This window comes from Mycobacterium innocens (assembly GCF_900566055.1).
Classification (GTDB): domain Bacteria; phylum Actinomycetota; class Actinomycetes; order Mycobacteriales; family Mycobacteriaceae; genus Mycobacterium; species Mycobacterium innocens.
This window is the reverse complement of record NZ_UPHQ01000159.1, coordinates 1-52,325: the sequence shown is the minus strand read 5'-3', so window position 1 is coordinate 52,325 and position 52,325 is coordinate 1. Positions and strand designations below refer to the sequence as shown.

At 68.0% G+C, this 52,325-nt stretch carries 46 protein-coding genes and 3 pseudogenes; 37 read left to right on the top strand and 12 right to left on the bottom strand.

Translation table 11 applies throughout. The features are described from left to right. Together EET03_RS15765 and EET03_RS15760 are read left to right on the top strand one after the other, a co-directional pair. The coding region (locus tag EET03_RS15765) for an MmpS family transport accessory protein (RefSeq protein WP_244232382.1) at window positions 1–446 on the top strand (446 nt) is incomplete at its 5' end. Further along, window positions 446–1,087, top strand: coding sequence for a DUF2561 family protein (locus EET03_RS15760; RefSeq protein ID WP_063470498.1), 642 nt, complete (start codon window positions 446–448; stop codon window positions 1,085–1,087). The genes EET03_RS15765 and EET03_RS15760, both read left to right, overlap by 1 nt. 249 nt (window positions 1,088–1,336) lie before the next feature. Here the strand turns inward: EET03_RS15760 and qcrB are convergent, their stop codons facing one another. Genes qcrB through ctaE form a run of 4 tightly spaced genes read right to left on the bottom strand, consistent with a single transcriptional unit; the run spans window position 1,337 to window position 5,716 of the window. Continuing rightward, complete coding sequence (gene qcrB, locus EET03_RS15755) at window positions 1,337–2,995, bottom strand: cytochrome bc1 complex cytochrome b subunit (RefSeq protein WP_063470499.1); 1,659 nt, start codon at window positions 2,993–2,995, stop codon at window positions 1,337–1,339. Further along, complete coding sequence (qcrA, locus tag EET03_RS15750) at window positions 2,992–4,221, bottom strand: cytochrome bc1 complex Rieske iron-sulfur subunit (RefSeq protein WP_075544406.1); 1,230 nt, start codon at window positions 4,219–4,221, stop codon at window positions 2,992–2,994. Before qcrA ends, qcrB begins: the two co-directional genes overlap by 4 nt. Then, complete coding sequence (gene qcrC / locus EET03_RS15745; RefSeq protein WP_075544364.1) at window positions 4,218–5,066, bottom strand: cytochrome bc1 complex diheme cytochrome c subunit; 849 nt, start codon at window positions 5,064–5,066, stop codon at window positions 4,218–4,220. The genes qcrA and qcrC overlap by 4 nt, the downstream gene beginning before the upstream one ends. A gap of 38 nt (window positions 5,067–5,104) precedes the next feature. Beyond that, complete coding sequence (ctaE, locus tag EET03_RS15740) at window positions 5,105–5,716, bottom strand: aa3-type cytochrome oxidase subunit III (RefSeq protein ID WP_023364890.1); 612 nt, start codon at window positions 5,714–5,716, stop codon at window positions 5,105–5,107. 150 nt (window positions 5,717–5,866) lie between these two features. On the opposite strand from ctaE, the gene trpD reads away from it, so the two are divergent. Continuing rightward, entirely contained in the window at window positions 5,867–6,979 is a 1,113-nt protein-coding gene (trpD, locus tag EET03_RS31610; protein ID WP_425271528.1) for an anthranilate phosphoribosyltransferase, read from the top strand. Here trpD and EET03_RS15730 read toward each other — a convergent pair. After that, window positions 6,917–8,854 (bottom strand): annotated as a pseudogene (locus EET03_RS15730) (DEDD exonuclease domain-containing protein); the annotation flags it as partial. The gene trpD and the pseudogene EET03_RS15730 overlap by 63 nt on opposite strands. Window positions 8,855–9,013: 159 nt before the next feature. On the opposite strand from EET03_RS15730, the gene EET03_RS15725 reads away from it, so the two are divergent. The 4 genes from EET03_RS15725 to pimB all read left to right on the top strand — a co-directional run bounded on the left by EET03_RS15725 (window position 9,014) and on the right by pimB (window position 12,643). Beyond that, entirely contained in the window at window positions 9,014–9,283 is a 270-nt protein-coding gene (locus tag EET03_RS15725; RefSeq protein WP_244232381.1) for a hypothetical protein, read from the top strand. Between the two features lie 175 nt (window positions 9,284–9,458). After that, the gene (gene ripC / locus EET03_RS15720) at window positions 9,459–10,619 is read left to right on the top strand and encodes a peptidoglycan hydrolase RipC (RefSeq protein ID WP_075544362.1); all 1,161 of its coding nucleotides are present in this window, start codon (window positions 9,459–9,461) and stop codon (window positions 10,617–10,619) included. A gap of 166 nt (window positions 10,620–10,785) precedes the next feature. Continuing rightward, window positions 10,786–11,490, top strand: a complete 705-nt coding sequence (locus tag EET03_RS15715) for a hypothetical protein (RefSeq protein WP_244232384.1) — start codon at window positions 10,786–10,788, stop codon at window positions 11,488–11,490. A 10-nt stretch (window positions 11,491–11,500) separates the two neighbouring features. Continuing rightward, complete coding sequence (gene pimB / locus EET03_RS15710) at window positions 11,501–12,643, top strand: GDP-mannose-dependent alpha-(1-6)-phosphatidylinositol monomannoside mannosyltransferase (protein ID WP_075544360.1); 1,143 nt, start codon at window positions 11,501–11,503, stop codon at window positions 12,641–12,643. On the opposite strand, the gene EET03_RS15705 is transcribed toward pimB, so the two are convergent. Continuing rightward, on the bottom strand, window positions 12,640–14,442 hold the full coding sequence (locus EET03_RS15705) for an AMP-dependent synthetase/ligase (RefSeq protein WP_075544359.1): 1,803 nt from the start codon (window positions 14,440–14,442) through the stop codon (window positions 12,640–12,642). The two genes, pimB and EET03_RS15705, sit on opposite strands and share 4 nt — an antisense overlap. A gap of 159 nt (window positions 14,443–14,601) precedes the next feature. Here EET03_RS15705 and EET03_RS15700 point away from each other — a divergent pair, with 159 nt between their 5' ends. From EET03_RS15700 to EET03_RS15680, 5 genes are all read left to right on the top strand, one after another. Then, complete coding sequence (locus tag EET03_RS15700) at window positions 14,602–14,991, top strand: polyketide cyclase / dehydrase and lipid transport (RefSeq protein ID WP_075544358.1); 390 nt, start codon at window positions 14,602–14,604, stop codon at window positions 14,989–14,991. Between the two features lie 121 nt (window positions 14,992–15,112). Next, on the top strand, window positions 15,113–15,550 hold the full coding sequence (locus EET03_RS15695; protein ID WP_023364872.1) for an SRPBCC family protein: 438 nt from the start codon (window positions 15,113–15,115) through the stop codon (window positions 15,548–15,550). After that, window positions 15,543–16,820, top strand: a complete 1,278-nt coding sequence (locus EET03_RS15690) for an ArsA family ATPase (protein ID WP_082274831.1) — start codon at window positions 15,543–15,545, stop codon at window positions 16,818–16,820. The genes EET03_RS15695 and EET03_RS15690 overlap by 8 nt, the downstream gene beginning before the upstream one ends. Then, the gene (locus tag EET03_RS15685) at window positions 16,817–17,218 is read left to right on the top strand and encodes a hypothetical protein (RefSeq protein ID WP_063470540.1); all 402 of its coding nucleotides are present in this window, start codon (window positions 16,817–16,819) and stop codon (window positions 17,216–17,218) included. The genes EET03_RS15690 and EET03_RS15685 overlap by 4 nt, the downstream gene beginning before the upstream one ends. Window positions 17,219–17,305: 87 nt before the next feature. Next, window positions 17,306–18,043 (top strand): lysophospholipid acyltransferase family protein, encoded by a 738-nt coding sequence (locus tag EET03_RS15680; protein ID WP_075544356.1) that lies wholly within the window; start codon window positions 17,306–17,308, stop codon window positions 18,041–18,043. On the opposite strand, the gene EET03_RS15675 is transcribed toward EET03_RS15680, so the two are convergent. Then, on the bottom strand, window positions 18,044–19,330 hold the full coding sequence (locus EET03_RS15675) for a glycosyltransferase 87 family protein (protein ID WP_075544355.1): 1,287 nt from the start codon (window positions 19,328–19,330) through the stop codon (window positions 18,044–18,046). It abuts the gene before it with no gap. Between the two features lie 72 nt (window positions 19,331–19,402). On the opposite strand from EET03_RS15675, the pseudogene EET03_RS15670 reads away from it, so the two are divergent. From EET03_RS15670 to EET03_RS15660, 3 genes and pseudogenes are all read left to right on the top strand, one after another. Beyond that, a pseudogene (locus EET03_RS15670) lies at window positions 19,403–19,696 on the top strand (hypothetical protein); the annotation flags it as partial. A gap of 21 nt (window positions 19,697–19,717) precedes the next feature. Continuing rightward, a pseudogene (locus EET03_RS15665) lies at window positions 19,718–20,221 on the top strand (polyadenylate-specific 3'-exoribonuclease AS); the annotation flags it as partial. A gap of 136 nt (window positions 20,222–20,357) precedes the next feature. Continuing rightward, entirely contained in the window at window positions 20,358–21,746 is a 1,389-nt protein-coding gene (locus tag EET03_RS15660) for a class II 3-deoxy-7-phosphoheptulonate synthase (RefSeq protein WP_063470511.1), read from the top strand. A 71-nt stretch (window positions 21,747–21,817) separates the two neighbouring features. Here the strand turns inward: EET03_RS15660 and EET03_RS15655 are convergent, their stop codons facing one another. Then, a complete protein-coding gene (locus EET03_RS15655) occupies window positions 21,818–23,059 on the bottom strand; it encodes a protein kinase domain-containing protein (protein ID WP_075544403.1) in 1,242 nt (413 codons plus the stop codon). Between the two features lie 197 nt (window positions 23,060–23,256). Between EET03_RS15655 and EET03_RS15650 the strand changes: the two genes are divergently transcribed. Beyond that, complete coding sequence (locus EET03_RS15650) at window positions 23,257–23,661, top strand: Rv2175c family DNA-binding protein (protein ID WP_075544353.1); 405 nt, start codon at window positions 23,257–23,259, stop codon at window positions 23,659–23,661. Between the two features lie 29 nt (window positions 23,662–23,690). Here EET03_RS15650 and EET03_RS15645 read toward each other — a convergent pair whose 3' ends face one another. Continuing rightward, window positions 23,691–25,232, bottom strand: coding sequence for an alpha-(1->6)-mannopyranosyltransferase A (locus tag EET03_RS15645; protein ID WP_075544352.1), 1,542 nt, complete (start codon window positions 25,230–25,232; stop codon window positions 23,691–23,693). Between the two features lie 4 nt (window positions 25,233–25,236). After that, window positions 25,237–26,322 carry a bifunctional (2E,6E)-farnesyl/geranyl diphosphate synthase gene (gene idsA2 / locus EET03_RS15640; RefSeq protein WP_208649062.1) on the bottom strand — a complete coding sequence of 362 codons (1,086 nt, stop codon included), beginning with the start codon at window positions 26,320–26,322 and terminating at the stop codon, window positions 25,237–25,239. Window positions 26,323–26,568: 246 nt separating this feature from the next. Between idsA2 and EET03_RS15635 the strand changes: the two genes are divergently transcribed. Further along, window positions 26,569–27,465, top strand: a complete 897-nt coding sequence (locus EET03_RS15635) for a mycobacterial-type methylenetetrahydrofolate reductase (protein ID WP_075544350.1) — start codon at window positions 26,569–26,571, stop codon at window positions 27,463–27,465. Between the two features lie 50 nt (window positions 27,466–27,515). Here the strand turns inward: EET03_RS15635 and lppM are convergent, their stop codons facing one another. After that, entirely contained in the window at window positions 27,516–28,202 is a 687-nt protein-coding gene (lppM, locus tag EET03_RS15630; protein ID WP_099193579.1) for a lipoprotein LppM, read from the bottom strand. Between the two features lie 97 nt (window positions 28,203–28,299). Beyond that, entirely contained in the window at window positions 28,300–28,938 is a 639-nt protein-coding gene (locus EET03_RS15625) for a GNAT family N-acetyltransferase (RefSeq protein ID WP_075544401.1), read from the bottom strand. 298 nt (window positions 28,939–29,236) lie between these two features. On the opposite strand from EET03_RS15625, the gene EET03_RS15620 reads away from it, so the two are divergent. The 20 genes from EET03_RS15620 (at window position 29,237) to EET03_RS15520 (ending at window position 52,187) form a co-directional block, all read left to right on the top strand. After that, a complete protein-coding gene (locus EET03_RS15620; protein ID WP_063470515.1) occupies window positions 29,237–29,641 on the top strand; it encodes a DUF3040 domain-containing protein in 405 nt (134 codons plus the stop codon). Between the two features lie 380 nt (window positions 29,642–30,021). Then, complete coding sequence (gene mraZ / locus EET03_RS15615) at window positions 30,022–30,453, top strand: division/cell wall cluster transcriptional repressor MraZ (RefSeq protein ID WP_063470516.1); 432 nt, start codon at window positions 30,022–30,024, stop codon at window positions 30,451–30,453. A 1-nt stretch (window position 30,454) separates the two neighbouring features. Then, a complete protein-coding gene (rsmH, locus tag EET03_RS15610) occupies window positions 30,455–31,633 on the top strand; it encodes a 16S rRNA (cytosine(1402)-N(4))-methyltransferase RsmH (RefSeq protein WP_099193578.1) in 1,179 nt (392 codons plus the stop codon). Continuing rightward, on the top strand, window positions 31,630–32,946 hold the full coding sequence (gene ftsL / locus EET03_RS15605) for a cell division protein FtsL (protein ID WP_099193577.1): 1,317 nt from the start codon (window positions 31,630–31,632) through the stop codon (window positions 32,944–32,946). Before rsmH ends, ftsL begins: the two co-directional genes overlap by 4 nt. Before the next feature lie 188 nt (window positions 32,947–33,134). Then, a complete protein-coding gene (locus EET03_RS15600; RefSeq protein WP_244232383.1) occupies window positions 33,135–35,012 on the top strand; it encodes a peptidoglycan D,D-transpeptidase FtsI family protein in 1,878 nt (625 codons plus the stop codon). Window positions 35,013–35,530: 518 nt separating this feature from the next. Beyond that, the gene (locus tag EET03_RS15595; RefSeq protein WP_075544346.1) at window positions 35,531–37,117 is read left to right on the top strand and encodes a UDP-N-acetylmuramoyl-L-alanyl-D-glutamate--2,6-diaminopimelate ligase; all 1,587 of its coding nucleotides are present in this window, start codon (window positions 35,531–35,533) and stop codon (window positions 37,115–37,117) included. Further along, on the top strand, window positions 37,114–38,670 hold the full coding sequence (locus EET03_RS15590; RefSeq protein ID WP_099193576.1) for a UDP-N-acetylmuramoyl-tripeptide--D-alanyl-D-alanine ligase: 1,557 nt from the start codon (window positions 37,114–37,116) through the stop codon (window positions 38,668–38,670). The genes EET03_RS15595 and EET03_RS15590 overlap by 4 nt, the downstream gene beginning before the upstream one ends. Next, window positions 38,667–39,746, top strand: a complete 1,080-nt coding sequence (gene mraY / locus EET03_RS15585) for a phospho-N-acetylmuramoyl-pentapeptide-transferase (protein WP_063470523.1) — start codon at window positions 38,667–38,669, stop codon at window positions 39,744–39,746. Before EET03_RS15590 ends, mraY begins: the two co-directional genes overlap by 4 nt. A gap of 1 nt (window position 39,747) precedes the next feature. Next, window positions 39,748–41,190 carry a UDP-N-acetylmuramoyl-L-alanine--D-glutamate ligase gene (gene murD, locus EET03_RS15580; protein ID WP_075544344.1) on the top strand — a complete coding sequence of 481 codons (1,443 nt, stop codon included), beginning with the start codon at window positions 39,748–39,750 and terminating at the stop codon, window positions 41,188–41,190. A gap of 29 nt (window positions 41,191–41,219) precedes the next feature. Beyond that, complete coding sequence (ftsW, locus tag EET03_RS15575; RefSeq protein WP_425271529.1) at window positions 41,220–42,932, top strand: putative lipid II flippase FtsW; 1,713 nt, start codon at window positions 41,220–41,222, stop codon at window positions 42,930–42,932. Next, the gene (gene murG, locus EET03_RS15570) at window positions 42,929–44,128 is read left to right on the top strand and encodes an undecaprenyldiphospho-muramoylpentapeptide beta-N-acetylglucosaminyltransferase (RefSeq protein ID WP_099193575.1); all 1,200 of its coding nucleotides are present in this window, start codon (window positions 42,929–42,931) and stop codon (window positions 44,126–44,128) included. Before ftsW ends, murG begins: the two co-directional genes overlap by 4 nt. Continuing rightward, window positions 44,125–45,591 carry a UDP-N-acetylmuramate--L-alanine ligase gene (gene murC / locus EET03_RS15565; RefSeq protein ID WP_063470527.1) on the top strand — a complete coding sequence of 489 codons (1,467 nt, stop codon included), beginning with the start codon at window positions 44,125–44,127 and terminating at the stop codon, window positions 45,589–45,591. Before murG ends, murC begins: the two co-directional genes overlap by 4 nt. After that, a complete protein-coding gene (gene ftsQ, locus EET03_RS15560; RefSeq protein WP_099193574.1) occupies window positions 45,588–46,544 on the top strand; it encodes a cell division protein FtsQ in 957 nt (318 codons plus the stop codon). Before murC ends, ftsQ begins: the two co-directional genes overlap by 4 nt. A 202-nt stretch (window positions 46,545–46,746) precedes the next feature. Next, a complete protein-coding gene (gene ftsZ, locus EET03_RS15550) occupies window positions 46,747–47,889 on the top strand; it encodes a cell division protein FtsZ (protein ID WP_036415022.1) in 1,143 nt (380 codons plus the stop codon). A gap of 91 nt (window positions 47,890–47,980) precedes the next feature. Continuing rightward, a complete protein-coding gene (gene pgeF, locus EET03_RS15545; protein ID WP_208649061.1) occupies window positions 47,981–48,697 on the top strand; it encodes a peptidoglycan editing factor PgeF in 717 nt (238 codons plus the stop codon). Window positions 48,698–48,702: 5 nt separating this feature from the next. Next, window positions 48,703–49,479 (top strand): YggS family pyridoxal phosphate-dependent enzyme, encoded by a 777-nt coding sequence (locus EET03_RS15540; protein WP_075544399.1) that lies wholly within the window; start codon window positions 48,703–48,705, stop codon window positions 49,477–49,479. Between the two features lie 65 nt (window positions 49,480–49,544). Continuing rightward, window positions 49,545–50,222: a cell division protein SepF gene (locus EET03_RS15535; protein WP_075544339.1), complete on the top strand. Its 678-nt coding sequence runs from the start codon at window positions 49,545–49,547 to the stop codon at window positions 50,220–50,222. 178 nt (window positions 50,223–50,400) lie between these two features. Continuing rightward, window positions 50,401–50,691: a YggT family protein gene (locus tag EET03_RS15530; RefSeq protein ID WP_023364806.1), complete on the top strand. Its 291-nt coding sequence runs from the start codon at window positions 50,401–50,403 to the stop codon at window positions 50,689–50,691. A 255-nt stretch (window positions 50,692–50,946) separates the two neighbouring features. After that, window positions 50,947–51,726: a DivIVA-like cell division protein Wag31 gene (gene wag31, locus EET03_RS15525; RefSeq protein ID WP_075544338.1), complete on the top strand. Its 780-nt coding sequence runs from the start codon at window positions 50,947–50,949 to the stop codon at window positions 51,724–51,726. Between the two features lie 116 nt (window positions 51,727–51,842). Then, window positions 51,843–52,187, top strand: coding sequence for a DUF308 domain-containing protein (locus tag EET03_RS15520; RefSeq protein WP_075544337.1), 345 nt, complete (start codon window positions 51,843–51,845; stop codon window positions 52,185–52,187). The last annotated feature ends 138 nt before the right edge of the window (window positions 52,188–52,325 follow it).

Sequence of the window (52,325 nt, the reverse complement as noted above, 5' to 3'; positions counted from 1 at the left end):
CACCACCTCCGCCGCCACCACCGCCGCCCACCACCGAGATCCCGACAGCGACGGAGACGCAGACCGTGACCGTGACGCCTGCGCCCCCGCCACCAGCGACGACCACGGCGGCACCGCCTCCGGCGACGACGACGGCGGCGGCGCCACCGCCCACAACCACCACCACCCTGGCTGGTCCGCGACAAGTCACTTATTCGGTTACCGGCACCAAGGCGCCCGGTGACATCATCTCGGTGACCTACGTCGACGCTTCGGGGCGCCGAAGGACGCAGCACAACGTGTACATTCCATGGTCAATGACCGTCACACCGATCTCACAATCTGATGTGGGCTCGGTGGAGGCATCCAGTCTTTTCCGGGTCAGCAAACTCAACTGCTCAATCACCACGAGCGACGGGACGGTGCTGTCATCGAACAACAACGACGCACCGCAAACGAGCTGCTGATGCTTGGCAGATACTCCGCATACCGGCGCGGGCCGGACGGCATCGTGCCTCCAGCTGTCGTCGACCGCATCCTGATCGGCGCGTGTGCGGCGGTCTGGCTGGCGCTGGTCGGCGTAAGCGTCGCCGCAGCGGTCGCGCTGGCCGACCTCGGACGAGGCTTTCACAAGGTGGCGAGAGACTCGCATACCACCTGGGTGTTGTACGCCGTCATCGTCATCTCCGCGTTGATCATTGCGGGGGCAATTCCGGTGCTGTTGCGGGCTCGCCGCATGTCGGGGGCCGAGGCGGTGGCGAGGCCGGCGCCGCCACGTGCGCTTGGCAGACCGCCGGCCGGGCCCGGGAAACCCGCGGTGCGCACGGTCGGCGGCTCGACCCGCCGCGACCAAGTCCGGGCATTCGAGGCGGCTGCCGAGCGGTCCGGTGAAGCGGTGGATCGCATCTGGTTGCGGGGAACCGTCGCGCTGACCGGTGCCATCGGCACCGCCTTGATCGGTGCGGCGTTGGCAACATATCTGATGGCCGTCGGTCACGACGGCGCATCATGGGTCAGCTACGGGGCGGCGGCGGTTATCACCGCAGGAATGCCGGCGATCGAGTGGTACCACGTCCGGCAGCTGCGCCGCGCAGTCGCCGAGCGATAACCGGACCCCGGCAACCGGCAATCGCCTGGTCCTCTCTTGACCGGTGATCCCGGCGTGGCACGTCCGACAGCCACCCGGGTAGCCGGTCCGGCGTTGCGCAGTTAGCGCAGCTAGCCGGGCCGCGGATCCGCGACGAGTGCGCACTTGCCGCTGGCCGCGTCGGAGTAGTTCCGGTGTCCAGGCTGGGCGACGGCCCGACCCTGAACCGTATCGGCGCAGGGCCGGGCCTGGCTCGCGGCTGTCTCGTCCCTAGTGCTGGCTGTGCTCGTCGTTGGGCGAGCCGGCGATGCTGTCCTGGTATTCGCGTAGCGCGGTCAGTGCACGTTGCTCGGCGGCATGACCGGCCTCCCGCAGCGCCGCGTCCTCTGATGCCGGATCGGCGGACAAGAAGCTGCCACTACCCGGCGCGCCGGCCGAGCCCAGCTTGTTCATTCGCTTGGGAACAGCAGCGCCCTGGTACTCCAGCGGTAGCGGATGTCCGTGGTCGTCGACCGGGCCGAGCGGCTGGTGCAGCTCGATGTAGGCCCCATGCGGCAGCCGCTTGATGATGCCGGTCTCGACGCCGTGCTCGAGCACCGCCCGGTCACTGCGCTGCAGTCCGATGGACCACCGGTAGCTGAGGAAGTACACGAACGGCGGAAGCACCACCATGCCGATGCGGCCGATCCAGGTCGTCGCGTTGAGCGAGATGTGGAACTTGAACGCGATGATGTCGTTCATGGCGGCCAGGGTGAGCACCATGTAGAAGGCGATCGCCATCGCGCCGACCGCGGTCCGCACCGGGGCGTCCCGTGGCCGCTGCAGCAGGTTGTGATGCGCGTAGTCGCCGGTGAACCGCTTTTCCAGGAATGGGTAGACGATCAGCAGCACAAAGATCAGGCCCATGATCAGCGCCACCCACACCGCCGCGGGAATGGTGTGGTGCCAGAAGTAAAACTCCCACGGTGGCCAGATACGAGCCAGCCCCTCGGTCCACATCATGTAGAAGTCGGGCTGGGAGCCGGCCGACACCTGTGACGGCTTGTACGGACCGAGATTCCAGATCGGGTTGATCTGTAGCAGGCCACCCATCAGGCCCAGCACGCCGACGATAGCGGCGAAAAATGCGCCGGACTTGAATGCGAACACCGGCATGACCCGTACGCCGATGACGTTGTGCTCGGTCCGGCCGGGGCCCGGGAACTGGGTGTGCTTCTGGAACCACACCAGTGCCAGATGCAAACCGATCAGCGCCAGGATGATTCCGGGCAGCAGCAGAATATGCAGCGCATAGAGCCTGGGAATCAGGATGGTGCCCGGGAAATCGCCGTCGAACAGCGCCCAGTGCAACCAGGTGCCGATCACCGGCATGCCGAGCGTGATCGACGAGAGTGCTGCCCGCAGACCGATACCCGACAGCAGGTCGTCGGGCAGCGAGTAGCCGAAGTAGCCCTCGAACATAGAGAGGATCAGCAGCAGCGACCCGATGACCCAGTTGGCCTCACGGGGCCGCCGGAACGCGCCGGTGAAGAAAATCCGCGCCAGGTGCACCATGATCGCCGCGGAGAACATCAACGCGGCCCAGTGGTGGATCTGGCGGACGAACAACCCGCCCCGGACTTCGAACGAGATGTCCAGTGCCGTTTCATAGGCGCGCGACATCTCGACGCCGCGCAACGGTTGATAGACGCCGTTGTAGGTGACCTCGGTCATCGACGGGTCGAAGAACAGCGTCAGGTACACGCCGGTGATCAGCAGGACGATGAAGCTGTACAACGCGATCTCGCCGAGCAGGAACGACCAGTGGGTCGGGAAGACCTTGTTCAGTTGTCGGCGCAACGCGGCCGAAGGGTGATACCGGGTGTCGACGTCCTCGGCTTGACGGGCCAGCACATCACCGATTTTCGGAGGACGGAGATTTGGACTCATGATGTTGTGCGCTCCCAGAATGCCGGTCCGACGGGCTCGACGAAATCGCCATTGGCGACGAAATATCCGTTGGAGTCGATAGTGATGGGCAGTTGCGCCAACGCGCGGGCCGCCGGGCCGAATATCGGCTTGGCGAAGTGCAGCGCGTCGAACTGCGACTGGTGACACGGGCACAGGATTCGGTAGTTCTGCTGTTCGTACAGTGATGCCGGGCAACCCAAGTGCGAGCAGACCTTGGTGTAGGCGAAGAACTCGCCGAAGTTGAAGCTCTCCTGGCCTTGACGTTTGACCATTTTGCCCAAATCGCTTGGCTTGATGCGGATGAGCATCACCGGATTGCGAATTCCCATCGCGATGGCCTGCAACTTCTCGTGCGATTCCACGGTGGTGCCATCACCATCGGATTCCCGCCACGGGAACACCGTCTCCATGCCGCCGGCGTCCATATCCTCGGGGCGCATTTTGATAAACGGTGGCCCGTCGTCCAAACCGGTGGCCCGCGCCAGAAAGATCGTCTCTCCCTTGTAGCGCGGGGTCCAGCCGGAGGTCCACAGCTCGGCCTTCATGCCCTCGGCGGTGGGGACGACCGGCTTCCACGGGTTCTTGATGAGGCCGCCGGCAAACGCAACCAGGGTGCCGAGCCCGAACGCGCCCAATCCCATGCCCAAGGACAGCCCGACGAGCTTGCGGCGCCGGATGGTCGAGCTCTCGAAGGCGTCGGTCAGATTGGCCACCACCGTCTTGCGGTCGATCTCGCGAGACGCGCCGTCGTGCCGGTCCTGGATCGTAATCTCTTCGGGGATAAAGCGTTTCTGGAACAGCACCGCCCCGATTGCGATTGCCAGGATGGACAGCCCGAAGGTCAGTCCGTATAGCGGGGTGGCAAGGGAGTACAGGAAGCTTCCGGACTCTCCCGTGGCTTTGTACTGCCACGGCCAGAAGAGGAAAACCAGCAGCAGGGCGAGTCCGAATGCACCGCCCAGCAAAAGCCAGACCGCCACTCCGCGCTCGGCGCGTTTCTCGGCCTTGGTGCCCTCGACCGGCCAGCGGGGTTCCTTGTAGGCGATCTGGACGCCGTCGAGCTTGCCGCCCAGGTCGAGCAGCTCCTGCTGCGACATCGCGGCCAGCGCAGCCTCGTCCGGCTCATGGGCCGCGCCCGGGCCCTTGTCGGTGTCCGAGCCGACGTCGGTCTTGGCGTCGCCGGTCACGGGAGAGCCGTCGCTCATGATCGCGCCCCAATCCACAGTGCCAGCCCGATGGCGGCGACCATGCCGATGATCCACATCGCCATGCCCTCGGGCGCGGGTCCGAATCCGCCAAGTCCGTAGCCACCCGGCGACCGCTCCTCGGCGACGGTCCGCACGTAGGCGATGATGTCCTTCTTCGCTTCGAAGGACAGCTGGCGGTCGTCGAACTTCGGCATGTTCTGCGGCCCGGTCAGCATCGCCGTCAGGATTTGCTGCTCATTGGCGGGCCCCAGGTCGGGGGCGTATTTGCCTGACGACAGCGCGCCGCCTTTGCCGGTGAAGTTGTGGCAGGAGGCGCAGTTGAGGCGGAACAGGTCGCCGCCGCGCCCCAGGTCGTCTCCCCGCAGGGATTTGGTGGCGATGCTGCCGTCGGGGTTGCGCACCACGGTGGGGCCGCCGCCGTTGGCTTGCACGTAGGCGCCGAGTGCGTCGATCTGTGTCTCGTCGAAGATCGGCTCCTTGCGCTGCGCTTGAGCCTCACCCCGCATGGCGGGCATCCGACCTGTCGAGACCTGGAAGTACACGGCCGCCTCGCCGACGCCGATCAGGCTGGGCCCGTGATCGGGCACGCCCTGCAGGTTGGCCCCGTGGCAGGACACGCACGACGTGTCGAACAGCTGCTTGCCGGTGCGCAGCAGCGCTGAGGACGACTCGTCGGCTACCGCCACCTGCGGGGTGGGTGTCAGTACGGCAGCCAGGCCGCCCGCGACGGTGAGCGCTATCAGCAGCAGCAACCCGCCCGACAACCGCCGGTGGAGGCGTCGCCGCGAGCGACTGTTCCGCTGCTCGCTGCCGCCGGATCGGGTGAATCCCAGTCTTTTCAACTGAGCACTCCTATTCATGCCTGTTCGGGGGGGCCGGCTCATCGGATGAAATAGATCACGGTGAACAGCGCGATCCACACGATGTCGACGAAATGCCAGTAGTAGGAGACGACGATGCTGGCGGTTGCCTGCGCGGGGGTGAACTTGCTCATCCCGGTCCGGATCAGCAGGAAGATGAAGGCGATCAAGCCCCCGGTCACGTGCAGCCCGTGGAAGCCGGTGGCCAGATAGAACACGCTGCCGTAGGCGCTGCCCGGGATGGTCGTCCCGTGCGTGGCCAGGTGGTAGTACTCGTAGGCCTGGCCAAGGATGAAGAACAGACCCATCAGGAATGTGATCACATACCAACGGCGCAGCCCGAACACGTCGCCACGCTCGGCGGCGAACACTCCCATCTGGCAGGTGAACGACGACGCGATCAACACCAGCGTCACCGGCACCGCCTGATAGAGATTGAGCTCGGTCGGCGGCGGCGGCCACTTCCCGCCGGACTGAGCGCGCGCGGTGAAGTACATAGCGAACAGGCCAGCAAAGAACATCAACTCACTGGAAAGCCACACTATGGTGCCGACACTGACCATGTTCGGTCTGTTCAGCGAATGCACGCGCGACGTGATGGCAGTACCCGAGGTCCCTACAGCACTCGTCACATCCGCAAGTATGACGCTTTGTAGTTGTCGAACTCTACCCGGGGCACAAATTCGTTTTCCGCGCGTCGTTTCACAGCCGCGCGCCGCCGCGTGCCCGGCGTTGCCGGCCGCGCGTTGGGCGGTGGCCGGCCGGCATGCGACCATCGGCGCGTGGCTCGGTCAGGTGAAGGATCCCCCGGTGGTCGGCCCCCGGTGGCGTCGGCTCAGGTGACCGCTTCGGTGACCTCGTGGCCACAGGTTCTGGGTCGCTTGACGGCCGGGGGCAACTTGGCGCGGGGCCAGGCGGCCTGGGCAATGGATCAGATCATGACCGGCGCCGCCCGGCCGGCACAGATTGCCGCGTTCGCGGTGGCGATGACGATGAAGGTGCCCACCGCGGACGAAGTCGCCGAATTGGCCGGTGTGATGCTCGACCACGCGCGCCCGATGCCGGCCCACGCCGTTCCGGAGGACGCCGTCGATGTCGTCGGTACCGGTGGCGACGGGATCAACACGGTCAACCTGTCCACGATGGCGGCCATCGTGGTGGCCGCCGCCGGTGTGCCCGTGGTCAAACACGGCAACCGGGCGGCATCGTCGTTGTCCGGGGGGGCCGACACCCTGGAAGCGCTCGGGGTGCGCATCGACCTGGACGCCAATCAGGTGGTGCGCAGCCTCGAGGAAGTCGGGATCGGCTTTTGCTTCGCGCCGCAATTCCATCCGTCGTACCGGCACGCTTCGGTGGTGCGCCGCGAGATCGGCGTGCCCACGGTGTTCAATCTGCTTGGGCCGCTGACGAATCCGGCCCGGCCGCGGGCCGGGTTGATCGGCTGCGCGTTCGCTGACCTCGCCGAGGTGATGGCCGGGGTGTTTGCCACGCGCCGGTCCAGCGTGCTGGTGGTGCACGGCGACGACGGGCTCGACGAGCTGACCACGACGACCACCAGCACGATCTGGCGGGTGCAGGCGGGCACCGTCGACAAACTGACTTTCGATCCCGCGGGATTCGGCTTCGCACGTGCCGAGCTCGACGAGCTGCTGGGCGGCGACGCGCAGGCCAACGCGGCCGAAGCCCGCGCCGTGCTGGGCGGGGCCCCGGGCCCGATCCGAGACGCGGTGGTGCTCAACGCCGCCGGCGCGATCGTCGCCCATGCCGGGCTATCCAGCCGTGCTGAATGGCTGCCCGCGTGGGAGGACGGCTTGCGGCGGGCCAGCGCGGCGATCGACAGCGGCGCGGCCGAACAGTTGCTCGCGCGATGGGTGCGGTTCAGCCAGCAGCTCTGAGCTGCCGGCCTGGCGGTGCGGCGGGTCCTGGTGAGCGGAGTGCCGCCCCATCGGGCCGGGTGCCTGCTCGACGGCCAGCCGCGCCGAACGGGCCGATTCCGCCCACGCCGCCCATGCGCCGGCGCAGCGCAACGGTGTGGCCCAGCCCGCGGTTTCGGCGGCGCCCCCGGCATCCGGAATTCCGGTGACCCGCACGATGCGCACCCCCGGCGCCGCGAGCCAGCGGGCGATGAGCGCAGTCTCCTCCACCAGCGCGCCGCCGAGTGGCGCCTCGGCCGGCATAATCGCCTGGGCACCGGCCTGCAGGGCGTCGACCACCGGCATCGGTGGCACCCCGCGCCGGGCGGTACCGGCGGCGGCCAGTTGGCCGTGGCGGATGACAGCGAACTGGTAGCCACCACCGCCGTCCGGTGCCGCGGCGATCAGTTCGGGTAGCGCGGCCAGCGCGCGTAACCGCTGACCACGCCACAGCGTCTCGATCGCGGTGGCGATGTGGTCGCGCAGCCGCGCCGCGCTCTCGTAACGATGTCGCTCGGCCAGGGCGGTGACCTGGCGGATCGCGGCGACCAGCGCCGTGCTGTCGCGTCCGTCGATCAAATCCGTCGCGCGCTGCACGGCGTCGGCGTATCGCTGGGCGGTCAGGTTCCGGGCGGCGGGGCACGGCGACACCTCCAGCTCGGGGCAGGCCGGGCCGTGCAGAGCCGACCGCGCCAGCCGCTTGGTGCAGGTTCGGATTCCGGTGAGGCGAGCCAACAGGGTGGCCGTCTCGGTGGCGTCGGCCCGGGACCGGTACGGGCCGATGACCCGGCCGTGCCGGGGAGCGCGAACAACGGCCAGGCGCGGAAACGCTTCCTCAGTAAGGACCACCCACCACCAACGGTGGGGAAACCTCGATCGGCGGTTGTACGGGGGCCCATGTGCGGCCAGCATTCGAAGCTCACGTACACCGGCTTCCAGTGGGTGCGCGCACTCGACGTGGTCCACCCCGGTGGCCAGGTTGACCATTTCCTTGATCCGGCCGCGGGGATCGGCGCCGTTGAAGTATTGGCTGACCCGGCGGCGCAGGTCGACCGCGGTGCCGACGTAGAGCACCTCGCCCGACGGCCCGCGGAACACATAGATTCCCGGCCGGTGCGGCAGGCCGTCGGCCAGCACCCGTTTGCGGCGCTGCGCCGGGGTCACGTTGGGTAGATACGAACGCAGGTCGGCAAAGGTGTGCACGCCCTGGTTGCCCACCCGCTCGATCAGGGCGTGCAAGACGTCGACGGTGGCGCGGGCATCGTCGAGGGCGCGGTGGGTGGGTTGGGTGGCAACCGAGAACAGCCGCGCCAGTTCGGCCAGCCGCACACTGGGCGCTTCCTCTCGGCTCAACACCCGCCGCGCCAGGCGGACCGTGCACAGGACCTTCGGTCGCGGCCAGGTGATGTCGCATTGCCGCGCGGCGGCCCGCAGGAACCCGATATCGAACCCCGCATTGTGGGCGACCAAGACCGAGTTGCCGGCGAAATCGAAAAACATCGGCAGGACGGCACCGATGACGGGGGCGTCACGCACCATGGCCGTGGTGATCCCGGTCAGCTGCACGATCTGGGGCGGGATGCTGCGCTGCGGGTCCACCAGCGTGGCGAACTCGCCGAGGACGGTCCCACCGCGCACCTTGACCGCCCCGATCTCGGTGATGGCGTCCGGCGGGGCCGCTTCGGTGCCCGTGGTGCGGCCACCGGTGGTCTCCAAGTCGACCACCACGAAGGTGGTCTCCCGTAGCGGCAATAGCTCGTCGGAGGGCGGGCCCGGAGCACCCGCCGGGTCGATGCCGGGAAATGCGAGCGGGTCGAGCCCGGCGAGACTCAGTTGAGTTCCGCCGCTCGCACCCATGGCGGTGACGTTAGGCAGCCGCACCGACAGCCGACGGTTCCCACGCCGGGGCACGGGTCGGCAGCGCTCGATCCTCAGCAGCGCCGAGTTGTCGGTGCCGGCGATTAGCCTTCGGCGCAGCAATTGCGATCGAACGTCTTACCGAAAGGACCGGGATTGATGGCATGGAACGCATGGAACAGCGGTAGCGAATGCACCGGCGGCGCGGCCGAACCGGGGGAGGTGGTCATCGACTGTGACGAGTGCGCGGTGCGGGGACGCGCCTGCCGCGATTGTGTGGTGAGTGTGTTGCTCGGGGTGCCCGATACGTTGTTGCACGACGAGCAAGCGGCCCTCGCGGCACTCGCCGATGCCGGGTTAGCTCCGAGATTGCGTCTTGTCCCGATCCGGCGCGGCCGAGGGCCGGGTCCTGCGTCGGGTGTTGCCTGATCGAGCCTGTATGGTGGTGAAGCGCAAAGACGCGCTCTCTCACAAGAGAATGACAGAAATCTTGCCATTTTCTTAACTCGCCCCTTTGGACAAAAGCCGAGACCATTTCGTAACCTGTTTGAGACCTAAACCAGCTCGACGGCGCTAGGCCGATGGCAGTTTAAGGAAGCAAATCTTGAGGCTCGACTGTAGGCATTCGATCGCGCGCGTCATCAAGCGGTCCGCAGTCGGTTCGTTGGCGAGCTTCACCATGTTGTCCGGCATCCTGGCCGCGACTGCGATGGCCGACCCCGCCGACGACGCATTGGCGAAACTCAACGAGCTATCGCGGCAGGCTGAACAGACCACCGAGGCGATGCACAGCGCAGAACTCGACCTGAACGCGAAGCTTGCGGCGCAGCAGGCCGCGGAAAGGAAGCTCGCCGACGACCAGGCCGCGCTGGCCGCCGCGAAAGCGCGCCTGGCCACCTTCCAGACCGCCGTCAACAAGGTCGCGGCCGCCACCTACATGGGTGGCCGCACCGACGGCTTGGATGCGATCTTGACGGCGGAATCGCCGCAGCTGCTGATCGACGGTCTCTCGGTGCAGCGGGTGATGGCGCGTCAAATGTCCACGCAGATGGCCGGTTTCCGGGCCGCCGGAGAACAGGCTGCCAAGGCTGAGCAGGCTTCTGTCAAGTCGGCTGCCGATGCCAAGTCCGCCGCCGAACAAGCCGCGGCGGTACGGGCCAACCTGCAGCACAAGCAGAGCCAGCTGCAGGTACAGATCGCCGTCGTGAAGTCGCAATACCAGGCCCTGACGCCGGAGCAGCGCACCGCGCTCGCCGACCCGGGACCGATTCCGGCGCGCGTACCGGAGGCTCCCGGGCCGGCGCCCGAAGGACTGCCACCGGGCGCTCCGCCCGAGGGCGCGCCTACTCCCGGCGAGGCGCCTGCTCCCGGCGGAGTGTCCGATATACCTTTCCTGGCTCCTGGCGGCGGCGGTAGCGGCGACCGGGCGACCGTGGTGCAGGCGGCCTTGACCCAGATCGGCACTCCGTACGCATGGGGTGGCGCCGCGCCCGGCGGTTTCGACTGCTCCGGACTGGTCATGTGGGCGTTCCAGCAAGCCGGGATCGCACTGCCGCACTCCAGCCAGGCGCTGGCCCATGGTGGTCAGCCGGTCGCGCTGTCGGACCTGCAGCCTGGTGACGTACTGACCTTTTATTCCGACGCCTCACATGCCGGCATCTACATCGGCGAAGGTCTGATGGTCCACTCGTCCACCTTCGGCCAACCGGTGCGGGTAGTGCCGATGACCTCCTCGGGCCCGATCTACGACGCCCGTCGCTACTGACCACCTCGTGGCGTGGCTCCGCCGCCGGTCCCGGTGGCTGTCGATCACGCTGGCCCTCGTCTTCGTGGCCGAATTGGTTGCGGCAGCCGCTCTGCCAGCCCCTGCGGTACACGAGCGCTGGGCAGCACCGCCGGCGGCGCGAGTCGACGACGCCGGCCTCACCCCGGTGGTCGTCGGCGGCCGCACCGTCCGGCTGATCGACCTCGGCGGCGCGGACAGTGAGCGCCTGCTATCCCATGTCGCGGCGAACCTTGGTCCCGCGATCGAGGCTGTCGCGGCCTTCTGGGGCACCGATTGGCCGCACGAGATCTCGGTGGTGGCGGCCGGTTCCGATGACCAGTTCCGTACTGCCGCCGGCGGCGGGCCGGCGTCGCGGTGGGCCGATATCGCGGCGGTGACCGTCGTCGAGCACGTCGATACCGCCCGCCGGACCGCCGCCGGCCAACGGATCGTATTCGCGCCGGGCGCAGCCGACATGAGTCAATCTGCGCTGCGAATTGTGTTGACGCATGAGCTTTTTCACTACGCCGCGCGTGTCGACACCGCGCTCGATGCGCCGCGCTGGCTGACCGAGGGGGTGGCCGATTTCGTCGCCAGACCGGCGTCTGGGCCACCCGTCGATGCGCTGCCCCTGGCGCTGCCGTCAGATAACGACCTGGACACCGCGGGACCGCGGCGTTCACTGGCATATGACCGGGCGTGGTGGTTTGCCAGGTTCGTCGCGCAGACCTACGGGACGACCGCGTTGCGCGGGCTCTACCTGGCCGCGTGCGGTGCCGGACACCCGGACTTCGCAACCGCCGCGCGCACCGTACTGGAGACCGACCCTGCCGGGCTGCTCGCCCGCTGGCAGGGATGGCTGGCCGATTAGCCTGACGCAGGTGAGCCGGGTCCTGCTGGTAACCAACGACTTTCCGCCCAGACGCGGCGGCATTCAGTCCTACCTCGGAGAGTTCGTCGGTCGGCTGGTCGAAGCCGGATCGCACTCGGTGACGGTGTACGCACCGCAATGGAAGGGGGCACCGGCATACGACGACGCGGCTTGTACAGCCGGCTATCGCGTGGTGCGTAATCCCGGCACGCTCATGCTGCCCGCCCCGGCCGTCGACAGCCGGATGCGCCGTCTGATCGCCGAGTACGGCATCGATACCGTCTGGTTCGGGGCCGCCGCCCCGCTGGCGCTGCTGGCGTCGCGTGCGCGCCGGGCCGGTGCCACCCGGATAGTGGCCAGCACGCACGGCCATGAAGTGGGGTGGTCGATGCTTCCGGTCGCGCGGTCGGTATTGCGCCGAATCGGAGACAGCGTTGACGTGGTGACCTTCGTCAGTCGCTACACCCAAGCCCGGTTCGCGCCCGCCTTCGGACCCGGTGCCGCGCTGGAATACCTGCCGCCCGGGGTGGACAGCGACCGGTTCCGGCCCGACCCGGCCGCGCGCGCCGAACTGCGTAAGCGGTACCGGCTGGACGAGCGGCCCGTGGTGGTGTGCGTGTCCCGGCTGGTGCCACGCAAAGGCCAGGACATGCTGATCAAGGCGCTACCGGCGATCCGCCGGCGCGTCGACGGGGCCGCGCTGGTGATCGTCGGGGGCGGCCCTTACCTGCAGGCGCTGCGCAAGCTGGCGAAGCACTGCCAGGTGGCCGACCATGTGACGTTCACCGGCGGCGTGCCCGGCGACGAACTACCGGCGCATCATGCGCTAGCCGACGTGTTCGCGATGCCGTGCCGCACCCGCGGTGCCGGATTGGACGTGGAGGGCCTGGGGATCGTGTTTCTCGAGGCTTCGGCAAGCGGCGTGCCGGTAATCGCCGGCGAATCCGGCGGAGCGCCGGAAACCGTGCAGCACAACAAGACTGGGTTGGTCGTCGACGGTACCTCGGTGGACAAGGTGGCCGACGCCGTCGCCGACTTGCTGACCGATCGCGACCGTGCCGCCGCCATGGGCGCTGCCGGCCGGCAATGGGTAACGGCCAACTGGCGCTGGGACACACTCGCGATCCGGCTGGCCGGCCTGCTCGGTGGCTAGCCGCTGGTATAGATCGCCTCGATCTCGTCGGCGAACTTCTCGGCCACCACCTTGCGCTTGACCTTCATCGTCGGTGTCAATTCGCCGGTGTCCTCGGTGAAGTCCACATCCAGAATGCGGAACTTGCGGATCGACTCGGCATGCGACACCGCCAGGTTCGCCTGTTTGACGGCGGCATCGATTTCGGCCACCAGGTCGGGGTCGGTGGCCAAGTCGCCCACCGACGCGTCGGCGGGCTTGCTGTTGCGCTGCTTCCAGCCGACGAACGCCTCCGGGTCGATGGTGATCAGCGCGCCGATGAAGGGTTTGGCATCTCCGACCACCATTGCCTGACTGATCAGCGGGTGTGCCCGCAGCTGGTCCTCCAACACGGCGGGGGCGACATTCTTACCGCCGGCGGTGACGATGAGCTCCTTCTTGCGGCCGGTGATGCTCAAGAAGCCGTCCTCGTCGATCGCGCCCAGATCACCGGTGCGGAACCAGCCGTCGGTGAAGGCCTCCCCGGTGGCCTGCTCGTTGCGCCAATAGCCGCTGAACACCACGCCGCCGCGTACCAACAGCTCCTGGTCGCCGGCGATGCGTAAGCTGTTGCCGGGCACCAGCTTTCCGACCGTCCCGATCTTGAGGGCACCCACCTGGTTGACGGTGATCGCCGCGCTGGTCTCGGTCAGGCCGTAGCCCTCGTAGATGGTCAAGCCCACGCCGCGGTAGAAGTGGCCCAGCCGCGCGCCCAGCGGCGCACCGCCGGAGACCACCGCATGGCAGTCACCCCCGAGCGCCGCGCGGAGTTTGTGATAGACCAGCCGGTCGAAAAGGGCGTGTTTGGCGCGCAGCAGCAGACCCGGGCGGCCGCTGTCGCAGGCCCGGCTCCAATCGACCGCGGTCTGCGCGGCGCGTTTGAAGATCGCTCCCTTGCCGTCGTTGACGGCATTTTGCTCGGCGGTGTTGTACACCTTCTCGAAAACCCGGGGCACCGAGACCACCACCGTGGGTTTGAACACCGCGAACAGCGGCAGCAGGTTCTTGATATCGCTGGTGAACCCCACGGTCACTTTGCTGGCGAACGCCGACAGCGTCAGCGACCGGGCCAGCACGTGGGCGAGCGGCAAGAACACCAGGAGCCGCTGTCCCGGGCACAACAGCGTGGGCAGGCATTCCCGGGTGCCGCGGATCTCGTGCAGCAGGTTGGAATGGGTGAGCTGACAGCCTTTGGGCCGTCCGGTAGTGCCTGAGGTGTAGATCAGGGTGGCCGCGTCGCCGGCCCGCAGCACCTCGAGGCGCGCGGTCAGTTGCGTCGGGTCAACCGACGCGCCCTCCTCGACGAGCTGGTCGAGCGCCTTGCGGCCGGAACCGTCGATATGCAACACCCGGCGCAATGCGGGCAGGTCGCCGGCCAACTCGGAGACCATCGCGGCATGCGCGTCGGTTTCGGCGAACGCCAGCACGGCTTCCGAGTTCTGCAGCACCCAGCGGACCTGCTCGGCCGACGACGTCTCATAGATCGGCACCGTGACCGCACCCACCGCCAGGATGGCCAGGTCCAGGATCGCCCACTCGTAGCGGGTGGCCGAAAAGATCGACACCCGATCACCGGCCTGTACCCCGAGCGCGATCAAACCCAATGCCGCACCACGGATCTGATGCGCCGCCTCGGCGCAGGTCACGTCGGTCCAGACGCCGTCGACGAGGCGTTGGTAGATGACGTACCCGGGATCGTCGCGCTCGTGCTCGAAGACCATGGCCGCGACGTTGTCGCGCTCGCCGACGGAAAAGCGGGCAGGGACACTGTACTGACGCACCTTGTTGACCTCGCTCCAACTGATGTTTTTGCGGGTAGCCCCCCTCGCCCCAGCCTAACCGGGCATTAGGGGAAGCCAGGTGATTGCTGGTCTGGTGGCTTTTCCGGACCGAGCCGAGCGCCGTTGGCCGTCGATACGCGGGTGTGTGAAGCTGTGGCTATGAACAGCATCCAGATCGCGGACCAGACATATGTCGCCGCGGATGGCGCACGGGTGGGAGCTGCGATCGCTGACCCGTCGAAGTGGCGCCGGTGGTGGCCTGATCTGCGGCTGGAGGTCACCGAGGACCGCACCGATAAGGGCATGAGGTGGGCGGTTACCGGGGCATTGACCGGCACCATGGAAATCTGGCTGGAACCGTCGATGGACGGGGTGGTGCTGCACTACTTCCTGCACGCCGAACCGACCGCGGCGGCAGCCTGGCAACTGGCCCGGATGAATCTGGCCAAAATCACGCACCGCCGCCGGGTGGCAGCGAAGAAAATGGCGTTCGAGGTCAAAACCACATTGGAACAAGCACGCCCCGTCGGGGTTTCTCCGGTAGTTTAACCGGGTCGAGTGGGCTCGAGTGGGGCTCAAGCTGGGCATCGGGAGTAGCGTTTGTGCCGAATAGCGGTTATTCCCGAGGAATCGACGCGCAGTGCGAGGAAACGGGAAAGGGATTTGCCAGGTGGCGGACAAGACGAGGCAGACGATCTACATCGACGCGGCTCCAGGCGAGGTGATGAAGGCGATCGCCGACATCGAGGCTTACCCGGAATGGATTTCGGAGTACAAGGAAGTCGAGGTCCTGGAGGCTGACGACGAGGGATACCCGCAACGGGCCCGGATGTTGATGGACGCAACCATCTTCAGGGACACCTTGATCATGGCCTACCAGTGGCCGGCGGACCGCCAGTCGCTGAGCTGGACTCTGGAATCCAGCTCCCTGCTGAAGTCTCTCGAAGGTTCATATATCTTGGAGCCCAACGGTTCTGGAACTGACGTGACCTATGAGCTCGCCGTCGACCTCGCCGTCCCGATGATCGGGATGCTCAAGCGCAAAGCCGAACGCAGGTTGATCGACGGCGCGTTGAAGGATCTGAAGAAACGAGTCGAGGCTGAGTGAGTCCAGTGAATTCCGGGCGTCAGCCCCGGCCCGGATCAGTCTCTTCGTCGGTAAAGGCGGGGTAGGAAAATCCACACTGGCGGCCGCCACCGCGGTTTGCGATGCCGGTGCGGGACAGCGAGTGCTGCTGGTATCCACCGACCAGGCGCACTCGCTGGGTGATGTGCTGGGCATCTCGGTGCCGCCGACCGGCCGGGGCGAGCCGGTCCGCGTTCTCGCCGATCTCGAAACCGGGGGATCCGGGTCCGACGGCGGTTTCCTCGACGCCTTGGCGCTGGACACCTTGGCGCTGCTCGAGGACCGGTGGCGAGACGTCGTCGACGCCCTGGACCGGCGATTCCCCGGTTCCGAGCTGAGTAGTGTTGCGCCAGAGGAACTCTCCGCGTTGCCCGGGATTCAGGAGGTGCTCGGGCTGCACGCCGTCGGCCAGCTTGCCACCAGCGGACGTTGGGATCGCGTCGTCGTCGACTGCGCGTCGACCGCGGACGCGCTGCGAATGTTGACGCTGCCGGCGACCTTCGGGCTGTACGTGGAGCGCGCGTGGCCGCGGCATCGCAGGCTCGCCATCGACGACAACCGATCCGCCGCTCTGGTGGAGTTGCTGGAGCGCACCAGCGCCAGCGTGGACCGGCTCAGCGCCTTGCTGACCGACGGTGACCTGGTCGGCGCCCATCTGGTGCTGACCCCGGAGCGGGTGGTAGCCGCCGAGGCGGCCCGCACGCTGGGTTCGTTGGCGCTGATGGGGATACGCGTCGAGGAGCTGCTGATCAATCAGGTCCTGGTCCGGGACGAGACCTACGAGTACCGCAGCCTTCCCGACCACCCCGCCTTCTACTGGTATGCCGAACGCATCTCCGAGCAACGCGCCGTCCTGCAAGAACTCGACGCCACCATCGGTGACTTGGCGCTGGTGCTGGTTCCGCACCTGTCCGGCGAGCCGATCGGCCCGAAGGCGCTGGGCGGTCTGCTCGACAGTGCCCGCCGTCGCCGAGGGTCGGCGCCGCCGGGCCCGCTGCGCCCTATTGTGGACCTGGAATCCGGGTCGGGGCTTGAGTCGGTATATCGTCTGCGGCTAGCGTTGCCCCAGCTCGATCCCGGTTCGCTGGCACTGGGCCGCGCAGACGACGACCTGATCATCAGTGCCGGCGGGGTGCGGCGCAGAGTTCGGTTGGCGTCTGTACTGCGCAGATGCACGGTGCTGGACGCACAACTGCGGGGCAGCGAGTTGACCGTTCGATTTCGACCCAATCCGGAGGTGTGGCCGACGTGACCGGGGTTCATACCGAGGTTGGTCCCGAACTGCGCAGGCTTGCGCAGGCAATCCTGGATGCGATCGACCCCGCGATGCGCGCCGCGGCCGCAATGGCGTCCGGGTCGGCCGGTGGCAAAGCGGCCGCCAAGTGCCAACAGGTGTGGTGTCCGGTATGTGCGCTGGCGGCGGTGGTCGGTGGCGAACAGCACCCGTTGCTGACGGTTATCGCCAACCACAGTGTCGCTTTGCTCAACGTGATTCGCGCCATAGTCGACGACATTGATCGATCGGCGAAACCGCCGCCGGAGGATCCGTCCGGCGGCGGCCTCACCAGCGAGACACCGCCGGAGAACGGGTCGGCGGACCCCGGTGCGAAAACGCGCTACCAGCCCATCCCGGTGAGTTTGCAGGAGTGAGCCGCCGCCCGGCGAAGGTGGTCGCAGCCACGGTAGATGGGTACAGTTGGCCCAGACATTGTTCCGGCGCGGGCGAGAGGGAGGGCCATGTGGTACTACCTTTTCAAGTACGTTTTCATGGGCCCGCTGTTTATTTTGCTCGGCCGGCCGAAAATTGAAGGCGCGGAAAACATTCCGAGTTCCGGGCCGGCGATCCTCGCCAGTAACCACCTTGCCGTGGCGGACAGCTTCTACCTTCCGTTGGCAGTCCGCCGCCGGATCACGTTTCTGGCCAAGGCCGAATACTTCACCGGCACCGGGCTCAAGGGCTGGATCAACCGCTGGTTCTACAGCGTCTCCGGGCAGGTGCCCATCGACCGCACCAACGCCGACGCCGCACAGGCCGCACTGGAAACCGCGGAGGGCTTGCTGCGCCGCGGCAAGCTGCTGGGCATGTACCCCGAAGGCACCCGGTCGCCCGACGGTCGCCTCTACAAGGGAAAGACCGGACTGGCGCGGCTGGCGCTGCACACCGGCGTTCCGGTGATTCCGGTGGCGATGATCGGCACCAACGTCGTCAACCCGCCGGGCAAGAAGATGTTGCGGTTCGGCCGGGTGACCGTTCGTTTCGGCAAGCCGATGGACTTCACCCGGTTCGAGGGACTGGCCGGCAACCACTTCATCGAGCGGGCCGTCACCGACGAGGTGATGTACGAGCTGATGGGGCTTTCCGGTCAGGAGTACGTCGATATCTACGCAGCCAGCGTCAAAGACGGCAGCAACGGTGCCGGGGCTCATCCCGGTCCGAGGGACGCCGCCCGGATCCCCGAGACCGCTGCCGGCTGATCAGGCCGCGGCCGTCGACACCGGAGTCCGCCCGGGCTCGGGCGAGCGTTCCGTCGTCAGCCGGGCCGTCACTGTGAGGCCGGCAACGACGATGACCGCCAGCGCCCACCACACGTAGGACATCCCGGCGAGTTGACGCCACCACTCCGCGGTGGCCTCCCGGTGCTTGGGCAGCAGATCGATCGGCGTCCATTTCATCAGCGCCACTCCGGCGGCGGTGACCACGGCCAGCGCCGCATTTCGCCGTCGCCAGGCCAGCACCCCGGTCACCAGGACCGCCGGCAGCATCCACACCCAGTGGTGGGACCACGAAACCGGTGAAACCACCAACCCGAACAACGCCACGCAAATCACGGCCAGGGCCGGTTCGTCGGCCCGTAGCACTCCGCGCATCGCCCATACCGTCGCAGCCAGCACCACCAGCGATAGGACCACCCACAGCAGGAAGCTTTCGTGCTCCCCGATCGGCAGGCGGGCCAACGCACCCGCAATGTTCTGGTCGGTGTTCAACGAAGCTGAACCGATCCGATCGGTGTGGTGCAGGGTATGGGTCCAGTACTCGCGGGAATCACGCCACGCCAGGGCGAATCCGGCCAGCGTCGCAGCCGCGAAGGACGCCAGGGCTGTCAGCACCGCCCGGCCGTCCCGGCGCAGCAGGAAGTAGAGCAGAAACACCGCCGGAGTCAGTTTCAGTGCTATCCCCAAGCCGAGCAGCAGGCCCCGCGGCCACGGCGTGCGGCGCGGGAAACAATCGAGGATCACCAAGGTCATCAGCACGGCGTTGATCTGGCCGAAGGCGAAGTTGGAACTCAGCGGCTCCAGCCAGATCGACGCCGGAGCCACGATGATCACCCCCAACCACAGCCGGCGCACCCAGGCCGGACCGGGCAGCAGCGTCGAGGTTGGCCACACGTTCAGGCCGGCCAGCACGACCACCGTCGACACGATCAGTACCAGCAGCGTCAGCAGGGTGATCGCGATGCTGGCGGCCGGCATCTTCAACCAGGCGAACGGGCTGAACGCCACCGCGGCCAGCGGAGGGTAGGTGAACGGCAGGTCCAGCCCGATGGGTGTGTGGAACTTCACGTCGCCGCTGTACAGCGGACGCCCGTCCAACCAGGCCTGGCCGCCCATCTGATAGATGTCGATGTCGATGCGGTAGGGGATGTGTCCGAACAACCGCCAGGCCACGTAGCCCAGTGCCCCGGCGGCCACCAGTCCAAGCAGGCACCATAACGAGACCCGCCCGAGTCGACTGCCCAGCTCGGGCGACCGCCATGTACTCATGTCAAAGACAGCCTAATCGTTACCGAGGCGGTCGCTTGCCGCCGCCGCGGGGCTTCGGCCGCCTAGGCCAGGCTGCTCGGCATGTTCATGGTGGTGCTGCTGATCGTCGGCGCGATCCGGTTGTCGCGTCAGCATGCCCCGTGGGCACGGTGGCGATACAGCGCCCGGCCGGACAAGATGCGCCGTGCCCTGCAGCGTGAACGTACCCTGCGCCGCCCCGTGGTACGGGCCAAGTTGTGGCTGCAGTGTGCGATCGCGGGAACGCCGCGACGGCCCGACGAGCACGCCGTGGACGCCCGGTTGGACCTCGACATCCATCCGGCGCCACCGCCGAAGGCTGCCGAACGCCTGCTGACCGCGCGATAGCCGGCCCGGATAAACTGCGATGTGCGGTACTTCTATGACACAGAATTCATCGAAGACGGCCGCACCATCGATTTGATCTCCATCGGGGTGGTCGCCGAGGACGGCCGCGAGTACTACGCCGTCTCCACGGAGTTCGACCCACAGCGTGCCGGCAGCTGGGTTCGCTCCCATGTCCTGCCGAAGCTGCCGTCGCCGGGTTCGCAAGTGTGGCGCTCGCGCCGACAGATCCGCCGCGACCTGGAGGAGTTCCTCGGTGTGGACGGCGACGACCCGATCGAGCTATGGGCCTGGGTGGGCGCCTACGACCATGTGGTCCTGTGTCAGTTGTGGGGTCCGATGCCGGAGCTGCCAACGGCGATACCTCGCTTCACTCGGGAATTGCGGCAACTATGGGAGGACCGCGGATGCCCGCGCCTGCCGGCGCGGTCGCGTGATGCTCACGACGCGCTGGTCGACGCGCGCGACCAGTTGCGACGATTCCGGATCATCACCTCGGTCGGCAATGCCGGCCCGCATCCGGCACGCGGTGGGGGCACGCCGAGCGGCTCCCGGGTGCGGGCGGCCAGCGGGCCAGACCGGCGACCAGACCCGGCGGGCGGACGGGATTGACGGCGACGTTCGCCCTGATCAGCGCAAGCCTCAACCCGGTTACCATGTACCGATGAACTGGACCGTCGATATTCCGATCGACCAGCTGCCGCCGTTGCCGCCGCTGCCCGCCGACTTGCGCACCCGGCTGGACGCCGCGCTGGCCAAGCCCGCCGCCCAGCAGCCCAGCTGGCCCGCGGACCAGGCGTTGGCGATGCGCACGGTGCTCGAAAGCGTTCCGCCGGTGACGGTGCCATCCGAGATCGTCCGCCTGCAGGAACAGCTGGCACAGGTCGCCAAGGGTGAGGCATTCCTCTTGCAAGGCGGTGACTGCGCGGAGACGTTTGTCGACAACACCGAACCCCACATCCGCGGCAACATCCGGGCGCTGCTGCAGATGGCCGTGGTGCTGACCTACGGCGCCAGCATGCCGGTGGTGAAGGTGGCCCGCATCGCGGGTCAGTACGCCAAACCGCGGTCGGCCGATATCGATGCGCTGGGCTTGAAGTCTTATCGCGGTGACATGATCAACGGCTTCGCCCCGGACGCGGTGGTGCGCGAGCACGACCCGTCGCGGCTGGTGCGGGCGTACGCAAACGCCAGTGCGGCGATGAACCTGGTGCGAGCGTTGACGTCGTCGGGCCTGGCGTCGCTGCACCTGGTCCACGACTGGAACCGGGAATTCGTCCGGACCTCGCCGGCCGGCGCTCGTTATGAGGCGCTGGCCACCGAGATCGATCGGGGCCTGCGGTTCATGAGCGCCTGCGGGGTGGCCGACCGCAATCTGCAGACCGCCGAGATCTATGCCAGCCATGAGGCATTGGTGCTCGACTACGAGCGGGCCATGCTGCGGCTGTCCGAAGGGGAGGAAGGGGAACCGCAACTGTATGACCTGTCGGCGCACACCGTGTGGATCGGCGAGCGGACCAGGCAACTCGACGGCGCGCACATCGCGTTCGCCGAGGTGATCGCCAACCCGATCGGGGTCAAGATCGGCCCGACGATGACACCCGAGCTGGCAGTCGAGTACGTCGAGCGGCTCGACCCGCACAACAAGCCGGGCCGGCTGACGCTGGTCAGCAGGCTGGGCAACAACAAGGTCCGTGACCTGCTGCCGCGGATCATCGAGAAGGTGCAGGCCACCGGTCACCAGGTGATCTGGCAGTGTGACCCGATGCACGGCAACACCCATGAGTCCTCCACCGGGTACAAGACCCGTCACTTCGATCGCATCGTCGATGAAGTGCAGGGCTTTTTCGAGGTGCATCGAGCCCTGGGCACCCACCCTGGCGGCATCCATGTCGAGATCACCGGTGAAGACGTCACCGAGTGTCTCGGTGGCGCACAAGACATTTCGGACAGCGATCTGGCCGGCCGGTACGAGACCGCGTGTGATCCGCGGCTCAACACCCAGCAATCGCTGGAACTGGCCTTCCTGGTGGCCGAGATGCTGCGCGACTAAGTTGGCGAGCAGACGCAAAAGCCCCCAAAACGGTTGTGTTTTGGGGGCTTTTGCGTCTCCTCGCCATCCTGCTATAGCAGTCCGCTCAGATTGCTGCCGATCGTCCAGGCCGCGGTCGCGACCAGCCCGGTGATCGCGAGCACCACGGCCACCCAGATCAGCACCATGCGGCGGGCATGCTGTCGCGCCCAGACGAATTCGTCCATCGAGATGCCGGCGAATTGTCCTGACGCCGGGTGGTACTCGTATTCTTCCGGTTCGGCGTCCGGGCGGGCCACCGATACCGGCTCGGCCCAGCTCCCCGGTTCTCGGGTCAGTTCGCGAGTCGGGTGGCGAACCGGTTGCCGCGGCTGCTTGGCGATCCGGCTGCGATGCAGCACGGCCGACCGGTGCTGGGCCGAGTTGTGCGGCGCGGGCACCCGAAAGTCCGGGGGTGCCAGTTCCTCGGCGATCGACTCGAGATCGGCGCCCATCTCGATGGCGTCGGCGTACCTTTCAGCAGGGTCACGGGCGGTCGCGCAGGCCACAAATTCATCGAATTGCGTTGGCACACCATCGATTACAGAGCTAGGCGGCGGCACGTCGCGGTCCAGCCGTTGATAGGCGATCGACAATGCCGAGTCGCCGCTGAACGGCGTGTGTCCGGTCAGTAACTCGTAGGTGAGAATTCCGGCCGAGTAGACATCGCTGCGGGGGCCGGCCTGGCCGTCGCGCACCTGCTCGGGAGACAAATACGCCGCGGTGCCCAAAATGACGCTGGCCGAAGTGATTCCAGCGGCGGCGACGGCCCGGACCAATCCGAAATCGGCGATCTTGACCTCGCCGTCATCAGAGATCAACACGTTTTCGGGCTTGACGTCGCGGTGCACCAGGCCCGCCCGATGCGCGGCCGCCAGCCCGCCCAGCACCGGGCGCAGCACGGCCACCACGGCATGTGGGGGCATCGGTCCTCGTTCGACCAGCAGTTCGCGCAGCGTGCCGCCTTCGACGAGTTCCATCACCAGAAACGGGTGCCGGGCATCCAGCCCCTGGTCATAGACCGCAACCAGACCGGGGTTTTTCAACCGGGCGACCGTGCGGGCCTCGAGTTGGAAGCGGGTGAGAAACTGTTCGTCGCCCGCATAGCGGGAATCCATCACCTTCAGGGCGACGGGGCGGTCCAGCCGGACGTCAAGACCGCGGTAGACCGTCGAGGTCCCGCCGCTGGCGATCTTGGCCTGGACCAGGTAGCGGCCGTCCAGCAGCGTGCTGTCCAACGGATCCGAAGTGCCGGCTTCGGCTCGGTGACGATGCGGGCCGGCACGGCCCGAGATGGGGGTACCTTCCGCTTGCGGGGGAGAGCCGGGCACTTCAGCTTCGGCTCGGTGACGATGCGGGCCGGCACGACCCGAGATGGGGGTACCTCCCGCTTGCGGGGGAGAGCCGGGCACTTCAGCTTCAGCCACGGGGCCATCGTAGGTGGCGGCGTGAATCAGATGAGACAACGTGCACCAAGCTCTACACTTGCGCCGTGGGCAGCATTCCCGCCGGCGATGATGTTCTGGATCCCAACGAGCCAACTTACGACCTGGCCCGGGTCGCCGAACTTCTCGGTGTGCCGATCAGCAAGGTGCACCAGCAGCTGCGCGAAGGTCACCTGGTCGCGGTGCGGCGTGCCGGCGGCGTGGTGGTGCCGCAAGTGTTCTTCACCAAATCCGGCCAGGTGGTCAAGAGCCTGCCGGGACTGTTGACGATCCTGCACGACGGCGGCTATCGCGATACCGAGATCGTGCGCTGGCTGTTCACCCCCGACCCGTCGCTGACCGTTACCCGCGACGGCTCACGCGATGTCGTGAGCAATGCTCGCCCGGTCGATGCGCTCCACGCGCATCAGGCGCGTGAAGTCGTGCGCCGCGCCCAGGCTATGGCTTATTGAGGGGCTTATTGAGGGGCCTATTGAGTGGCTTATTGAGCGGGTTCCGTTGCGTCCCTTGGGGCAGCCGGCTCCGGCACCCGGTACAGCGAATACCAGGCCAGCAGCGCGAACGCGGTCGCCAACCCGACGTGCAGCCAGGAATACATGCCGTGTGATCCGTCGGGTTTGAAGATCACCATGACCCAGGTCGAGAACCCGGCGATAGCCGCGATAGCCGGCCGTGACTGGGCCAGTGGGGCCACTATCGCCAGTGGCCAGGAGTAGTACCACGGCAGGGCGGCGGGGACGAACAACACCACGATCAGCATCGACCACGCGATGCCGGCCAGCACCGCCCGGTCGTCGCGCCGGAACCGCCACCACAGCAGCGGCAGCGACACCGCGATGATCAGAATTCCGATGAACCTGGTGATCCGCAGCAAGGTGTAGAAGTCGACGGTGAAGAAGTTCCTGCCCAGAGCGTGGATCAGGTTCGCCGCTCCCGTCGGTACGGTCAACCAGTTGATGATCTTCACCGAGCCCGCCAGCGCCGTGAGCCATCCCAATCCGACGCCGGCTACCGCGGACAGCACCGCGAACACCGCCACGAATATCAGCAGCGACGCTGCGGCGGCTGCCAGGAACGCCTGAACCAGCCGGTATCCCCGGTCGTCGCGCAGATGCCGCATCCATACCCAGAACAGGAACGGCAGCGCCAGCCCGGCTGTGGCTTTGACCGCGATCGCCACCGTGATCAGCGTGATGCCCGCGACATGGCGACGCTGCATGGTGAGCGCGATGCCGGCGGCCATCAGGCCGACCATCAGCATCTCGTTGTGCACTCCACCCATCAGATGGATGAGCACCAGTGGGTTGAGCACGCAGGTCCATAGCGCGGTGGCGCCGTCGGCGCCGAGGTGACGTGCCAGGCGCGGGGCCGCCCAAATCAACAGCGCCAGCCCGGGCAGCATGCACAAGCGCAACAGCATGGTCCCGGCGACCACGTTGTTGCCGACGATGATCGTCACGAGCTTGGCCACCAGAATGAACGCCGGACCGTAGGGGGCGGTAGTGATCGTCCAGATCGGGCTCACGTCGTCCAGCAACGCATTCGGGTTACCCACCGGCCCCACCGCATAGGGATCCAGGCCGTCGCGCAGCAGTGCGCCCTGCGCCAGGTAGGAGTAGGTGTCCCGGCTGAAGACCGGCACCGACAGCAGCAGCGGCGCCAGCCAGAATGCGGTGGTGGCCCGCATGGTGAACTCGGTTGCTTCGCCGGCGAGGACCTGTCGGCCCAGCCACAGCCACGCGATCAGCATCATGCCCACGCCCAACCACAACACGATCGACGACAGCACCAGCCCGTGGCCGAAGCGCAGCCACGACATGTGAATCGTCTCCAACAGCGGGTCGTGCTGGCGGGTGCTGCCGGCTCCCAACCCTCCCGCGGTGATCAGCACGGCCCCCAGGAAACCCAGCCAGGCGGGTTTGGCCTGCGGGGTTCCGGCGAATGCGCGAAATCGTGAAATACGTTGGTTCACTGACAGTTTCGTCGCCGAGTCAGTTTCCGGCGGGGGCGTCGCACTGGTCATCGGTTCAGGCCGACCGGTCCGTGGCCGTCCGGGCCAACTGCGACAATCCGGCCTTGGCTCGTGCGTTGATGGGTGCGGATGCGAGCGTCGCCAGCGCCCGTTGGGTGAGCTCGGTGATCCGATTCTCGGCCGCTGCCAAAGCGCCGACCCCCGCGATGACCTCACGCAGCTCGCGCACCTGCACGTCGGTCAGCTCGGTGCCGATCGAGCTACGCAACAGGCTGGCCTTTCGAGGGTCCGACTTCTCCGCGAGCTCGGCTGCCTCGGCTATCAGCACCGTGCGTTTTCCCGATCTCAGGTCGTCGCCGGACGGCTTGCCGGTCACCGCAGGATCTCCGAACACCCCGAGAACGTCGTCGCGCAGCTGAAACGCCACCCCGAGGTCCGTCCCGAACTGATGAAACGCGGCAGCGACGTCGGGTCTGTCGGCAGCTGCGGCCACCCCCAGTTGCAGCGGCCGCGACACGGTGTAGCAGGCGGTTTTGAAAGTGGCAACCGTCATCGCCGAGGCGATTGAGTTCGCGGCGCTGGCCTCGGCGACGATGTCGAGGTATTGCCCGCCCAGCACCTCGGTGCGGATGCCGGACCATACCCGCCGCACCCGGCGCGCAGCGTCGGGCGGCAGGCTGGTCTGGCCCACCTCGGAAACGATGTCGTCGGCCCAGGCCTGTGCCACGTCGCCGAGCAGTATCGCCGCCGAGATGCCGAACTGGTGCGCCGGGCCGAGCCAGTTGCGCTCCCGGTGCAGCGCGGCGAAATGCACATGGGCCGTCGGCCGGCCGCGACGGGTCGAGGAGGCGTCGATCACGTCGTCGTGTATCAGGGCCCAGGCGTGCAACAGTTCCAGGGCGGAAAACAATCGCAGGATCTCGGGGCCGGGCTCCTCGGTTGTCACGGCGTGCCAGCCCCAGTATGCGAAGACCGGCCGTAGCCGTTTGCCCCCGCGCAGCGCAAAGTCTTCCAGCCAGGCCGTCAAGGCGTCGTAGTCGCTCCCGATATAGGCCGCCTCGCGGCGACGGTCGTGCAGATACCGTCGTAGCTGGTCGGTGATGGCGCCGCCTAAGTCGGTTGCCGATGCTTCGACGCTCAGCGCGGCGCCCCTTTCTGCTCGGCACGTCCCTGGCCCGACAGTGTATTCGGCCCCGGCGCCGTGGGCGGGTATTGCCTCCCTCGGGCGGCCATCTGTATTCGGGCCCGACGCAGTTGCTTCGACTGACTCGCCGAGACGCCCCTATGCTGTCGTGATGGCCCTGTGATGAGGCCCGGGTGGGGGGTGTGCGCGGCGTGGCGCGGTGTGAGCAGTAGTCGTCTGAGGAATCTGAGGAAGAGGTGCCGTGTGACGCTCAATACCATCGCGCTCGAGCTGGTTCCTCCGAACGTGGACGGGGGCCACGAACGGGCACTGGAAGACGCGCACAAATTGCTGCGGTACTCGGCCGAATCGGGCCTCGACGGCCGAATCCGCCACGTGATGATCCCGGGGATGATCGCCGAGGACGACGATCGGCCGGTCCCGATGCAGCCCAAGCTCGACGTCCTGGACTTCTGGTCGATCATCAGACCGGAGCTGCCGTCGATCAGCGGCCTGTGCACGCAGGTCACCGCCTTCATGGACGAGTCGTCGCTGCGTGAGAGGCTCGCCGAGCTGTGTGCCGCCGGGATGGAGGGCGTCGTGTTCGTCGGGGTGCCGCGCACGATGAACGACGGCGAAGGCTCCGGCATCGCGCCGACCGACGCGTTGTCGATCTACCGGGAGCTGGTGGCCAACCGTGGTGTGATCGTGATTCCCACCCGAGACGGCGAGCAGGGTCGGCTCAATTTCAAATGCAATCAGGGCGCGACCTATGGCATGACGCAGTTGTTGTATTCCGACGCGATCGTGGCGTTCCTGACCGAGTTCGCCGCGGCCACCGACCACCGACCCGAGATCCTGCTGTCGTTCGGGTTCGTCCCCAAGGTCGAGGCTCGCGCCGGCTTGATCAACTGGTTGATCCAGGACCCTGGCAACGCGGCCGTGGCCGAGGAGCAGGAGTTCGTCAAGAAGCTGGCCGGCAGCGAACCCGCCCAGAAGCGCCGATTGATGGTTGACCTCTATCAACGCGTGCTAGACGGTGTCGTGGACCTCGGCTTTCCGCTGAGCATCCATTTCGAGGCGACCTACGGCCTTTCCGCGCCGGCTTTCGAGACCTTCGCCGAGATGCTGGACTACTGGGCGCCCGACAAGCAGGGCTAACCGTGGGGCTAACCGAGGATTAACCGAGCCCGGTGAGCGACCCGACCCGGTTACTTCGGCGGCTGGTCGCCCGCGGCCGTGAGCCGGGGGGAGCGGTCCCGGCTGATCCAGGCCAGCAGTGCCACCACGCCCGCGGCCAGCAACGACCCGATGCCCAGCCAGATGCCGGCCGCGGTGAATGACCGGGTGTTGGGATCGGTATAGCGGGCCTGAGCGTTCATGGTGCTCACCACGCCCGGTTTGAGCTTCCACTGCACCACCTCGGGCTCGATGCGGTCACCGTTGGTGGAGGTCACGGTTCCGGGAAAGGCGACGGTCAGCTCGACGTCGGCGTCGGCGTCGGTGAGTGAGGTCAGATCTACCCGGCCCTCCAGAATCACCAGGTTGCCGTTGCGCCGCAGCGACAGGTTCACCCCGGCCGCGTCGGAGTTCATGTTGGCCAGCTGCGGCAACTCGGCGAACGTCACATCGGAAAACACCGCCTGCGACCCCACGTAGCCGTCGCTGTCGTAGTTGGAGACAGCCACTTTCTGGCTGAATGCCAGGTTGTTGCTGTCGAGTTGAGGGCCGGCGTCTTTGTTGTTCTTCGGTTTTGCCGCGGCGATGATCTCACCGGACACCAGGTCGTCGGGTGAGATGGTGATCGATGCTCGGACCCGCAGGCATCCGGTGGCCAGGGGCACCAGCATCAACAGCATCGCGATGGCCAGCATGCGGCGCCGTCGGGTCCCGGTCACGTGAGATTTGCGGGCTGAGAGCGAGGGAGAGCTGGCGCGCACCAGGTCATCGTGCCAGACCCGGCGTGCCGCTTGGGCAAGCCGTCCGGAGTCGGGCCTACAGCGGTAGCGCGCGGCCCAGGACCGCGAACGCGCGGGGGTCGCCGGCGAAGTAGTAGCCGCGGATGATGTCGGTGAAGCCCAGCCGCCGGTACAACCGCCACGCCCGGTTGGCCTCGCCATTGGTCTCCGGAGTGGACAGTAGGACGTGGTCCTCCTGCCGACCGGCGAGTAGCCGGCGGACCAGTGCCTCGCCGAGGCCATGGCCCTGGGCGCGCGGCTGGATATGCAATTCGGTCAACTCGAAATAGCTACTCATCACCCGCGAGATCGCCTGCGGCGGAAAACCACTGCGCTGCAGCCCGAGGACCACTTGCTGCTGCCACCACTGCCCGGGGGCGCCGGGGTAGCCGTACGCGACGCCCACCATCGGTGCGCTGCTCAGATCGCCGGCCGCCGACGCCCGGCTGTCCGGATCGGCTCCCACGATTCCGGACGGATCGGCCCCGCCCGGGTCCGCTACGTCGACGGCGGCGACAGCCTTCCAGCCCGGCCGGCGGATGTGCTCCTGCCATATTGCGGCGCGCTGGTTCTCGGTGCCTCTGGGGTAGCGCATCGCGTCGACATAGACGGTCAGGGCCTCCCTGAGGCGGCGCTCCATCTCGCTCGGGGCCAGATCGATGAGGAATATCGCCAACTGCCCTCCTCGCGGTGATCCGCTGCGGTGCCTCAACACCAGTATCGGACCACTGCCGCCGCGGTTGGCCGAGCGGTCGACACGCGCACCGGTAAGAAGCGATATGGAATTTGTGACCGGTTGCACCGCATGGGGTGTCGGGCGCATTCGTGCGCCGGGGTGCGGCCGGGATAGAATCGCCGGCGAATCAGTGGTACGGCTGGGATTGACCTCGTATCATCTGAGTTAGTTGCCCCCACAACGGGCATCCGCGTTGCTACCGGTAGTTACGTGACAGTCTGTCGGCAAGGAGGGACGAATGCCACTCTCCGATCATGAGCAGCGGATGCTTGAGCAGATCGAGAGCGCGCTCTACGCCGAAGACCCTAAGTTCGCGTCGAGTGTCCGTGGTGGGGGCTTCCGCGCACCCACGGCACGGCGGCGCTTGCAGGGTGCGGCGTTGTTCGTCATCGGCCTGGCCATGCTGGTTTCCGGGGTGGCATTCAAGGCCACGATGATCGGAAGCTTCCCGGTCCTCAGTGTCTTCGGTTTTGTGGTGATGTTCGGCGGCGTGGTCTATGCCATCACCGCGCCGCGGTTGCCGGGGCGGCTGGATCACTCTCGGCCAGCGTCCGGGGGGGCCCGCCAGCGTCGCAGTAAAGGCGCCGGAGGCTCATTCACCAGCCGGATGGAGGATCGGTTCCGGCGCCGCTTCGACGAGTAGGCGAACGAACGTAGACCTTACGGGGCAGCCACGGGGCTGCCCCGTTTTTCGTGCGCACCCGATGTCCCGCGCCGGAGCCGCCGGTCGCGGGTCACGTCGGGGAATCCACACCGAAACCCAGTCGTGAGCTATTGACCTTAGCAATGCCCCACTGCGCCCCACCTGGCGCCCCATTTCCCATCGCTAGCCCTGAAATGCGGTTTTAGCGTGACCCGAGAGCTGGATGCCGGGGCGCGGGGTGACACGAAAGTGACCTGGCACCGCGGATTCTTGGGGAAACACCGCGGCGACACCGCATCAATGGGGCGAAGTGGGGGATTGTGGGGTATGGTGGCTGAAGTGTTTGGGTGAGCGAGCGGCTCTAGGTGGGAGGTGGCCTAGTGTTTCTCGGCACCTACACGCCCAAACTCGACGACAAGGGGCGGCTGACGCTGCCGGCAAGGTTTCGCGACGCGTTGGCAGGGGGGTTGATGGTCACCAAAAGCCAAGATCACAGCCTCGCCGTCTACCCGAGAGCAGAGTTCGAGCAGCTGGCGCGCCGGGCGAGCAAGGCGCCGCGAAGCAACCCCGAAGCACGGGCGTTCCTGCGCAACCTTGCCGCCGGCACCGACGAGCAGCACCCCGACGGCCAGGGCCGGATCACGCTGTCGGCCGACCATCGCCGCTACGCGGGTCTTTCCAAGGACTGCGTGGTGATCGGCGCGGTCGACTACCTCGAGATCTGGGATGCCCAGGCTTGGCACGACTACCAGCAACTCCATGAAGAGAACTTCTCCGCGGCCAGCGATGAAGCACTCGGCGACATCTTCTGAGGTGCGTGTCCGTGCACCGTGGTCTCTGCCCGAACCGACCCTGGCGTACTTCCCCGACGCCAGGTTCGCGACTTCGGACAGGGACCTCGGTGCAGGGACGCCACGGTGGCCAGACTGGTGGACAGGCCGGTATTGCCCCACCCGGGGAGGTGTCACGGTGGCTGATGGCCCAAGGGATTTCGGTCATGTGCCCGTCCTGGCGCGCCGCTGTGTCGAGCTGCTCGCTCCGGCGCTGACCCGGCACCACCCGGACGGCTCCGGGGCGATTCTGGTCGACGCGACCCTCGGCGCGGGCGGGCACGCAGAACGGTTTTTGCGCGAGTTGCCGGGCCTGCGGCTCATCGGGCTGGATCGCGACCCGAGCGCCCTGGACATTGCCCGGGATCGGTTGGCGTCCTTCGCCGAGCGGATCACACTGATACGCACCCGCTACGACGGTCTCGCACCGGCACTGGCCGAGTTAGGTTATGGCGCAGTCGAATCGGTCGACGGGGTGCTGTTCGATCTGGGCGTCTCTTCCATGCAGCTCGACCGTGCCGAGCGCGGCTTCGCCTATGCCAAGGATGCTCCGCTGGACATGCGGATGGACCCGGACACACCGCTGACCGCGGCCGACATCGTCAACACCTACGACGAGGCCGCGCTGGCCGATATCCTGCTGCGCTACGGTGAGGAGCGGTTTGCCCGCCGCATCGCCGGGCGTATCGTCCGGCAGCGCGCACACACGCCGTTCACGTCGACCTCCGAGCTGGTTGCTGTTGTCTACCAGGCGATTCCGGCTGCGGCCCGGCGCACCGGCGGGCATCCGGCCAAGCGCACCTTCCAGGCTCTGCGCATCGCGGTCAACGAAGAGCTGGACTCGCTGCGCGGCGCCGTTCCCGCTGCGATGGCCGCACTCCGGGTCGGCGGACGCATCGTGGTGATGGCCTACCAGTCGCTGGAGGACCGGATCGTCAAGCGGGTGTTCGCCGACGCGGTCGCGTCCAGAACACCGATCGGGCTTCCGGTCGAGCTTCCCGGCCACGGACCGCGGTTTCGGTCGCTGACCCACGGCGCCGAACGCGCGGATGCGGCCGAAATGGAACGCAATCCACGCAGCGCCGCGGTGCGGCTGCGGGCGTTGCAACGTATTGACCATGAGGCGGAACCGCAGCACGCGACCGGGAAGGGCGATTCATGACGGCGAAGCGCGAAGCTCGGGTGCCGGGGAACCGCCGCGGTAGCGATCGTCGCGGCGGAGGCGATCGTTCCGCTGCCACCAACCGGCACCCGGCAGCCGACTCGGCGTCGCGTCGCTCCCGGGCGGGCAAGACCACGGCGCCGCACCGCGAGGCGCGGATGCCGAAGTCGGGACCGCAGACCAGTCCGATGCCCCGGCCCGTCGACCGTCCGGCCCGGCCCAAGAACACCAGTCAGGCCAAAGCTCGGGCCAAGGCCCGAAAAGCCAAGGCGCCCAAGGTAGTGCGACCCAAATTGAGCGAGCGGTTGGCCGTCCGGCTGGCATCGGTCGACCTGCGCCCCCGCACCTTGCTGAGCAAGGTCCCGTTTGTGGTCTTGGTGATCGGGTCGCTCGGCGTCGGGCTGGCGCTGACTTTGTGGCTGTCGACCGATGCCGCCGAGCGTTCGTATCAGCTAAGCCACGCTCGGGAGCGGACGCGGATCTTGCAGCAGCAAAAGGAGGCGCTGGAGCGCGATGTTCGTGAGGCCGGGTCTGCGCCGGCACTGGCAGAGGCGGCCCGCAAGCAGGGCATGATTCCGACCAGGGACACCGCCCACTTGGTTCAGGCGCCCGACGGCAATTGGGTGGTGGTGGGAACCCCCAAGCCTGCTGACGGTGTTCCGCCGCCCCCGCTGAACACGAAACTGCCGGAAGAAGGTCCGCCGCCGCCTCCGAAACCGCCGGTGGTTCCCCCGGAGGTTCCGGTTCGGGTCCTGCCGGGCCCCGGTGACCAGACCCCGCCTGCCCGGTCCGGCCCGCAGTTGCTGCCCCGCACTCCCGACGGCGCATCGACGCTGGGCGCCGACAGCAACCACCTGCCGGGCCAGCTGCCGGGAGTGCCGGGATCGGTTGCGGTACCGGGCCAGGCGCCGGGCGTGCCGGGATCGGTTGCGGTACCGGGCCAGGCGCCGGGAGTGCCGGGATCGGTTGCGGTACCGGGCCAGGCGCCGGGCGTGCCGGGACAGCTCCCGCTGCAGCTTCAGCCGCCGGCACCCGTCGGCTCGGCGCCCGCCGCGCCGGTGCAGCTGCCCGGTCAAGTGCCGGCCCCGGTACCAGCTGAGGTACCGATACCACTGCAATCGGGCACCGCGGCGCCGGTGCTCGGCGTACCGCCGGCACCTGCGGCCCCCATGACTCCGGTAGCTCCGGCAGCGCCCGCGCCCCCGGTCAGCGTGCATGCACCGCAGCCGATTCCACCACCGGCGCCGTCCAACGGCGAACAGTTCGTCCCGGTGACTCCCACGGTCCCGGCGGCGCCCGGGGGGCCGCGGTGAGCCGCGGCGGGCGCATTCGCCCGGCGCCATCGACGGGTGGTCCGCGCAAACGGCGGCAGTCCCAGGACCAGCGGCAGCCGAAGCGGTCCAAGAAGCCTACCAAGAAGCTCAGTGATCACCGGGTCAACGAGACCCCGGCGCCCAACCGGCTCCGGAAAGCCAAGGAAGCCAATAAAACCCGCGTCGCGGTGCGCGCCGAAACAGCCCCACCCGGCCGGCCGGCGGGGCAACGGCGGACCCGTCAGGCAGTGGAAGTGGCGACCCGCGGTGCGTCGTTTGTCTTCCGGCATCGGGCCGGCAACGCGGTGATTATCGCGTTGATGATGGTCGCCGCGACCCAGCTGTTCTACCTGCAGGTGTCCAATGCCGCGGACCTGCGCGCCCAGGCGGCCGGCCAGCTCAAGGTCACCGACGTCGAACCGGCGGTTCGCGGCGCCATCGTCGACCGGCACAACGACCGGCTGGCGTTCACCATCCAGGCGCGTGCGTTGACCTTCCAGCCCAAGAGGGTCCGCCAGCAGCTGGAGGAGGCCAAGAAGAAGTCCCGCGCTGCCCCGGACCCGCAGCAGCGGCTCAAGGACATCGCCAGGGAGATCGCGGGCAAGCTGAACAACAAGCCCGACGCCGCAACGCTGCTGAAGAAGCTGCAGAGCAGTGATGCGTTCGTGTATCTGGCACGTGCCGTCGATCCCGCGATCGCCGGCGCCATCTCCGAGAAGTATCCCGAGGTGGGCTCCGAGCGCCAGGATCTGCGCCAGTACCCCGGTGGATCGCTGGCCGCCAACATCGTGGGCGGGATCGATTGGGATGGCCACGGTCTGCTGGGTCTGGAGGACTCCATGGATGCCGTGCTGGCCGGAACCGACGGCTCGGTCACCTACGACCGCGGATCGGACGGCGTGGTCATCCCCGGCAGCTACCGCAACCGGCACAAGGCGGTTCACGGTTCCACCGTCCAACTCACGCTCGACAACGACATCCAGTTCTACGTGCAGCAGCAGGTGCAGCAGGCCAGGAACCTGTCCGGGGCCCACAACGTCTCAGCCGTGGTACTGGATGCCAAGACCGGCGAAGTGCTCGCCATGGCCAACGACAACACCTTCGACCCGTCCCAGGACATCGGGCGCCAGGGCGACAAGCAGTTGGGCAACCCGGCCGTATCGTCACCCTTCGAACCGGGATCGGTGAACAAGGTGATCACCGCGTCGTCGGTCATCGAGTACGGGCTGTCCGACCCCGACGAGGTGCTGCAGGTACCGGGCACGATCGAGATGGGCGGGGTCAGCGTGCACGACGCCTGGGAGCACGGCGTGATGCCCTATACCACGACCGGCGTGTTCGGAAAGTCGTCCAACGTCGGCACGCTGATGCTGGCGCAGCGCGTCGGCCCGGAACGCTTTTACGACATGGTTCGCAAGTTCGGGCTGGGTCAGCGCACCGGCGTCGGCCTGCCCGGTGAGAGCGCCGGGCTGGTGCCGCCGATCGACCAGTGGTCGGGCAGCACCTTCTCGAATCTTCCTATCGGCCAAGGTCTTTCGATGACACTGTTGCAGATGGCCGGCATGTATCAGGCGATCGCCAACGACGGTGTGCGGATACCTCCTCGGATGATCAAGGCGACCATCGCAGCCGACGGCACCCGCACCGAGGAACCGCGTCCCGACGGCGTCCGGGTGGTGTCGGCGCAGACGGCCCAGACCGTGCGCCAGATGTTGCGCGCCGTCGTACAGCACGACCCGATGGGCTACCAGCAGGGCACCGGCCCGGCGGCGGCGGTGCCCGGTTACCAGATGGCCGGCAAGACCGGGACCGCACAGCAGATCAACCCCGCCTGTGGCTGCTACTTCGACAACGTCTACTGGATCACCTTCGCCGGGATGGCCACTGTCGACAATCCCCGTTACGTGATCGGGCTGATGATGGACAACCCGGAGCGCAACGCCGACGGTAGCCCGGGCCACTCGGCGGCCCCGCTGTTCCACAACATCGCCGGCTGGCTGATGCAACGCGAAAACGTGCCGCTCTCACCAGACCCGGGGCCGCCGCTGGTCTTGCAGGCCACCTGAGGCCACCCCGGGGGTCCGCGCGGGCGGCGGTGGCGGCGGCAACGGCGGCAATGCCCTGCTGTGGGAGCCGGCGGTGCCGCCGGCTGGTTGTTTGTGGCGCACCGGCGGTGCCGGTGGCCGGGGCGGTGCGGGCGTCCCGGCCGGCGCCGACGGGACCAGCGGGCGCGGCGGGCTGCTCTAGGGCGCGCTCGGCGAGCAAGGCTGATCCAAAGGCCCACCGGCCGGCACTTGCGGTGCGGTCGAGAGGGTTCCGGCGGGTTGGTGTCCGGCAATGGGAGGTCGGGAGGCATCGGCGGGTGCCGGATCCGGCGGCTGTGGGATGCCCGCCGGGCACGGCTGATCCCGGGTGCGTCTCCGCGGCTGCACTGACCTGGCATCACCGCGATCGACGCGAGCCGGGCGGCTGCCGCCGTCCAGCGCAGGCGCGGCTCCACATGGTGAGCGGGTGCGTCTAGGTAGGGTGTCAACGCCGACCATGGCGATCTCTCAACATCTGCGATCGGACGGAGGTGGTGCCAATGGCGGAGTCGATGTCCAAAGGGTTACGCCCTCGTACCGTCGCGGGGGTGAAGCTGGCTGTACTGGCGGCGCAGACGGGCGCGGTACCAGACGCCACCGCGGATTACCCCGAAACCTTCCGGGATGTGCAAGTCACCGGCGTGACACTGCGTGCCCAGGACGTCCAGCCCGGCGACTTGTTCGCCGCCCTGCCCGGCTCGACCACACACGGCGCCCGTCATGCCGTCGATGCCATCGAGCGCGGGGCGGTCGCGGTGCTCACCGACGCCGACGGGGTCGCCGCGATGGGTGCCCACGCGGCGACCGTGCCGGTCTTGGTGCATCCGGCACCGCGCAGCGTGCTCGGGGGGCTGGCCGCCACCGTGTACGGCCGCCCGTCCGAGCAGCTCACGGTCGTCGGCATCACCGGAACGTCGGGCAAGACCACCACCACCTATCTGGTGGAGGCCGGTTTACGGGCCGGCGGTCGGGTCGCCGGGCTGATCGGCACCATCGGCATCCGCATCGACGGCGCCGACATCCCGAGTGCGCTGACCACACCGGAGGCCCCCGCCTTACAGGCCATGCTTGCGGAAATGTCCGAACGCGGCGTGGACACCGTGGTCATGGAGGTGTCTAGCCACGCGCTGGCCCTGGGCCGGGTGGACGGCACCCGCTTCGCCGTTGGCGGCTTCACCAACTTGTCGCGTGACCATCTGGACTTTCACCCCACCATGGAGGACTACTTCGAGGCCAAGGCGTTGCTGTTCGACCCGGCCTCGACGCGGCGCGCCGGCACCGTCGTGGTGTGCGTCGATGACGACGCCGGGCGCGCGATTGCCGAGCGGGCCGGGAATGCGATCACCGTGAGTGCGCGCGATCGGGCCGCGCACTGGTGCGCCGTCGACGTCGTGCCGATGGGCGCCGCCGGACAGGAATTCACCGCCGTTGACCCGGCCGGCGTCCAGCACCGGGTGCGCATCGGCTTGCCGGGCAACTACAACATCGCCAATTGCCTTCTCGCACTGGCGATTTTGGACAGTATCGGGGTCTCGCCGGAACAGGCTGCGCCGGGACTGCGGCAGGCCCGGGTCCCCGGACGCCTGGAACAGGTGGACCGCGGCCAGGATTTCCTGGCTCTCGTCGACTACGCGCACAAGCCGGGGGCCTTGCGGGCGGTGTTGACCACGCTGACGAGCCCGGACCGTCGGCTGGCGGTGGTGTTCGGCGCCGGTGGCGAGCGTGACCCGGGAAAGCGCGCCCCGATGGGTGCCGTCGCCGCGGAGCTGGCCGACCTGGTCGTCGTTACCGACGACAACCCGCGCGGCGAGGACCCCGCGGCGATCCGCCGGGAGATCCTGGCCGGGGCCGCGGCGGCTGGTGGCACTGCCGAGGTGGTCGAGGTCGCTGACCGACGGGACGCGATCCGGCACGCGGTCGCCTGGGCCGGCCCCGGGGACGTGGTCCTGGTCGCCGGCAAGGGCCATGAAACCGGCCAGCGCGGCGCCGGGGAGGTCCGCCCGTTCGACGACCGGGTGGAACTAGCCGAGGCGTTGACCGCGCGCGAGGCCGGCGGGCTTCCCAGACCCGGGCAGACACGCCCATGATCGACCTGACCGTGGCTCAGATCGCCGACATCGTCGGCGGCACGCTGGCCGATATCTCGCCGCAGGACGCCGCACAACGCCGCGTCACCGGGACCGTCGAGTTCGACTCGCGCGCGGTCGGCCCCGGCGGATTGTTCCTGGCGCTGCCCGGCGCCCATGTTGACGGACACGACTATGCGGCGTCGGCGGCAGCGGCCGGGGCGGTCGCCGTGCTGGCCGCCCGGCCGGTCGGTGTTCCGGCCATCGTGGTGGCCCCGGAGCGGTCCCCGGCCGAGGGCGCGCTGGCCGGAGTGCTAGAGCACGACGCCGACGGGTCGGGCGCGGCCGTCCTGGCCGCGCTGGCGAAACTGGCCAAGGCGGTGGCCGCGGAACTGGTCGCCGGCGGGCTGACCATCATCGGGATCACCGGTTCGTCGGGCAAGACGTCGACCAAGGATCTGGTGGCCGCGGTGCTGGAGCCGTTGGGTGTGGTGGTTGCCCCGCCCGGATCCTTCAACAACGAGCTGGGTCATCCCTGGACCGTGCTGCGCGCCGGCCGCGACACCGACTACCTGGTCCTGGAGATGTCGGCCCGCCACCCCGGCAACATCGCCGCGCTGGCCGAGATCGCGACCCCGGCCGTCGGGGTGGTGCTCAACGTCGGCACCGCACACCTGGGCGAATTCGGCTCCCGCGAGGCCATAGCGCGAACGAAATCGGAACTGCCGCAAGCTGTTCCGCAATCCGGGGTGGTCATCCTCAATGCTGACGACCCGGCCGTGGCGGCGATGGCCGAGGTGACCGCGGCGCGGGTGGTGCGGGTCAGTCGCGGCAGCACTGGCGATGTATGGGCCGGCCCGGTGTCGCTGGACGAGCTGGCCAGGCCGCAGTTCACCGTGCACGCCGGTGCTACCCAGGCCGAAGTCCGGCTGGGCGTCTACGGCGACCATCAAGTCGCCAATGCGTTGTGCGCGGCCGCCGTCGCGCTGGAATGCGGTGCCACCCTCGATCAGGTGGCAACCGCGCTTGGCGGCGCCGGTCCGGTGTCGCGGCATCGGATGCAGGTGACCACCCGCGCGGACGGGGTGACGGTCATCGACGACGCCTATAACGCCAACCCCGACTCCATGCGGGCCGGTCTGCAGGCGCTGGCCTGGATCGCCCACGGCGGCTCCGGCACCGGGTCCGACCTCCCCGTCAAGAGGCGCAGCTGGGCGGTTTTGGGTGAGATGGCTGAACTCGGCGCGGACGCCATTGCCGAGCATGACCGCGTCGGCCGGCTCGCGGTGCGTTTAGATGTGTCTCGACTCGTTGTCGTGGGAACCGGGAGGTCGCTGAGCGCCATGCACCACGGAGCGGTCCTGGAAGGGGCGTGGGGAGCTGGGGCTGATAGAGGGGCCGTCAACGTCGCCGACGCCGACGCCGCGCTGGAACTGTTGCGCGCCGAAGTCCAACCCGGGGATGTGATCCTGGTCAAGGCGTCGAACTCGGCAGGCTTGGGAGCCCTGGCCGACGCGTTGGTCTCGGACGGCCCAGCTGGGGGCGCCGGCAACCGCGGGAGCGCACACCCATGAGACAGATCCTGATCGCCGTCGCCATCGCGCTGGCGGTTTCCATCCTGCTCACCCCGGCGCTGATCCGGCTGTTCACCAAACAGGGCTTCGGTCACCACACCCGCGACGACGGCCCACCCAGCCACCACAGCAAACGCGGCACGCCGTCGATGGGCGGTGTGGCGATTCTGGCCGGCGTCTGGGCGGGCTACTTCGGAACCCACCTCGCCGGTCTGGCGTTCGACGGCGAAGGCATCTCCGCGTCGGGTTTGCTGGTGCTGGGCCTGGCCACCGCGCTCGGGGGGGTCGGATTCCTCGACGACATGATCAAGATCCGCAGGTCACGCAACCTCGGGCTGAACAAGACCGCCAAGACCGTGGGGCAGATCACCTCCGCCGTGCTGTTCGCGGTGCTGGTGCTGCAGTTCCGCAATCCGGCCGGCATCACGCCGGGCAGCGCACAGCTGTCCTACGTGCGTGAGATCGCCACGGTCACGCTGGCTCCGGCACTGTTCGTGCTGTTCTGCGTGGTCGTCGTCAGCGCCTGGTCGAATGCGGTCAACTTCACCGACGGCCTGGACGGGCTGGCCGCCGGCTGCATGGCGATGGTCACCGGCGCCTACGTGCTGATCACCTTCTGGCAATACCGCAACGCATGCGTCACCGCGCCCGGGTTGGGCTGCTACAACGTGCGGGACCCGCTGGATCTGGCGCTCATCGCCGCCGCGACCGCCGGCGCCTGCATCGGCTTTTTGTGGTGGAACGCCGCACCCGCGAAGATCTTTATGGGCGACACCGGCTCCCTGGCCTTGGGCGGTGTCATCGCCGGGCTCTCGGTCACCAGCCGCACCGAGCTGCTGGCGGTGGTGCTGGGCTCGCTGTTCGTCGCCGAGATCACGTCGGTGGTGCTGCAGATACTGGCTTTCCGCACGACCGGGCGCCGGGTATTCCGGATGGCGCCCTTCCACCACCATTTCGAGTTGGTCGGCTGGGCCGAAACCACGGTGATCATCCGTTTCTGGCTGCTCACCGCCATCAGCAGTGGTTTGGGTGTGGCCTTGTTCTACGGTGAATATCTGGCTGCGATCGGTGCCTGACGTGCTTGGCTCCCTGGTGCCGGGCGCGCCGGTACTGATCGCCGGTGGCCGCGTCACCGGCCGCGCCGTGCTGGCGGCGCTGACCCGCTTCGGCGCGACGCCCACGGTGTGCGACGACGATCCGGTGATGCTGCAGCCCTATTCCGATGGCGGTGTGGCGACGGTGGAGCCGTCGGTCGCGGTAGCACAGATCGCCGAGTATGCATTGGTGGTCACCAGCCCCGGGTTCCAGCCGACGACGCCGGTGCTGGCCGCGGCCGCCGCCGCGGGTGTGCCGATCTGGGGTGACGTGGAGCTGGCCTGGCGGCTGGACGCGGCGGGCCGCTACGGGCCGCCGCGCCGCTGGCTGGTGGTGACCGGCACCAACGGCAAGACCACCACGACCTCGATGCTGCACGCCATGCTGACCGCGGCCGGCCGCCGCAGCGTGCTGTGCGGAAACATCGGCAGCCCGGTGCTGGAGGTGCTCGACCAGCCCACCGATGTGCTGGCCGTCGAGTTGTCGAGTTTCCAGCTGTACTGGGCGCCGTCGCTGCGGCCGGAGGCCGGCGTGGTGCTCAACATCGCCGAAGATCACCTGGACTGGCATGGCACCATGGCCGCCTACACCGAGGCCAAGGCGCGGGTGCTGACCGGCCGGGTGGCGGTGGTAGGGCTGGATGATCCCCGGGCGGCGGCGCTGCTGGAGACCGCGCCGGCGCGGGTGCGGGCCGGTTTCCGGCTCGGTGAGCCCGCGGCCGGGGAGCTGGGTGTGCGCGACGGCTACCTGGTTGACCGGGCCTTCGCCGCCGACCTGCCGCTGCTGTCGGTGGCCGCCATCCCGGTGCCCGGCCCGGTCGGGGTGCTCGACGCGCTGGCCGCGGCCGCGCTGGCCCGCTCTGTCGGGGTGTCCGCCGAGGCGATCGCGGACGCGATCGCCTCGTTTCAGGTCGGGCGCCACCGCTCGGAAGTGGTGGCGGTCGTCGACGGCGTCACTTACGTCGACGACTCCAAGGCCACCAACCCGCACGCCGCGCAGGCGTCGGTGCTGGCCTACCCGCGGGTGGTCTGGCTGGCCGGTGGGCTGCTCAAGGGCGCTTCTGTGGATGCCGAGGTGGCGAGCATGGCATCGAGGCTGGTCGGAGCGGTGCTCTTCGGCCGAGACCGGGCAGTGGTTGCCGAGGCGTTATCACGACACGCGCCGGATGTCCCCGTCGTCCAGGTTGTGGCAGGCGAGGATGCTGATATGGCTGTGGCTTGTGATGCTGATGTGACAAAAGTTGATGATTCCGTCGAACCGCTCGGGGCCCGCGTGATGACCGCCGCGGTGGCCGCGGCCAAAGAGATGGCCAAGCCCGGCGACACGGTGCTGCTGGCGCCGGCCGGCGCGTCGTTCGACCAGTTCGACGGCTACGCGGACCGAGGTGACGCGTTCGCGGCCGCGGTACGCGCCGCGGTCCGGTAGGCGGCGTGCGCAGCGCATTCACCCGGCTGATGCGCCGGGGCAAGGCAGACACTGCCGACACTGCCACCGCCCACGGGCCGGCCGAGCCGGAGGAGACGGCGCAGCCTGACGAGCAGGTCGACGCTGCGGCTTCGCCGGACGAGCAGGCGCGTGAGCAGACCGGCGAGAAGTCGGGCGAGAAGTCCCGCGAGAAGTCGGGCGAGAAATCCCGGGCCAAGCCCGAGCAGGCCGGCCCGCGCACCCGGTTCGGCGTGTGGCTGGGCCGGCCCATGACCTCGTTTCACCTGATCATCGCCGTCGCCGCGCTGCTCACCACGCTCGGCCTGATCATGGTGCTCTCGGCCTCCGGCGTGCGGTCCTATGACGACGACGGGTCGGCATGGGTGATCTTCGGCAAGCAGGTTTTGTGGACCGTCGTCGGTCTGATCGGCTGCTACGTCGGGCTACGCATGTCGGTGCAGTTCCTCCGCCGCATCGCCTTCTCCGCCTTCGCGTTCACCATTGTGTTGTTGGTGCTGGTGCTGATTCCGGGAATCGGCAAGGAAGCCAACGGTTCCCGCGGCTGGTTTGTGGTGGCGGGCTTTTCGATGCAGCCGTCGGAGCTGACCAAGATGGCGTTCGCGGTCTGGGGTGCGCATCTGCTGGCGGCCCGGCGGATGGAGCGGGCGTCGCTGCGGGAAATGCTGATTCCGCTGGTGCCGGCCGCAGTCGTGGCGCTGGCGTTGATCGTGGCGCAGCCCGACCTGGGACAGACGGTGTCGATGGGCATCATCCTGCTCGGGCTGCTGTGGTACGCGGGGTTGCCGCTGCGCGTTTTCGCCAGCTCACTGGCAGCGGTCGTCATCTCCGCGGCGATCCTGGCGATGACCGCGGGTTACCGGTCCGACCGGGTGCGGTCTTGGCTCGATCCCGACAACGACCCGATGGACTCGGGCTACCAGGCCCGGCAGGCCAAGTTCGCGCTGGCTCACGGTGGAATCTTCGGCGACGGCCTGGGCCAGGGTGTGGCCAAGTGGAACTATCTGCCCAACGCCCACAACGACTTCATTTTCGCAATCATCGGCGAGGAGCTCGGCTTCATCGGCGCGCTCGGGCTGCTGGGACTGTTCGGGCTGTTCGCCTATACCGGCATGCGGATCGCTCGCCGGTCGGCCGACCCGTTTCTGCGGCTGTTGACCGCCACCGTCACGTTGTGGGTGCTGGGACAGGCGTTCATCAACATCGGTTACGTGATCGGGCTGCTGCCGGTTACCGGGCTGCAGCTGCCGCTGATCTCGGCCGGTGGCACCTCGACGGCCACCACCTTGTCGATGATCGGCGTCATCGCCAACGCGGCGCGGCATGAACCCGAGGCGGTGGCCGCGCTGCGCGCGGGTCGCGACGATACAGTGAACCGATTGCTGCGGCTGCCGCTACCCAAGCCTTACGTGCCGACCCGCCTCGAGGCGTTTCGTGACCGCAAGCGCCCGCACCCGCAACCGGCCAAACAGCCGGCCAGGCAGCCGGCCAAACAGCCGGCCGCGCGGAAGGCGCCCAAGGCGGTTCGCAAACCCGGGGAGCCGGCGCGACCGGCGTTGCCGCGCCGGGCCGATCGGCCGGTTCGCCGGTCCGCGGGTACCGCGCAGGCGCCGGGGCGGGGGCACCACCCGCTTGCCGGGGAGCATCATAGAGCGGGTCAGCGGTACGCCGGCCAGCGTCAGGCAGGTCGGGTTCGGGCATTGGAAGGTCAGCGTTACGGGTGAACGACTCGGTCAGGGAGCCGGCTGGTGGGCAGAGGGTGACCGACTACGGTCCATCGCTGTCGATCGTGCTTGCCGGCGGCGGCACCGCCGGCCATGTGGAGCCCGCGATGGCCGTCGCCGATGCGCTCAGCGCCCTGGAGCCGGATGTCCGGATCACCGCGTTGGGCACCCCCCGCGGGCTGGAGACGACGTTGGTGCCCGCCCGCGGCTATCACCTGGAGCTGATCACCCCGGTGCCGTTGCCGCGCAAACCCAGTGGCGACCTGGCCCGGCTGCCGCCGCGGGTGTGGCGTGCCGTCGCGGAGACCCGGGCGGTGCTCGACGCGGTTGACGCCGACGTCGTGGTCGGTTTCGGTGGGTATGTCGCGCTGCCCGCCTACCTGGCCGCGCGGGGTATCCCCGGCATGCGCAGGCGCAGCCGCCGTATCCCGGTGGTGATCCACGAGGCCAACGCCAGGGCCGGGTTGGCCAACCGGGTGGGTGCCCGCAGCGCCGACCGGGTGCTGTCGGCGGTGCCGGATTGCGGGCTGCGGCGGGCCGAGGTGGTCGGGGTTCCGGTCAGGCAGGCCATCACCGCCCTGGACCGTGCGGCGCTGCGCGCCGAGGCCCGGGCGCACTTCGGCTTCGCCGACGACGCCCGGGTGCTGCTGGTGTTCGGCGGTTCACAGGGCGCCGTCTCGCTCAACCGGGCGGTGTCAGCGGCCGCGGCCGACCTGGCCGCCGCGGGAGTGTCCGTCCTACATGCCCACGGGCCCAAGAACGTCTTGGAGCTGCGCACCCCCGATGCCGGTGACCCGCCGTACGTCGCGGTGCCCTATCTGGACCGGATGGATCTGGCCTACGCCGCCGCCGACCTGGTGATCTGCCGTTCCGGGGCGATGACGGTCGCCGAGGTGTCGGCCGTGGGGCTGCCGGCCATCTACGTGCCACTGCCGATCGGCAACGGCGAGCAGCGGCTCAATGCGCTGCCGGTGGTCAACGCCGGCGGCGGCATGGTGGTTGCCGACGCCGACCTCACCCCGGCCCTGGTGGCCCGCGAAGTCGCCGGGCTGCTCACCGATCCGCCCCGGCTGGCGGCGATGACGGCCGCCGCCGCGCAGGTGGGACACCGTGATGCGGCCCGGCGGGTGGCCCAGGCGGCGCTGGACACCGCGCGGTGGGCTCGGTCCAGGAGAGCCTCCAGGAGACCCAAGTGAACACCGAGCGGTTGCCGCCCGAACTGCAGCGGGTCCACATGGTCGGCATCGGCGGAGCCGGCATGTCGGGCATTGCCCGCATCCTGCTGGACCGCGGCGGCCTGGTGTCGGGCTCGGACGCCAAGGAGTCACGCGGTCTGCACGCGCTGCGGGCGCGCGGCGCGCTGATCCGGATCGGGCACGACGCGGCGTCGCTGGACCTGCTGCCCGGCGGCGTCACCGCCGTCATCACCACCCGTGCCGCCATTCCCAAGACCAATCCCGAACTGGTCGAAGCCCGGCGCCGCGGCATCCCGGTACTGCTGCGGCCGGTAGTGCTGGCCAAGCTGATGGCCGGCCGCACCACGCTGATGGTCACCGGAACGCACGGCAAGACCACCACGACGTCGATGCTGATCGTCGCGCTGCAGCACTGCGGGCGCGACCCCTCGTTCGCGGTGGGCGGTGAACTGGGCGAGGCCGGCACCAATGCCCATCACGGCAGTGGGGACTGCTTTGTCGCCGAAGCCGACGAAAGCGACGGCTCGCTGCTGGAGTACACCCCCAACGTCGCCGTGGTCACCAACATCGAGTCCGATCACCTGGACTTCTACGGCAGCACTGAGGCTTATGTCGGGGTGTTCGACTCCTTCGTGGAGCGGCTGGCGCCCAGGGGCGCGCTGGTGGTGTGCACCGACGATCCCGGCGCGGCCGCACTGGCCCGACGCTCCGCCGAGCTGGGAATCCGGGTGCTGGGCTACGGGTCGGCCGAAACCGCCGGTGCGCCGTTGGCCGCGACATTGCTGTCCTGGCAACAGCGCGGCACCGAAGCCGTGGCGCATATCCGGTTGGCCGGCGAGCGGCACCCGCGGGTGATGCGGCTCGCGGTGCCCGGACGGCACATGGCGCTCAATGCACTGGGTGCGCTGCTGGCGGCGATCGAAGTGGACGCCGCGATCGACGAGGTGCTCGACGGCCTGGCCGGTTTCGAGGGAGTGCGCCGTCGATTCGAGCTGGTCGGCACGGTGGGATCGATACGGGTGTTCGACGATTATGCCCACCACCCGACCGAGATCGGCGCCACGCTGGCGGCCGTGCGCTCGGTCGTCCAGCACGGGGGCACCGGTCGGCTGCTGGTCGTTTTCCAGCCGCATTTGTACTCGCGCACCAAGGCTTTCGCCGCCGAGTTCGGTCGCGCCCTCAGCGCCGCCGACGCGGTATTCGTGCTCGACGTCTACGGCGCCCGCGAACAACCGCTCGCCGGCGTCAGCGGAGCCAGCGTCGCCGAGCACGTGAGCGTACCGGTGCGCTACCTTCAGGATTTCTCGGCGGTTGCCGGCGAGGTTGCCGCCGCAGCGGGCCCGGGTGACGTCATCGTCACCATGGGCGCCGGAGACGTCACCCTGCTGGGTCCGGAGATCGTGTCCGCACTGCTGGTGCAGGCCAATCGCGGCGCGCCCGGCCGGCCAGGAGTTCTGCAGTGACCCAACCCGACGAAGGCAGCCCGGTCGACGTGGTCGCCGGCGACTCGGCAGACGTCGGTGCCGAAGCGGTCACCGAGCCACTCACCACCGAGGCGTCCGAGGCGCCGGGCGCCCAGCAGTCGGCAGCCGAAGACGAATTCGAGGGCCCGCGCCGGCGGGCCCGGCGCGAACGTGCCGAGCGCCGTGCCGCCCAGGCTCGCGCCATCGCCATCGAGCAAGCCCGGCGCGAGGCCAAACGACGGGCCCGCGGGCAAGTCGTCAAAGAGCCCAAACCCGTTGCGCGCGGCGTTGTTCAGGGATTGAAGATGCTGCTGGCCACCGTGGTGTTACTCGTCGTCGGGGTGGGGCTGGCGCTGATCCTGTATTTCACGCCCGCGATGTCGGCACGCAACATCGTCGTCGTCGGCGTCGGCGCGGTGACCCGCGAGGAGGTTCTCGACGCCGCCCAGGTGCGCCCCGGAACGCCGTTGTTGCAGATCAACACCAGTCAGGTCGCCGACCGGGTGGCGGCGATCCGGCGGGTGGCCAGCGCCCGGGTACAGCGGCAGTACCCGTCGGCGCTTCGGATCACCATCGTGGAGCGGGTTCCGGTGGTGGTCAAGGACTTTCCCGACGGGCCGCACCTGTTCGACCGCGACGGCGTGGATTTCGCGACCGGTCCGCCGCCACCGGGGCTGCCGTATATCGACGTGGACAATCCGGGCCCGACGGATCCCGCCACCTTGGCTGCGTTGCAGGTGTTGACCGCGCTGCGTCCCGAGGTCGCAGGCCAGGTGGGCCGGATCGCGGCGCCCTCGGTGTCCTCGATCACCCTCGCGCTGGCCGACGGGCGAGTGGTGATCTGGGGGACCACCGACCGTGCCGAGGAGAAGGCCGAGAAGCTGGCGGCGTTGTTGACCCAGCCCGGGCGGACCTACGACGTGTCCAGCCCGGACTTGCCGACCGTGAAATGACGTGGGGCGCAGCGAGCCGGCCCACAAAAAATTTGCCGGTGACGCGTCGGCGCGCCTGCACGGTTAGCACCCGTCGTACCCATACGGTTCTGGTTACGCGGAAGTACTTGACATAACTCTAAATCTATGGTTGAGGTTGAGAGTTTGCAAGCAGACACACCGCAGGAGGAACCGAGTTTCCCTTCAGGGAGGAAGACGAATGATGACCCCCCCGCATAACTACCTGGCCGTCATCAAAGTCGTGGGCATCGGCGGCGGCGGCGTCAACGCCGTCAACCGGATGATCGAGCAGGGACTCAAGGGCGTGGAGTTCATCGCGATCAACACCGATGCGCAGGCTTTGTTGATGAGCGATGCCGACGTCAAGCTCGACGTGGGCCGCGACTCGACCCGCGGGCTGGGCGCCGGCGCCGACCCGGAGGTGGGACGCAAGGCCGCCGAGGACGCCAAGGACGAGATCGAGGAGCTGCTCCGCGGAGCCGACATGGTGTTCGTCACCGCCGGTGAGGGCGGCGGCACCGGAACCGGTGGGGCACCCGTCGTCGCCAGCATTGCCCGCAAACTCGGGGCGTTGACCGTCGGCGTCGTTACCCGGCCGTTCTCCTTCGAGGGCAAGCGGCGCAGCAACCAGGCCGAAAACGGCATCTCGGCACTGCGGGAGAGCTGCGACACCCTGATCGTGATTCCCAACGACCGGCTGTTGCAGATGGGCGATGCCGCGGTGTCGCTGATGGACGCCTTCCGCAGCGCCGACGAGGTGCTGCTCAACGGTGTGCAGGGCATCACCGACCTGATCACCACGCCGGGATTGATCAACGTCGACTTCGCCGACGTCAAGGGCATCATGTCCGGCGCCGGGACCGCGCTGATGGGCATCGGCTCGGCCCGCGGTGATGGCCGGTCGCTGAAAGCCGCCGAGATTGCCATCAACTCGCCGCTGCTGGAAGCCTCGATGGAGGGCGCGCAGGGCGTGTTGATGTCGATCGCGGGCGGCAGCGACCTGGGCCTGTTCGAGATCAACGAGGCGGCCTCGCTGGTGCAGGACGCCGCTCACCCCGACGCCAACATCATCTTCGGCACCGTCATCGACGACTCACTCGGCGACGAGGTACGGGTAACGGTGATCGCGGCCGGCTTCGAGGCCGGCGGCGCCAGCCGCAAGCCTCCCGGGGTGGCCGAGACGGGCGGCGCGCACCGCATCGAGTCGGCCAGGGCCGGCAAGCTCACCTCCACGCTGTTCGAGCCGGTCGACGCCGTCAGCGTGCCACTGCACACCAACGGCGCGACACTGAGCATCGGCGGCGATGACGACGACGTCGATGTGCCGCCCTTCATGCGCCGCTGAGGATCTCGATTTGCTTGCCAGTGCGCGACGAACCGGCTGCGGCGCGACATTGGTGCAACCTGGCGGGCACCGGGATTCGGATACTGGGAAGGTGAGCGTTCGCATCCGCCGGGTGATCACCACCCGGGCGGGCGGTGTGTCCAGGCCGCCGTTCGACACTTTCAACCTCGGCGACCACGTCGGTGACGACCCGGCTGCGGTGGCGGCCAACCGGGCCCGGCTGGCCGCGGCCATCGGGCTGCTCGCCGAGCGGGTGGTGTGGATGAATCAGGTCCACGGTGACCGGATCGCGGTGGTCGACGCGCCGCAGAGCGCCGCCGTCGGCGGCAGGGTGGGCACCGATGGATTGGTGACCGGCACCCGCGGGCTGGCGCTGGCGGTGTTGACGGCCGACTGCGTGCCGGTGTTGCTGGCGGATGCGCGTACCGGTGTCATCGCGGCGGTTCATGCCGGCCGGGTCGGTGCACAGCACGGGGTGGTGGCCCGCGCGGTCGAGGCGATGCTCGATCTGGGCGCCCGGGCCGGCGACATTTCGGCGCTGCTGGGCCCGGCGGCCAGCGGCCGCAATTACGAAGTGCCCGCCGCCATGGCCGACGAGGTCGAGGCGGCGTTGCCGGGCAGCCGCACCACCACGTCGGCCGGAACGCCCGCACTCGATCTTCGCGCCGGAATCGCTTGCCAGCTAAGAGGTCTGGGCATTACGTCGATCGACGTCGACCCCCGGTGCACGGTGGCAGACCCGACGTTGTTCAGCCATCGACGCGGCGCCCCCACCGGGCGGCTGGCGTCTTTGGTGTGGATGGAATGACCGTGATGGTGGTGGATCTTTCGGCGCAGGCAGACCGTCAATCGGAATTGACGCACGCGTTGGCCGCGGTGCGGTCCCGGCTCGCGGCCGCGGCCGAGGCGGCCGGTCGTAATGTCGGCGAAATTGAACTTCTGCCAATTACCAAATTCTTTCCAGCAACCGATGTTGTGATTTTGTGCCGATTGGGTTGTCGCGCCGTTGGCGAATCCCGCGAACAGGAAGCTGCGGCCAAGGCGGCCGAAGTGGCTCGGCTGTTGGCGGCACCGCCGAGGACCGGGCTTGGCGGCATCAACTGGCACATGGTGGGACGAATCCAGCGCAACAAAGTGCGTTCGCTGGCGCGGTGGGCGCACACCGCTCATTCGGTCGACAGCCCGCGGTTGGTGACGGCGCTGGATCGGGCGGTCACCGCGGCGCTGGCCGAACGCCGTCGCGACCATCCGTTGCGGGTTTACGTCCAGGTCAGCCTCGACGGCGACGTGTCACGCGGCGGTGTGGACAGCACCGCGCCCGGAGCGGTGGATCGGATCTGCGCGCAAGTGGACGAGTCACCGGGCCTGGAACTGGTCGGTTTGATGGGCATCCCACCCCTGGACTGGGATCCGGACGAGGCGTTTGACCGGCTGCAATCCGAGCACAGCAGGGTGCGCGAGTCGTTCCCCCGGGCGGTCGGACTGTCCGCCGGCATGTCCAGTGATTTCGAAACCGCCGTCAAACATGGTTCGACGTGTGTGCGTGTCGGTACCGCGCTATTGGGTCCGCGGCGGTTACGGTCACCGTGAATAGTCACTGTAGTCACACCTTCATCACAGACAACAGGTAACCCAGGGCTAGAAGGGGTCAATCGATGAGCACACTGCACAAGGTCAAGGCCTACTTCGGTATGGCTCCGATGGAGGAATACGACGACGAGTATTACGACGACCGCGCGCCCTCACGCGGTTATTCGCGGCCCCGATTCGAAGACGATTACGGCCGTTATGAAGGACGCGACTACGAGGACCCCCGGGATCCCCGTGACCCCCGCCGGGATCTGCGTGGCGACTTGCGCGGCGAGCCGGCCGATTATCCGCCGCCCAGCAGCTATCGCGGCGGGTATCCCGACGAACCGCGATTCCCGCCCCGCGAGTTCGACCGCCCCGACATGGCACGGCCGCGCTTCGGCTCATGGTTGCGCAACTCCACTCGCGGCGCGCTGGCGATGGACCCGCGCCGGATGGCGATGATGTTCGAGGAAGGCCACCCGCTGTCCAAGATCACCACGCTGCGGCCCAAGGACTACGGCGAGGCGCGCACTATCGGCGAGCGGTTCCGCGACGGCACGCCCGTCATCATGGACCTGGTGTCGATGGACAACGCCGACGCCAAACGGCTCGTCGACTTTGCGGCGGGTCTGGCCTTCGCGTTGCGCGGCTCGTTCGACAAGGTCGCCACGAAGGTGTTCCTGCTGTCGCCCGCGGACGTCGACGTGACCCCGGAGGAGCGTCGCCGGATCGCCGAAACCGGTTTCTGCGCTTACCAATAGCCGCATCTGACGATGCACGGCCCGGTGGGTGGCAGCTGAGCCCGCCGGGCTGGTTGCGGCCCGGCCCGGCCGCCGGCGATCGCACCACATGTGTGTCCGTCGGCCGAGTCGGTAGGCTTGCGCTTGCCGGCCTCACGGACGGCACATTCACATCCTCGTCGGTAAGGTCGGGCTCTCGTTGGTGCTGTTTTTTCAGATCCTTGGGTTTGCGCTGTTCATCTTCTGGCTGCTGCTGATTGCGCGGGTCGTTGTCGAGTTCATCCGCTCATTCAGCCGCGACTGGCGCCCGACCGGGCTGACGGTGGTGATCCTCGAGATCATCATGTCGATCACCGATCCACCGGTGAAGCTGCTGCGCCGGCTGATCCCGCAACTCACCATCGGCGCGGTGCGCTTCGACCTGTCCATCATGGTGCTGCTACTGGTGGCGTTCATCGGGATGCAGCTGGCGTTCGGCGCCGCGGCCTGAGCCGTGCAGTCATTGCCCGGACATAGTTGGGCGACGGTTCGGCCACGATTCGGAGACAAGTTTGGGCGCGGGATTTTCAAATCTAAGAAATGTGATTTATTTGCCTCAGAGATTGAAATTGGCCCTTATTTATTTAGTCCAATCGGCAACCGCCGAGTCTGGTGTGACAGGATGGACGGTAGTTGCACGACGGCTACCGCTCCGTTCTACACTTTCCAGATCGTTTGACCGTCCAGGAACTCGAGGGGACAAACAATGCCGCTTACACCTGCCGACGTCCACAATGTGGCGTTCAGTAAGCCGCCTATCGGCAAGCGCGGGTACAACGAAGACGAGGTTGACGCCTTCCTTGACCTGGTGGAAAACGAACTGACCCGGCTCATCGAAGAGAATTCCGACCTGCGCCAGCGGATCGCCGAGCTGGACGCCGAGCTGGCCTCCGGCGGCGCCGGTGCCGGCGTGACCGCCGCGGCCACGCAGGCGATGCCGGTCTACGAACCCGAACCCGAGCCGGTCAGGCCGGCTCCAACGGGAACCAACGAGGAGCAGGCCCTCAAGGCGGCCCGGGTGCTGAGCCTGGCCCAAGACACCGCCGACCGCCTCACCGCCACCGCCAAGGCCGAGTCGGACAAGATGCTGGCCGATGCTCGCGCCAACGCCGAGCAGATCGTCAGCGAGGCTCGGCACACCGCCGAGACCACCGTTGCCGACGCCCGGCAGCGCGCCGACGCGATGCTTGCGGATGCCCAGGCCCGGTCCGAGGCCCAGCTGCGGCAGGCCCAGGAGAAGGCCGACGCCCTGCAGGCCGACGCCGAACGCAAGCATTCCGAGATCATGGGGACGATCAATCAGCAGCGCACCGTGCTGGAAGGCCGGCTCGAGCAGCTGCGCACGTTCGAGCGCGAGTACCGCACCCGTCTCAAGACCTACCTGGAATCCCAGCTCGAGGAACTCGGTCAGCGTGGCTCGGCGGCACCGGTCGATTCCAGCGCCGATGCCGGCGGTTTCGACCAGTTCAACCGGGGTAACAACTAGCTCGACACGGGCCGCACACTCGCCGGGCTGCAGGGCCGGTGCTGCGAGCTTGGTACGTTTAGTTGCTGCTCGAGCTTGGTACGTTTAGTTGCTGCTCGCCGGCGGGAGGATGACCCATGCTGATCATTGCCCTGGTTTTGGCCCTGATTGGGCTCGTTGCGCTGGTGTTCGCCGTGGTCACCAGCAACGTGCTGGTGGCGTGGGTGTGTATCGGCGCCAGCGTGCTGGGCGTGATACTGCTGATCGTCGACGCCATCAGGGAACGCCAGCACCGGGACGCGGGCCACCACGACCAGGGCGAAGCCGACGAAGAGCCCGACGCGCACCCCGAAGAGGAGCAGGCCGTCGACTACCCGGATGAGGAGTCCGGCGTCAACGAGTCGTTCGACGACGCCGAATCCGAGGCAACCGAGGAATCGACGGTGTCCGCCGACCGTGGCGGTGACGAAAGCACCCGCTAAGCGCTTAGCGCTTGCGATAAATTAATCTAGGTCGCTGTCGGCGTGTCGCGGTCTGGGACTGAGGGTGTAGTTCCATTCGCCGTGGAAGTCGTGGCGGGTCAGGATATGTTCGGTTTCAAGGGCTTTCATCTGCGTGTC

Excerpts from the sequence above, each read along its gene's own strand:
- EET03_RS15620 (WP_063470515.1), top strand. The coding sequence starts at position 29,237 with ATGCCACTCTCCGATCATGAGCAGCGGATGCTTGAGCAGATCGAGAGC.
- wag31 (WP_075544338.1), top strand. The coding sequence starts at position 50,947 with ATGCCGCTTACACCTGCCGACGTCCACAATGTGGCGTTCAGTAAGCCG.
- qcrB (WP_063470499.1), bottom strand. The coding sequence starts at position 2,995 with ATGAGTCCAAATCTCCGTCCTCCGAAAATCGGTGATGTGCTGGCCCGT.
- EET03_RS15660 (WP_063470511.1), top strand. The coding sequence starts at position 20,358 with ATGAACTGGACCGTCGATATTCCGATCGACCAGCTGCCGCCGTTGCCG.
- EET03_RS15535 (WP_075544339.1), top strand. The coding sequence starts at position 49,545 with ATGAGCACACTGCACAAGGTCAAGGCCTACTTCGGTATGGCTCCGATG.
- EET03_RS15645 (WP_075544352.1), bottom strand. The coding sequence starts at position 25,232 with ATGACCAGTGCGACGCCCCCGCCGGAAACTGACTCGGCGACGAAACTG.
- EET03_RS15590 (WP_099193576.1), top strand. The coding sequence starts at position 37,114 with ATGATCGACCTGACCGTGGCTCAGATCGCCGACATCGTCGGCGGCACG.
- ftsL (WP_099193577.1), top strand. The coding sequence starts at position 31,630 with ATGACGGCGAAGCGCGAAGCTCGGGTGCCGGGGAACCGCCGCGGTAGC.
- mraY (WP_063470523.1), top strand. The coding sequence starts at position 38,667 with ATGAGACAGATCCTGATCGCCGTCGCCATCGCGCTGGCGGTTTCCATC.
- EET03_RS15760 (WP_063470498.1), top strand. The coding sequence starts at position 446 with ATGCTTGGCAGATACTCCGCATACCGGCGCGGGCCGGACGGCATCGTG.
- EET03_RS15725 (WP_244232381.1), top strand. The coding sequence starts at position 9,014 with ATGGCATGGAACGCATGGAACAGCGGTAGCGAATGCACCGGCGGCGCG.
- EET03_RS15595 (WP_075544346.1), top strand. The coding sequence starts at position 35,531 with ATGGCGGAGTCGATGTCCAAAGGGTTACGCCCTCGTACCGTCGCGGGG.
- ftsZ (WP_036415022.1), top strand. The coding sequence starts at position 46,747 with ATGACCCCCCCGCATAACTACCTGGCCGTCATCAAAGTCGTGGGCATC.
- EET03_RS15700 (WP_075544358.1), top strand. The coding sequence starts at position 14,602 with ATGAACAGCATCCAGATCGCGGACCAGACATATGTCGCCGCGGATGGC.
- ftsW (WP_425271529.1), top strand. The coding sequence starts at position 41,220 with ATGCGCCGGGGCAAGGCAGACACTGCCGACACTGCCACCGCCCACGGG.
- EET03_RS15675 (WP_075544355.1), bottom strand. The coding sequence starts at position 19,330 with ATGAGTACATGGCGGTCGCCCGAGCTGGGCAGTCGACTCGGGCGGGTC.
- EET03_RS15540 (WP_075544399.1), top strand. The coding sequence starts at position 48,703 with ATGGTGGTGGATCTTTCGGCGCAGGCAGACCGTCAATCGGAATTGACG.
- qcrA (WP_075544406.1), bottom strand. The coding sequence starts at position 4,221 with ATGAGCGACGGCTCTCCCGTGACCGGCGACGCCAAGACCGACGTCGGC.
- EET03_RS15520 (WP_075544337.1), top strand. The coding sequence starts at position 51,843 with ATGCTGATCATTGCCCTGGTTTTGGCCCTGATTGGGCTCGTTGCGCTG.
- EET03_RS15680 (WP_075544356.1), top strand. The coding sequence starts at position 17,306 with ATGTGGTACTACCTTTTCAAGTACGTTTTCATGGGCCCGCTGTTTATT.